Raw genomic sequence first — 57,671 nt, 5'->3', positions numbered from 1 at the left:
GATGATGGAACCCTTTCCAATGAATCTTTGCAAGCACTCACTGTTTATGACCTTGGCGCACAAATCCAAGCGGGACTTGGCATCCATGTTGATGATGTCATGTCTAGCGAAGTTGTACTGGTCACGGTTATGCCTGATGACTCTGGTTCGATCCAGTACTCAGGAAGTGCTCAGGCTGTGCGCGGTGGACATAACTCAGTACTTGATGCGCTCACTTCTTCACAACAACAGGACAATATCCTGATTCACAATCGCTATCTTAATGGAACAGTTCTTTATCCCTACTGCCCGATCGCACAGGCAATAAGGATGGATACAAAAAATTACACTCCCAATCAAGGCACACCACTTTACGATCAAACGGTGGTGCTATTGGGAACCGTATTGGCTAAATCTCAGGAATTCTCTGATAATGGTGTGCCAGTGCGGACGGTGACGCTGATTATTACTGACGGTGATGATTGCCACTCGATGCGTCACGGGGCAAAGGATGTGGCTGCGATCGCAAAGGACATGTTGCGAATGGAAAATCACATTATTGCGGCAATGGGTATTGATGATGGCTCTACGGATTTTCGGAAAGTATTTCAGGATATGGGCATCCGTGATGAATGGATTCTCACACCCGCAAATAGTGATAGCGAAATTCGGAAAGCGTTTCAAGTCTTCTCACAGTCAGCTATGAGGGTGAGTCAAAGTGCTGCTAATTTTAATTCTTTAGGAGGATTTGGCGCATAAAGCCCAAAAACAAAGTGCGAGTTGTCCGCTACGTGGGCGACTCGCACTTTGTTTTTATTTCGTTGCAGTAGCTTTTTTGGTAGTTGTCGTCTTTTTAGTTGTTTTCGCGGCGGTTTTGGTTGTTGCTGCTTTAGTTGCTGTGGATTTTGTGGTGGTCTTTTTTGTGGTGGTCTTCTTGGTTTCGCTAGAAGCAGACTTAGTTCGCTTACTAGTACTTTTGCCAGATTTGCTAGCTAACATTGATAGAGCATCTTCTAGGGTTAGCCCTTCGACAGTCTGCTCCTTAGTTAGCGACACATTCACCTTGCCATGCTTCACATATGCGCCATACTTACCATCGAGAATCTCGATCGCTTCACTATCATCGGGATGTTTGCCGAGGGATTTCAAGACCTTGGCGGCAGCGGCTCCACGTAGAGTCTTAGGCTGGGCGAGCAACTCTAAGCCGCGTTCAAAGGTGATCGTGTAGGGATCATCAGTGGACTTTAGCGATCGATTGTCGTCCTTGTCGCCATTTCCTTTGGTATGACAAACATAGGGCCCAAATCTACCAGTATTCACAAAAACACGATTGCCAGTTTCAGGATGAGCGCCTAAGGTGCGAGGCAAAGCTAGTAACTTGACCGCAATATCGATAGTGACATTTTCGGGCTGCATTCCCTTGGGCAATGAAGCACGTTTAGGTTTAGGCACAGCATCTGTGGCTTGACCAAGCTGCACATAGGGCCCATATTGACCCATCATCATGAAGATTGGCTCATTCAGTTCTGGATGGATACCAACTTGATCAGGTCCTTCGAGCTTCTGTTTGAGCAGTAGTTCAATCTTTTCAGGAACTAGATCGGAGGGAGTTAAGTTTTGAGGAATTGAGGAATTAACGGTGCGATCGCCTTCTCCAACTTGGATATATGCGCCGAACTTACCGATTTTCACCTTGACATCATCATCCAACCCTTCCAGACGAACCGTTCTTGCTGATTCGCCATCGATCAGACTATCGCGAGACTTCACCTGTCCGCTTAAGCCCTGTTCTCCTGAGTAAAATTTCTTGAGGTATGGCAACCATTCCACACTTCCTGTGGAAATGTCATCGAGGGTTTGTTCCATTTTAGAAGTGAAACTAGGATCGACGAGATTGGGGAAATGCTCCTCTAATAAACTGGTGACTGCAAAAGCGGTAAAGCTTGGAATGAGAGCATTATTTACAAGCTGCACATAGCCGCGATCGCAGATCGTGCCGATAATACTGGCGTAGGTACTGGGGCGACCAATGCCTTCACTTTCAAGCATCTTCACAAGAGCCGCTTCGGTAAATCTTGCTGGTGGTTGAGTTTCATGCCCGACCGTATTTAATTCACGGCAAACTGGATGATCCCCAACTTTGAGCGGAGGCAACATGACCTCTTTTTCTTCTAGCGCTGCATCGGGATCATCGGAGCCTTCAACATAGGCGCGGAAAAATCCTGCGAAATCAATACGCTTACCCGATGCGCGGAATAAAGCATCCTCAACGGTCAATTGCACACTAAGCATCGTGAGGCGTGCATCCTCCATCTGTGAGGCAACGGTGCGCTTCCAAATCAGGTCATAGAGGGCTAGCTCACGACCTGACAGTCCTGTCTCTTGCGGAGTGCGGAAAGTTGCGCCTGCGGGACGGATTGCTTCGTGAGCTTCCTGTGCGCCCTTGGATTTGGTCACATATTGGCGTGGCTCTTTGCTCAAGAAGTTATTGCCATACATGCTAGTCACACATTGACGCGCTGCCGTGATTGCCTGCTGCGACAGATGCACCGAGTCAGTACGCATATAGGTAATAAAGCCCTGCTCGTACAAAGCTTGAGCTACACGCATCGAGTCTCTTGCCGACAAGCGCAGTTTGCGGTTAGCTTCTTGTTGCAATGTTGATGTGGTAAATGGTGGCGAAGGCTTGCGGGTGGAGGGACGTTCATCAAGATTGCTTACCGACCAGACTTTGCCATTTAGTTTCTGTTGCAGTGCGATCGCGGCAGTTTCATCCAACAATAAGACCTTGCGTCCTTTGGCAATTTTACCCGTCGCTTCATCGAAATCTTTACCCGTGGCAACATTGACACCGCCAACTGAGACTAGTTGCACAGGAAATTCTTGTTTTGGCGCAAATAGATTTGCTTTCAAGTCCCAATAACTACCTGATTTAAAAGCGCGGCGTTCGCGTTCACGGTTGACGATTACGCGCACAGCTACGGACTGGACTCGTCCAGCTGACAAGCCCCATGCAATTTTTTTCCAGAGCAAAGGTGAAAGGGTATAACCCACAAGGCGATCGAGTATGCGGCGAGTTTCTTGGGCATGGACTAAGCGATCGTCGATCTGGCGACAATCTTTTAGCGCCGCTTTGATTGCCTCAGAGGTAATCTCATGGAAAACCATGCGCTTAATCGGCACTTTCGGCTGCAAGATTTGTAATAAGTGCCAAGAAATACTTTCACCTTCTCGGTCTTCGTCAGTCGCTAGGATTAGCTCTTTGACCCCTTTTAGTGCTGACTTAAGTTCACGGACAATCTTTTTTTTGTCGTCTGGCACGATGTATAGCGGCTCAAAGTCAGCATCAACATTTACGCCGAGCTTTGCCCACTCCGTACCCTTTAGATCGGCAGGAATATCACTAGCTGATTGTGGCAAATCGCGCACATGCCCCATTGATGCCTCTACTCGATATCCAGCAGGCAAAAAATTCCGAATGGTGCGTGCCTTCGTGGGCGATTCGACAATGACAAGAGTAGACATATTAGCCTGCAAGGTTCGCGGTAATCAAAAGAAACTGGAAGATCAATAAGCACAAAATCAAGGGCTTATTAAATACCTTCTTAACCTATATACAATGTTTATGCAGAAAATTACTATTTTTTAGTAGGACGGTAACTACACTAACAAGTTTCCCGAAACTACTAGTTGCAAATTTAGCTATTTAGTGCATTGGACTCAATTAATGCATGTAAAGCCCTATCATGCAACCCCAAAGATTGAAAGGCGGCGCGAAGCGCCGCCTTTCAATCTTTGGGGGCTACAAGTTGCCCCGATATTTTGAGAAGTTAGCAATACTCTCTAAGGATCGATCTCCTGGATAGAGTTTGCCGTTAATCTCCCATGTAGGAAAAGCGCGCACTCTCTTGGCGCGGCAAAGTTGGGTTTGAGGATTGACACCGCGCTGATCGCATTCAATCACTTCTAAGTGTTTTACAGCCTCTTTACCAAAACGTTGTTTTTGGCTATGGCAATGAGGACACCAATAGGCGGTATATAGCTTTGCTCCGATTTTGCGCAAATGCTTGGCTAAGGCGATCTCGTTGGCACTAGATGTTGTTGTCACAGTGGGAGCTGCTTCTTGGGCGATCGCAGTCTCAGTCAATTGCGAAGAAAGTGTAACAGCAGAAAAACCTGTGATACTAGCGATCGCTAGCCCCACGGAGGCTAATATAGAAGTAGTTCGGTGAAACTTCATAAGTCAGGTGAGTTCAACGTTGCTATTTTAACCATAATTATTGACACTAATTAGGGTGGGAAATTCTCACCTTATATAAGAAATTAATTATGTCAAAACTCGAAAATCTCAAGATTGCGATCGTCCATGAATGGTTTGTGACCTATGCAGGATCGGAGCGCGTGGTCGAGCAAATTTTAAATTTATTTCCCCATGCCGATCTGTTTGCGGTCGTGGATTTTTTCAATGATTTTCAACGGGGATTTATTCAAAACAAAAAAGTTACAACTACTTTTATTCAAAAGCTCCCCTTCGCCAAAACAAAGTTTCGCAAATATTTGCCTCTCATGCCCTTAGCGATCGAGCAGCTAGATTTGTCAGCCTATGATCTCATTATTTCTAGTTCCCATGCTGTCGCCAAAGGAGTTCTAACAGCACCGCATCAATTACATATTTCCTATGTGCATTCACCAATTCGCTATGCTTGGGATTTGCAACATCAATATTTAAAAGAGTCAAATTTAGAACGAGGAATTAAAAGCTGGATTGCCAGATGGATTTTGCATCAAATCAGAATTTGGGATACACGCACAGCAAATGGTGTAGATCTGTTTATCGCTAATTCCAAGTTTATCGCTCGTCGGATTCAAAAAGTCTATCGGCGATCGGCAGAAGTAATTTATCCACCTGTAGATCTACAAAATTATACACTTTGCGAACAAAAGCAGGACTTCTATCTTACTGCTTCACGGCTAGTTCCCTATAAACGGATTGATCTAATTGTAGAAGCCTTTTCGCAAATGTGCGATCGCCAATTAATTGTGATTGGTGATGGCGAGCAGATGGCAAGAATTCGCGCCAAATCAAGCAGTAATATCAAGTTTCTTGGGCATTTAGAACCAGATTTATTACGCGGATATATGCAAAATGCTAAAGCCTTTGTATTTGCATCTGAGGAAGATTTTGGGATTACGCCTGTAGAAGCTCAAGCCTGTGGCACGCCAGTAATTGCCTATGGTCGGGGTGGTGTGAGTGAATCAGTGCGTGGCTTAGACTGCGATCGCCCTACGGGTGTATTTTTTGCAGAACAGACGGTGGCGGGTATTCGTGAAGCTGTGCTTGAGTTTGAAGAGAATAGCGATCGCATCTTACCTATGACTTGTCACGAAAATGCGATGCGTTTCTCAACGGAGAGATTTCAGGCAGAGTTTTTGGAGTTTGTAGAAAAAGCTTGGTGTGATCAATCTCGCCACAAATAAGAATACAAAACCCATTGCAGGGCTTAGCTCTGCAATGGGTTTTGTGGCAGGTTTAATCGAACGCTGCTTTAGTAACTTCATAAAGGCATAATATAAAACTATACAAAAATCAAAAAAGATTAACTCATCCATCATGGCTACCGTTAACGACAACTATCTCAAACTTAAGGCTGGCTACCTGTTTCCCGAAATTGCAAGACGGGTAAATGCCTTTATCGAGACAAACCCTGACGCAAAAGTGATCCGTCTTGGGATTGGCGATGTCACTGAACCATTGCCAGAAGCATGTCGCGAGGCAATGATCAAGGCTGTAGAAGATATGGGCGATCGCAGTTCATTTAAGGGTTATGGCCCCGAACAAGGCTACGCATGGTTGCGTGAAAAAATTGCGGCAAATGATTTTCAGGCAAGAGGCTGTGATATTGACGCTTCCGAGATTTTTATCTCCGATGGCTCTAAGTGCGACTGCGGCAACATTCTCGATATTTTTGGCGATGACAACATCATTGCCGTCACCGATCCTGTCTATCCCGTGTATGTGGATACTAACGTCATGGCAGGGCACACAGGCGATATCAACGAGAAAGGCGAATACGAAGGCTTAGTTTATCTGCCAGTAACTGCCGAAAATAATTTCACCGCCGAGATTCCTACTGAAAAAGTCGATCTGATTTATCTCTGCTTCCCTAACAACCCTACAGGTGCAACTGCTACTAAGGAACATTTGCAAGCATGGGTCGATTATGCGCGCGCTAATGGTTCGATCATCTTTTTTGATGCCGCCTATGAAGCATTTATCACCGATCCTAATCTTCCACACTCGATCTACGAAATTGAAGGCGCTAAGGAATGTGCGATCGAGTTCCGTTCTTTCTCGAAGAATGCAGGATTTACAGGTACTCGTTGCGCCTTAACTGTAGTTCCTAAGAACTTGATGGGCAAGGCGAAAGATGGTTCTAACGTAGAACTCTGGAAGCTCTGGAATCGTCGTCAATCCACTAAGTTTAATGGTGTTTCCTACATCGTCCAACGTGGTGCTGAGGCAGTCTATTCTGAAGAAGGAAAATCACAAACTAGAGCTTTGATTGACTTCTACATGGAAAATGCCAAAATTATCCGCGAGAAGTTGACCGAAGCAGGTTTAGCTGTCTATGGTGGCGAGAATGCTCCCTATGTATGGGTGCAGACTCCCGCAGGGCTGACCAGTTGGGACTTCTTTGATAAACTCTTGCAAAGCTGCAATGTAGTAGGAACCCCCGGTTCTGGATTTGGTGCAGCAGGTGAAGGTTACTTCCGTATTTCAGCTTTCAACAGTCGCGATAACGTGAATGAAGCAATGCGCCGTATTCTCGACAAATTCAAATAAACAAAAAAGCGGCACGAAGTGCCGCTTTTTTGTTTGTTGATCGCAAATGTGACAATCAATTGAGCAAGTGAACTATTACTAAAACTAAGCGTTAAAATAGCCTAGAAAAACCTGTGAATTTGAGGGTGATGACTGTGAAAGCGAAGAATAGTTTAAAAGCGATCGCCAATTACTTAAAACTGAAACTCCAGACTAAGCGGTCTTTTCAGATATTCGTAGCTTTCGTGATTACCTTTCTCATTGCGGTTTCACCAGCACTCTTAAATGTCGTTGCACAGGAAAGTCGCTTCTCACTCAGGATTTTGCATACCAACGATCATCACGCGCATTTGGAACCTGTTAAATATGGCGATCGCTTGCTGGGGGGAATAGCCCGTCGTCGTACTCTCATTGACCAAATTCGTACCGAAAGTAAAAACAATCAAGAGCCTTTACTGCTATTAGATGCAGGGGATATTTTTCAAGGCACTCTCTATTTCAATCAATATCTGGGACAGGCGGATCTGGATTTTTATAATGCCCTTGCCTACGATGCTGGAACCATCGGCAATCATGAATTTGATCGCGGACAGCAGGTACTTGCCGACTTCATCTCTAAAGCAAAATTCCCAATTATTTCCGCAAATATCGACATCGCGCCCGAATCGCCTCTCTATGGCAAAGTTAGTCCTTGGCATGTTCTGGATATGCAAGGCGAAAAGATTGGGATGTTTGGTTTGACAACTCCAGACACTGCAATATTAGCCAGTGTTGGCGATGGCGTGAAATTTACTGACCCGATCGCGGCAGCTCGCAAATCAGTGCTTGCACTTAAGCAACAGGGAATTAATAAAATTGTAGCTCTTACCCACATTGGCTTTGACAATGATGTATTACTAGCGCAAAAAGTCTCCGATATCGATATCATTATCGGTGGTCATAGCCATACATCTGTTGGCAATATTCCCAAAGCTAATCATCCATATCCATTGGTTGAGAAGAATGGAACCAAGGAACCTGTGCTAGTTGTAACAGATTGGGAATGGGGTAAATATTTAGGAGATTTATCAGTGAGTTTTGATCGCACAGGTAAGTTGATTGCTTGGGCAGGAAAACCCCATGTCCTTGATGCTAGCATTAAGCCCAATCCAGAATTTGCCGATAAGCTCAAAGCCTACGCCGCACCAATTGAAGCATTGCGTCAAAAGATTATTGGTAAATCTTTGGTAGCGCTAGATGGCGATCGCGTCAAACTGCGAACTAGCGAAACCAGTCTAGGCAATCTAATTGCTGATGCGATGTTGACAAAAACTAAGGGCGATCGCGTGCAAGTGGCTTTGATTAATTCTGGTGGTATTCGTAATGGATTCCCTTTAGGCGATATCATGATGGGAAATGTACTAGAAGCGCTTCCTTTTGGTAATACGATTACAAGGGTGGAGTTGACTGGTAAGCAGTTACTAGCGTCTCTAGAGCATGGTGTAAGTATGGCAGAACAAGGGGAAGGTCGATTTCCACAAGTGGCAGGAATACATTTTGTCTGGGATGCAAAATTGCCAGTAGGGAAGCGCGTTATTAGGGTTGAGATTGTTTCTGACTCTGGCAACTTCCAATTATTGAATCCAGAGGCAGTTTATCGGGTGGCGACAACTAATTTTCTTGCTTCTGGTGGTGATGGTTATCGCAGCTTTGCAGAAGGTAAAAATCTTTTAGAAACTGGTTATTTACTATCAGATACGATCGCAGAATATATCAGTACTAGGTCGCCTTTGCAGGTAAAAACTGAGAATCGCATTGTCCGTCAGTAACTGCAATCCAATGATAGTAAAAGCTACGCGAAGCGTAGCTTTTACTATCATTGGGTTTGGCTTGTTGTTAAATTGCGATCGCTCAATTTAGTTATGAGAACAATACATTCACTAGCTTCTATCGAACTTATGTTAAATTCACTACTGTTTCAGAATGGAAAGCTAGCTAACTTTGAGCATACCAATTTCATGATCACCCATGCTCACGGCAAATCAAACCTACTACACAGTCGAGAATCTAGATGCTGAAGCTGCCCTACGAGAACTTAAAGAAGGCAACGATCGCTATGCGCTAGATCATGTAGAGCATCCCCATGAGGGTTCGCAACGCCGAGTTGATCTGTCAATTGCCCAGCACCCTTTTGCGATCGTCTTAGGTTGTGCCGATTCGCGGGTTGTGCCTGAACTGATTTTCGATCAAGGGGTTGGGGATTTGTTTGTGCTTAGGGTTGCGGGAAATGTGGCTGACGATGCGGTAATTGCTAGTATTGAGTTTGCGGTTGAGCATTTGGGAACGAGGCTGGTTGTCGTCCTTGGACATGAGCGATGCGGTGCAGTGATGGCTGCGATCGGTCATGCATTTTCTGAGGGAAAGCTCAATTCGTTGATTAAGTATATTGAGCCTGCGGTGCAGGCTGGTCAGGAAGCTAATGGTGATTGTGTGGTGAGCGATACGGTGAAGGCACATGTCAATTTGATGGTAAAGGAGATTGAATCTACGGTTCCCATTTTGTCCCATGAAGTAAAGAATGGAAATTTGAAGGTTGTTCCTGCTTATTATCGGTTGGCGACGGGGAAGGTCGAGTTTCTGGAACGATGAGACAAGGAAAAAGGAAAAATTTTGGGGTTGGGACAAGCTCTTTTAGTTGCGATGTTTCTTTTTGTGTTGTCTTTAAACGCTCAGATCCCTGACTTTTTCTACGCAAGAAAGTCGGGGATCTTAAGCTCTTTTATTTGTTCCTTTAAATTATTCGCGTCCCCAATGATTTAGGATCGCAAATTAAATAACATATAGGAGTAGGGGCGTAGCATTTGCGCAACAATTTTTAAACCCATCACAGAAATCTCAATTCGCAAATGCTGCGCCCTCTGTGCTTTTACAGATCGCTTAACCCTGCGGTTTGGGGATTTGGGCGGATGTCAGAGGTTTAGGAGCCGATCATTCCCATATTGAGGGAATTGCAAATTTTATAAATCCCATTGATTTATCGCAACAGATCCGTAGGGGCGTTACATTTGCGCGACAATTTTTAAATCCATCACAGAAATATCGATCAGCAAATGCTTCGCCCTCTGTGCTTTTACCGATAAATTGTCCCTGCGGTTTGGAGATTTGGGGCGGGTGTCAGAGGTTTAGGGCAGAGCATTCCCAAATGGAGGGAATTGCAAATTTTATAAATTTCTGCGGGAATGCTTTGCCCCTACCAAATTTCCCCCTTTTTCCTTACCCCGCTAGTTGTTGGACTTGTTCTAACCAACTCTGAACTGTGGCTGCGTTGGGGGATTTGAGGTGTTGCAGGATGGTAAGGGATTCTTGGAGATAGGAAATCGCCGTTTGAAAATCACCATTGTTTGCTGATAAAACTCCCATATTTGCGAGTGTGGCGGCTTTGCCCTGCACGTCACCGATGCGCTCTTTGATTTCCAAGGACTGCTGATAGAGGGCGATCTCATTTTCTACCTGTCCCTGTTGGACATTGATAATCTCCTATAACCAATAAGGTATAGTTCCCTCTAAGTCTTTGGGCTTAATTCCTTTCAAAGCTAAATAGCCAATTTTGTCACTAAAGTGAATACTGACTGGAGATCTCGTTCCCCTCAGTGAACCATAATGCAAAAGTGTCAGTGATAAAACTGAGTGAACAGCTTGCTCAATTGTAAAAGGTGATTCAGTGCGAATTTGCAAAGGTTGAGGGGTAGAATTTTTGAATGGAGGTAATGATGACACCAAAAAAGCATGAGTGTCACTTAACTTAAAAACATCACCTTTAGCTGGTCGTTCTACTTGTCCATTACTGAAGGAATAAATTCTTGGTACAGCATCTTTAATAACTTCAACCAGATAAAATTCTGCACCAATTTGTTTAGCCCATGATTTTAACACCTGCTTCTCACTCCCACGAAATAATCCATCTCTATGGATAACTACTCGTTTTCCTTGGAATTCACTAATAGGAAACAGACTTTGTAATACATTCTCTGGAATCGTTTCTCCTTCTAGTGGAGCATCGTGAATCCGATACCTTAGTAGATCTCCATTGCTAAAGTAGATACGGGCTATAGCAGTTGCATTAACGCTTCCTGCCAGATTTTTCTTCTTTTGACGAGCAACATCAAGACCAATTACCAAATCAGCATAAGGTAATGGTTCAGCCAAAGAAAAAGGAGTATTGCCCGTTTTCCCTAAGATTCCCAAAGCTATATTACCTAGTGCAAAAGTATTTGTAGTTGTTGATTTTTCAATATACTGACTTGGTATACCTCGACCAATAGTTATAGATTTAAATTTATCGTATGCACTGCCTTCTTCCTCAGAGTTGTCATTAAAAAAAGCCAATATAATATCGGGCTGTTTTTCTTTTTGCATCAAAAGATTAATAGCTTCTTCTATTTTAGCCCTCGAATCTTCCTGTATATTCTTTAATCCTATATATTCAGAATTAAATTTTAATTTCTTTAGTTCCTCTTGCAAAGCAGGATAGAACCTTTCTAAACTTTCCGTGTTAGCGCCTTTAATAATACCAATACGAATTGATTGATTCTCAGAAAACTTGTTTGCTTTCTTATAGACCCCGTATAATTTTAAGCTGCTCAACATCTCTTCGTGTTTACCGATTCGGGAATTACCAAAACAAAGATTGGAGCTAAAATTTAGACTTTGAGCATTTAAAAATAATTCTGGGTTTTTACTAGACGAATATGCACTATCAAGAAAACCATGTTCCTTTGCAATTTTAGAGATCTCGCTTATTATCCCAGAGCGCTGTCTAGGTGGTATCTGTAAGATACTTAGTGCTTTCTGAGCGTCTACACCAAAACGTTGACAATCTGCTAACCTAAGAACAATGTTTAATGCGCTTGCAAGATAGTGGTACTGAGCCTTACCAACAGATACGACCAGTTCGTCATCTGGAGCATTTTCAATTAATGCCTTTGAATCAGTTTTTTTCGTTAAACTTAAAAGCCTTGATCTATGATCGCTGAGTCTCCCTGTTATTTCTAAAATTTCACCTTTTAAAGTAGATGCTTTATCTGCAACCATTAGCCCAACTAACTCTTCAGGGTCTGAAACTTGTGATACATAAGTTTTGAAATCCTGTTTATAGATTAAATCTGATTGAACCGAAATGGATATAGATGGCTTCTCATTGATGACCCATGCTTTTACTCCATACGTTCTCTCTATCTTTACTTTACTAATATGGTGAGCTTTGTCAGCTAGCATCAATTTTATTTCTCTATCAATGTCACGAAATAATCCAGAGGCGACAAAATCTGCTTGAACTTGAGGTGTAATTTCAAAATTTAACTCTTGTTTTATTCCCTGTAAGTTTCTAAAAACATCAGCCTGCTCTTGCCAAAGATTTTCTACAATTTTTGTGATCTTATGGTCAGATATTAATTGATCTCCAACAATCCTTTTTTCACTCCAGATCCAATGCCCACCAAACTCAACTTTCAATCGATACGATAATTTCCCGCCAATAGTAGAAATGTCTTTATTACCTGTTATCAACTTGTAAGTATATAGTGTTGGTAATGCTGAAAGATTAATAGGAAAAACTTCGGTAAATATTGTTGTCATTGAAAAAACAATTGATTGTATTGGATTAAATTCGGCAGAATGATTATTAAGTATAAATTGGATTTGATTTTTCCTCAATAAAAAATGTGGTTCTCGGCTCCACCCCTTTAGGATCGGTCGCCATAAACATCACCCGCAAAGGGCGATCGGCTGGCTCATTTGCCACCACTTCTCCCTTAGTCCAGCGCACGGTTACAACTTTAGGAAAAGTGCGATCAATCAAAAATCCCTCGCGATCGTGCAGCACCTCCCAAGGCAAATGCGGTAACTTGGCAAGATTAGCGATCGCCAATACCAACAACTCCCCCTGACAATCCGCCAAAGCCCGACTCAACCACCGCCCATCCCCATCCAACCAGCCAAATAATTTCTGACCGATCGCCACAGGATCGGGCATAGACACATAAATATCCCTTTCGGCTAAAGCGATCGCATCCTCAATATCACTAATCCGCAAGATCTGCTTTTCATAGCCCTGACCATTCAGCTTTTGATACCGCAACTCAACCTTAGTCTCACTGCTAGGATGCAACTCAATATAAAGAATTTGCACAAATCACTCCCAAGATTTTTGATATTTAGCAGGGAAAACTTTACATGTCTCGATAAACTTCGCGTCGATGTCGCACATAGTGAATCAAGATACTTTTGGCAGACGTATCTACCTCATAAATAATGCGATAGTCTCCCACCCGAACGCGATAGAGTCCTTCTGTACCTTTCAGTTTGATGGCTTGAACTGGCATCGGCTCATTTGCCAATTCTTCAATACGAGCTAAAAGGCGATCGCAATTTTCTGAAGAAAGTTTACGCAGATCCTTATCAACAGATGACTGAAAGTTAATTTGATAGGGTTTCATGAGAATTCAACCTTTTCTTCATCTCAGCCAAACTAATTGATGGTTCAGAGCGGCGCTCAGCCACGATCGCCAAATCATGAATATCTTCTAACATTTGCTCATATAGCTCAATACTTAAAATCACGGCTGTTTTATTACCGTTGACATCAACAATGTATTGCTCTTGAGATAAATCTGGCGCAAGTGTAGTCATAAAGTTAACTCTCCAAAACCTTACGGATTTGTTCGATTGTCGCATTTTCTAGCAAGAGGCGATCGCCATTGCGCCCGACAATCAAAACCTTGGCGATCCTCTTGCCTGACTTACCTTGTTTATATTCCTGATACCACTTACGGATTTGTTCGGCAATAGCCAAAGCTCCTGACGCAATCCCGACAATGGAAGCGATTACCGCCAACACACCTTCGCGCTGAATCTCCTCATCCACTTCATAGGAACCTTCAATTCCTTCCATTGCTAATAATTCTTCCGTCGCTGCGATCGCGCCATCACCTTCGATCGCGAATTTAATTTCTGAAGTAATTTCTGTCATGATCGAGTTAACCAATTGCTAATGTGATTAAAATTTTAGGCTATGTTTGATGCATAAGTGATATTTTACTGGCGGTTACTCTCAAAACTGCTTGGGCTTTCTTTTGTTTTCTGCGGAAAATACAATTTCTCTAATGCGTTTTTGCCTCGTCTCTTCCCTCTTTGCTAAAGTTATCCATTGCAAAAGATTTCGCTTGTCTGTGCGACTTAAATTTAGGAAATACTCTTTTGCAACTGGGCTTGAAGATAATGCTGTCATCAAGTCATCGGGAATAATTAAAGCTTCAACTTCATCAAGAATGTTCCAAGAGCCATTACTTTTAGCGATCGCGATCGCATTAAGTCCAGCTTGTGTCATCAGGTTCTGCTCAATTAGACTAGCGACTTTCTCTTTGTTCACCTTAGACCAAACGCTATTTGGCTTTCTCACGCTAAAAAATTGCATATATTTTTCTGTGTCAATAGACTTTGCCTTACTGTCTATCCAGCCAAAACAGAGCGCTTCGTCTACAGCATCACCGGAAGGTTTGCCACTGTTTTTCTTGTAATAGATTAGCCAAATAGAGCTTTCTATAGAATGATTCCTAGCCAACCATTCTCGCCATTGTTGCCGATTTTCAGGATAAAAAGTATTCATTTTTGTTTAGCGTATTTGTTTAGCAGATTAAAGCTGCGATCGCTATAAGTTTCTGAGTAACAGTCTGGGCTAACCAGATCCTCAACAATTAATACAAATCTACAACGCAATTTGTATTAATCTTAAAAAAATCGCTTATGCATATTAACTCTACGCCCTATCCTTACCCCTACAATGGCGACCTCAGACCAGACAATACTGCCCTGATCATCATCGATATGCAGACAGACTTCTGCGGAGTTGGTGGCTATGTAGACAAAATGGGCTATGACCTCTCACTCACCCGCGCCCCGATTGAGCCAATTAAAAAAGTTTTAACCCTGTTTCGCGAAAAAGGCTTTCTGATTATTCACACCCGTGAAGGACATCGTCCCGACCTATCAGATTTACCCGAAAACAAGCGCTGGCGATCGCAAAGAATTGGTGCAGGCATTGGCGATGAAGGGCCATGTGGCAAAATCTTAGTCCGTGGTGAAAAAGGTTGGGATATCATTCCAGAGCTATACCCGATCGCAGGTGAACCGATTATCGACAAACCAGGGAAAGGTTCATTCTATGCCACCGATCTTGACCTGCTTTTAAAACGTAATGGCATTCAAAATATTATCTTGTCGGGCATTACCACCGATGTCTGCGTCCACACGACCATGCGTGATGCTAACGATCGCGGCTATGAATGTCTTATGTTGTCTGACTGCACAGGTGCAACTGATTATGGCAATCATCTTGCGGCGCTGAAAATGATCGAAATGCAAGGTGGCGTATTTGGTGCAGTCAGTGATTCTGAAACATTGACTACAGCGATCGCGCAAAATTTCTAGTTAAATTATCAAAATGCTTTAAGTAGTACGTTGCTATGGAAAAACCGATGCCTGACGATCTTGAAAGCAATCTTGCTGCTAATCTGGTCGAAGAAGAATCTATGAAAGAGTCGATACCATCCTTGACTATTCCATCTAGTGTTTCCGCTGATACCCTGCGATCGCACTTACCACCTGAATTAGAGCTAGTAAATATCTCTAAGAAGTTTGGCTCGTTCGTAGCTGTTGATAATGTCTCGCTCAAGCTTGCTCCTGGGACTTTTCATGCACTACTTGGTGAAAATGGTGCTGGCAAAAGTACGCTGGTCAAATGCATTATGGGTTTCCATGCTGCGACTCATGGCGATATTCTGATTAACAAGCATTCTCGCGATATCAATAGTCCTCGTGATGCTTATAACTATGGCATTGGCATGGTTTATCAGCATTTCACGGTTGTGCCTGCGATGACGGTCGCCGAGAATCTTTTGTTGGTGCGTCCTGACACCCCGACGGTCATTAATTGGAAGGATGAATTAGAAAAGCTAGAAGCATTCATGGCATCGGCTCCTTTTAAAATTGATCTCAATACCCCAATCTCGCAATTGGCGGCTGGACAAAAGCAAAAGTTAGAAATTCTCAAACAACTTTATCTCAAGAGTCGCATTCTCATTCTTGATGAACCAACGTCCGTTTTGACTCCTCAAGAAGCTGATGAAGTTTTAGGACTTTTGCGCGAGGAAGTTACCGCAGGACGCTTGAGCGTGCTGATGATCAGTCACAAGTTCCGTGAGATTACTGCCTTTGCCGATGATGTCACGGTGCTCCGTAAAGGCAAATTTGCAGGGACAGGTTCTACCAAAGATCTGTCAGTCTCGGATATGGCAGCAATGATGCTCGGTGAAGCCAAAGAAGCCCGTCAAGTCATCAAAACAGAAGTTGCGACAGATAATCTTGTGCTTGAAGTGCGAAATATTCATGCCGATCGCGACAATGGTTTAGAAGCAGTTGCTGGTGTTGATTTAAAAATCAAAAGCGGAGAAATTGTCGGTATCGCTGGTGTGTCAGGCAATGGACAAAAAGAACTAGTGGAAGTTCTCTCTGGTCAGCGTATCCCCACTGCGGGTGAAGTATTCGTCAATGGCGATCGCTACTATTCAACCCGCAAAGAAATGTATAGCCATCAAGTATTCTCACTGCCCGAAGAACCTCTGCGAAATGCTTGCGTACCCTATATGAGCGTCGCTGAGAATTTGGCTTTAAGAACCTTTGATCGAGCTCCACAAGCTAAAGGTGGAATTTTACTGCTATTTAAAGTAATTCGCGAAACTGCTAAGAACTTGATTAAGGTTTTCTCGATCAAAACACCATCGCCTGAAACCCCTGTTGGTAATCTTTCAGGTGGTAATGTGCAGCGTACTGTTCTTGCGAGAGAGCTTTCCGCTGAGAAAATCAAATTATTGATTGTAGCAAATCCTGTCTTTGGGTTAGACTTCGCGGCGGTTGAGTATATTCATAATCAAATTGTGGAAGCTCGCAATCGCGGTGTTGCTGTACTCTTGGTCAGTGAAGATCTTGATGAGATTTTGACTCTAAGCGATCGCATTCTGGTGATTAGCGATGGTAAATTCGTCTACGAAAGCAACAGTGCTGAAGCAAATCTCGCTGAGATTGGACAGAAAATGGCAGGACATTAAATAGGATTTTGAGGTTTTGAATTTGCCATAGGCAAATTCAAAACCTTTATATTAAAAAAACATGATTATCAATCAACAGGTTCGGGTATTTCCTGAATTGCTCATTCGTTCCAGCTATGACGATCTACCTTGGGAGCCATTTCGCCAAGGAGTCGAAATCTATCCTTTATACAAGAATGATATGGGAGCAAGTGCCGCATTGCTACGCTATGAAGCAGGTGCGAAGATTCCCCATCATTCCCATTCAGGGTACGAACATATATTTGTCTTGTCGGGTTCACAAGCCGATGCTCATGGCAAATATACCAAAGGCTCTGTAGTCATCAACTCTCCTGATACTAGCCACCAAGTCTCTAGCGAAGAAGGATGTGTAGTTCTCATTGTCTGGGAAAAGCCTGTAATTATTAATGAGTAAGTGGATTTCATTGTGCTGTAGGCACAATGAAATCTCAAAAAACTATAATCAAATTATTGAGGAGAACCTTATGCCTGCGATCGCGGCTCAGCCTTACGAGTATGAATTACCAACTGAGAGCAAAATAGCTCTAGTCATTATCGATATGCAACGTGACTTCTTAGAACATGGTGGTTTTGGTGAAGCATTAGGTAATGATGTCACACAGCTACAGAGCATCGTACCCACAGTTAAGAGTCTCTTAGAAACTTTCCGATCGCTAAACCTTCCTGTAATTCATACCATCGAAGCGCATTCTCCTGACCTATCAGACTGTCCTCCCTCGAAACTCAATCGCGGTCAAGGCAACCCTAAAATTGGTGACCAAGGAACAATGGGACGCATCCTAATCGTTGGTGAAGATGGTAATAATATTATTCCTGAGCTTACGCCTCTAGACAATGAAATTGTGATTGTCAAACCAGGGAAAGGCGCATTTTGCCGAACAAACTTAGAGGAGATATTGCAAAAAGAAGAGATTACCCATCTTCTTTTTACAGGCGTTACTACGGAAGTATGCGTCCAAACAACAATGCGTGAAGCTAACGATCGCGGTTATGAATGCTTACTAATCGAAGATGGAACTGCGAGCTATTTCCCAGAATTTAAATCTTCAACGATTGAGATGCTTCGTGCTCAAGGCGGGATCATCGGCTGGACTGCTAACGCTGATGCGGTGATTTCAGCATTAGTACCTCAAGCAATGGCGATCGCATAGATCTTTTACAGTGCTTTGCGCTTAAACCCAAATCAAAAAAAGCTTTAAAAGCATTGCAAAGCAATGCTTTTAAAGCTTTTTTTATAGCTTATCCGAACAAAAATTACTGTATTTCTTCACTAAAGTAGCGATCACCATATTATAGTAAAATATTTATGCGCAGGATAAGTTCCTAAATATAGATTCTAAAGTGCTATGGAACCAATTGAAAATAGCCCAGTTGGAAGTGCCCGTGGTTGGCTAATCGGTGAACTCAGTCATTTAGTCGAAATTCCTGTTCAAACTATTCGCTATTACGAACGTCTGGAGTTATTGCTCAAACCACATCGAACTCAGCAAGGCTATCGAATTTACTCTACAGATGCGTTGGAACGTCTTTTATTTATCCAAGGAGTCAAAGCTTTTGGACTTTCTCTTGATGAGATAAAACAACTACTAGATTTACAAGTTGCCCATACCATCCCCTATGCAACCTTCAAACTGATGGTAAAGCAGAAACTTGATAAACTTGATTTACAAATTCAGGAGTTAATAACTCAACGACAGGATATTTCTCAACGCCTCGATCTAATTGCCGAAGCTTTACCTGATAGTGACATTACCAATGTCGATCTTATCCAAAACCCTCTACTCAATTTGATCAGTACATCTTCTAATTCAATAGATTTAGATGGGAATCAGTATGATCGCAGCAGACTATTTCCCGATCTCAGTCAGGAAGTTTTGTATATGTATTCAGTTGGAAGACGGAACTTTAGACTTATAAATTTAATTAGTGCAAAACTCAATGGGGCAAATTTAAGTGGTGCAGATTTTACTAATGCCAAATTAATGCTGTCTGACTTATGTGAGGTCTCAATGATCGCAACAAAATTTGTCGGTGCGAATCTTGCTGGTGCAATGATGAGTGAAGCTTGTTTACAAAAGGCTGACTTTACTGATGCATTATTAGTCGGAGCTGATCTTAGTGGTGCAGATCTAGAAGAGGCAAATTTTACAGCCGCAAATTTAGGAGGGGTGAACTTTACAGGTGCAAATTTGCGAGGGGTGAATTTTAGTGAGGCGATTTTGACAGGAGCAGATTTTACTAAGACCGATATTTTACTGGGAAACAATTAATTGCAACCCCATAAGGTTGCGACCCTTAGGGTCGCAACCTTATGGGGTTGCATAATTATTCTGCATAGGTACTTACAACACAAGACAACTTTTTTATCTCAGCACCTGATTATTCCAATAGTTCTACAGCAAAGCAAGTTTTGATTAGGACATAAAACCAGAAGATGAGTGGCGACGCTTTGCGCCGCCACTCATCTTCTGGGGGGGCGTTTGTATTAGCTAACTCTTTTTTTCTATATACAAAAAGCATTGATTAGACTCTATCAAAATGATTGATAAGTTTTTATAATAGCAACTTTTTTTTGTCCCCCTTGACACTGTAGCTAGCTATAGCCACTAGAGTAAGTGAAGCAGGAAAAAACTACTAACTAGTCTTATCAAGCAGGGGATAGAGTCTAACTCTATATAGGGGATATGAGCACTGTATATCAACATTTCCGACGAATATTTTCTGGTGGGAATAGAGTACGTGTGACATCACTAAAGTAGTAATCTTGATACTTTCAAGATGAAGGTATGCACTACACATCAATGTAAATATTTAGGTTTTACTATGTCCAATACTTCACAAATGCGTAACGAACTTGGTGATTTCAGTAGTATAGTTTGCTTCAAAGCAGTAGTTGTCGGTACTGAAGAAGCTCTAGGGGAAAAAGCTGCTGCGATCGCTCTAATTTCTGCTGGTCGTAACCGTGGTAAGCAAGTAGCTGAACAGCTTGGTCTTGAGGGGAAAGGTCTGGCTAACGCGGAAATTATTCCAATGCTTCAGGCTGCATTGGGGAAAGATGGAACAAAGCTTTGTATTATCGACAAAATTGTCGAATCGGGAGAAACGATTTTAGCTTATTGTCGCGAAACAATTTGCTCTGCTGGCGAGCCTCAAGGATCTCCTCGCAAACTAACATTCACGTTGGGAGCAGTACAAGGGGTACTAGAAAAAGTCACTGGCAAACGTCTTCGTGGCAAGCAAACAGAATCAGTTCTGCGTGGCGGTTCTCATGATGTTATTGAGTTTGAAGTCCTCGCCTAAGACTTTATCGATTTAATTGTTTTGTGTATCATTTGTACTTAATTAGGAGAATTTCATAGTGGCAATTAACACAGAAAAACTTAGTCTCGTTCTACAAAATTTTGTATCCGCAACTAGCGATGTTCAGGGTGCAGCTCTCGTCACACCAGATGGTTTACCCTTGGCTTCGACCTTGCCAGGTGCAATGGATGAAGAACGAGTATCGGCCATGTCTGCTGCCATGCTGTCTTTGGGGGAAAGAATCGGACAAGAACTTGCCAGAGGTGGTATTGAGCGCATATTTGTTGAAGGCGACAAGGGCTATGGTATTCTGACCAGCTGTGGTGATGATGCCGTACTTCTAGTATTGGCTGATCAAAAGGCAAAGCAGGGGATTTTGATGTTGGAAATTAAGCGGATTGTTTCAGAAATCAAGCAGATTCTGAAATAAACGTTGAATCAATTATCAGGCTCAGCGGCAAGCTCAAAATCAGAAATTATTAAGAACTCCCTTCGCATCAAAGAAATAGACACCAAAAACCAAGGATTAGCGTTGTGGCGCGAAGCGCCGCAACGCTAATCCTTCACTGGGAAGGGAGTATCTATAGGAATTGGTAAAAGCTTAACAAAATGATTGATAAGTTTTTATAATAGCAACTTTTTTTTGTCCCCCTTGACACTGTAGCTAGCTATAGCCACTAGAGTAAGTGAAGCAGGAAAAAACTACTAATTAGTCTTATCAGGGGGATAGAGTCTAACTCTATATAGGGGATATAAGCACTGTATATCAACATTTCCGACGAATATTTTCTGGTGGGAATAGAGTACATGTGACTTCACTAAAGTAGTAATTTTGATGCTTTCAAGATGAAGGTATGCACTACACATCAATGTAAATATTTAGGTTTTACTATGTCCAATACTTCACAAATGCGTAACGAACTTGGTGATTTCAGTAGTATAGTTTGCTTCAAAGCAGTAGTTGTCGGTACTGAAGAAGCTCTAGGGGAAAAAGCCGCCGCGATCGCTCTAATTTCTGCTGGTCGTAACCGTGGTAAGCAAGTAGCTGAACAGCTTGGTCTTACAGGCAAAGGTATTGCTAACGCCGAAATCGTTCCTAAGCTGCAAGCTGCCTTGGGGAAAGATGGCACAAGGCTTTGCATTATCGACAAAATTGTCGAATCGGGAGAAACGATTTTAGCTTATTGTCGCGAAACAATTTGCTCTGCTGGCGAGCCTCAAGGATCTCCTCGCAAACTAACATTCACGTTGGGAGCAGTACAAGGGGTACTAGAAAAAGTCACTGGCAAACGTCTTCGTGGCAAGCAAACAGAATCAGTTCTGCGTGGCGGTTCTCATGATGTTATTGAGTTTGAAGTCCTCGCCTAAGACTTCATCGAATTAATTGTTTTGTGTATCATTTGTACTTAATTAGGAGAATTTCATAGTGGCAATTAACACAGAAAAACTTAGTCTCGTTCTACAAAATTTTGTATCCGCAACTAGCGATGTTCAGGGTGCGGCTCTCGTTACTCCAGATGGTTTACCCTTGGCTTCGACCTTGCCAGGTGCAATGGATGAAGAACGAGTATCGGCCATGTCTGCTGCCATGCTGTCTCTCGGTGAAAGAATCGGACAAGAACTTGCCAGAGGTGGTATTGAGCGCATATTTGTTGAAGGCGACAAAGGTTACGGTATTCTGACAAGCTGTGGTGATGATGCTGTACTTCTAGTATTGGCTGATCAAAAGGCAAAGCAGGGGATTTTGATGTTGGAAATTAAGCGGATTGTTTCAGAAATCAAGCAGATTTTAAAATAATCGCTTAGTCGATGCTGAGCAATTGATGATATTAATGCAGATATAAATAGAGCATCATACCTTTTAGTTTATCTGCATTACACTAGACTTAATCGGAAATAAGTGAAAGCCTTACTACATAAGGTTTTCAGAAACACCCAAGAAATCGATAAAATGCTTACTGCATAAGAGTTTGATGGCATTTTGGCTGTTTTATTTCCGATTAAGTCTACTTTGCAGTCATTCACTTGAACATTATGGAAATTATGCGTTTGGTTGTGACTGGGCCAGTCGGGGCTGGGAAGTCCACTTTTATCAGATCTGTCAGTGAAATTGAAGTTGTTGACACTGACCGTCAAGCGACTGACGAAACCGCAGAATTGAAGCCCAGAACTACTGTTGCCTTTGATTTCGGTCGCTTGCAGTTTGGACCAGAAATGGCTCTGCATCTGTATGGGACTCCTGGACAATCCCGATTTGACTTTATGTGGGATATCTTGATTAAGCAAGCTCATGCCTATGTCTTGCTTGTTGCAGCGCATCGTCCAGCCGAGTTTCGCTATGCCCGTCGAATTGCTAGCTTTATGAATCAACGACAAAAGCTGCCAATGGTTGTTGGGCTGACTCATACGGACTGTCCCGATGCTTGGCATTCAGAAAATATTGCGATCGCACTAGGGTATATCGATCCTAAAACCCGACCTCCGTTCATAACAGTTAATGCTAATGAACAGTCATCAGTGGCTCAAGCCATTGTTACCCTGATTCAGCATTCCATGCAAGTTTGTTTGGTCTAAGCATTCCTAGTTCTTTCAATCTATTTTATTCTGTTTCTTTTATTCTGATTTTTTGCATAATCAAAGGAGTTAAGTCATGGCTATTTCAGGGTATCTATCCGAATTCTCCCTTCCAGAGATTTTTCGACTGCTTGAACAGGGAAATAAGACAGGGCGTTTAAGTATTCAAGAACGCTCTCAAAATCCATTGTATCCAGGCAAGATATTTCGCATTTGGTTTAAACAAGGAAATATTATTGCAGCGGGAGATAGGATTGATGGAAATGGGTTGTTGTCGATGATTCAAAAACGGGGATGGGTGAGTACAGGAGTTGCATCTCGCATTACAGAAGTATGTCCTATCGATCAACCCGCTGGGCTATGTCTGAAAGAACAGGGTTTACTAGAAGCGGAACAACTGAAAATGTTGTTTAGTCAGCAGGTATTACAACAGGTTTGCAAACTATTCGAGTTGCAAGATGGACAGTTTCAGTTTGAGGCTAATGTAGTAGCGCCTAATTCGGAATTGACAGGGTTAAAGGCTCCACCTAGTGAAGTGACCTTAGCTGGTCTACGAGCTTTAAAAGATTGGACTATGCTTTTAGATAAGCTTCCAGAAGCGTCTTCAGGTATTGTCAGTGCAATCACTGGTAAGCCCCAATTACGCTTGAACCAACTAGAATCACAGGTGTGGGAGTTTACTAAAGGAGATGTCTCACTTCAGAATATTGCTAAGCACTTGAAATTGCCGCTTGACAAGATCCAACAAGTTGCATTTCGACTAATGACTATGGGACTAGTAGAAGAAGTTCCCTTCATCGCTGTTGAGATGCCATCACAGAAACAAGATCTTGAAATGCAAATGACAGTCCCATCAGGAAGCTCCAATTCATTCCCGAGCCATGCATTCTTACAAAACCTCTTAGGTCATCTTAAGATTAAAGCTAATGCTTAACTAAGCTTGCCTTACAGAGTTAGTTTCTAATTCCCGAAAACGTAAGTAGCTCAGCGGAATTAAAAACCCAAAAATATATCGGCGGGCGTAGCCCGCCGATATATTTTTGGGATCGATATATTGCGTAAGTCCCTAATTAGCAAGGCACAATTAATCTCTCAGCCTGATATATTAAGACAAAAAACAATCTCCACTTTTGGCAAGGATTCAATACTTATGCGATCGCTATTTGCACTTTTTCTTGCCTTATGTTTACTTTTGAATCCTGCACCAGTGCAAGCTCAACTCAACATTACCGAAGCCGAATCAACTCAACTCGATGCCTTGGTCAAAAAAGCCTTTACCGCCACAGATGCTGGTGAATTTTCAGCCGCAGAGAGCTATTGGACAGATTTAATCAAGCTCTATCCTGACAATGCCGCAGGTTGGAGCAATCGCGGCAACTCAAAAATGAGCCAAAACCGTCCTCAAGAAGCGCTTGCAGACTATAACAAATCTGTAGAACTTGCGCCTAATTTCCCCGATCCTTATCTTAATCGTGGTGCGGCTTTGGAAAGCTTGGGCAAATGGGAAGAGGCGATCGCGGATTATGATCGCGTGTTAGCAATTGATCCTAAGGATGCAGCAGCTTATAACAATCGTGGTAATGCCAAAGCTGGCTTAGGCAAATGGGAAGAGGCGATCGCAGATTATCAAATTGCGATGAATGTTAATTCGCGCTTTAGTACGGCTTTTGGTAATAATGCGATCGCTCTGTACGAGATCGGTAAAAGCGATGAAGCAATTAAGGCGATGAAAAATATATTACGCAAATATCCGAATTTTACGGATGTGCGGGCTGCTCTGACAGCGGCGCTTTGGGCAAATCAAAAACAAGGTGAAGCTGAGAGCAATTGGGTCTCTGTGGATAATCTTGATCCACGCTATCGAGATATCAATTGGGTAAAAAATATTCGTCGTTGGCCCCCCTCATTGGTCACGGCTCTCGAAAAGTTTTTGACGTTGAAATAAAAAATAGCTAGCACTTAGTGCTAGCTATTTTTTATTTCAACTATGAGTTGAGAATTAAACCCAATTAATAATCCAAAAAATAATGGCATAGCCATTATTTTTTGGATTATTAATTAGCTGGAGTATTTGCTGCGGGAATCGAAATCTTCACGTCTTTACGTTGTTGAGATCTAAAATTGGTCACAGCCTCATCAAAGGATTCAGCTTGACTAGCGCGAAACTGCTCTGGAGACTTGCCACCAGCGAGGTTGATATTATTAATTAGTTGCAATAAGTTGAGGTTACTGCCACCGACACTAAGCGAGCTTCTTTCTTGTTGTTGAGCTTCACGTAAGGTTTGCTCCGATAGGGTTGGCGCGGGTGTAATTTGGGCGATCGCACCAGCTGCTGCGAATATACTGGCTGAGACAAGACTAGTCGCGACTAGCGAAATAGTTTTAAAAATCATAGTTTTTGCTCCTTTATAACATCTAGTCACTAGTCTATACCAAATTTTTTGTGACTGGTAGCGATCGCTCGTAAAATTACAACGCTTTGAACTCAAATCCGAACCAATAAATTTTTGAAAGTATTGCGAAGCAATACTTTCAAAAATTTATTATGGTTCGTTTGGTCGGAAATCGCTATAAGCTATAGCACACCGTGTTCTATCTCATGTAGGTAGATAAAGTTTGGTGCTTTTACGCCAGCTTTCTTTCTGATTTCTACTAATTCGTTGGACTCGAAGAAGCGTCGTGCTTGATCAAGAGAAGCCCACTCTGAGAAATGGACGATGTTATTTGCATCATTGTCGTAACGCAGTAACTGATAGCTGATTTCTCCAGCATTTTTTCTGATATCTGCGGCTTGGTCAAAAATGGCTTTCCAAGCTGGATAAGCTTCAACTTCATGAATGATTAAAACGTATTGCATAAGTAACTCGGCATAATTAAAAAAACAGAACCTAAATCTGTACCGCCCGCTTAGCGGGCGGTACAGATTTAGGGATTTTATATATTATTGGCTATTGCGATGAATGATTAGATTGGTTGTAGTCTTTGCTCAGATAGAGAACTAATTCGTTGACGGCGGCGACGCTCCCAGATTTTGGGAATTACCTTTATATGCCGTTTAAAATTACTCCACTCTTCTAAACTTAGCTCAATCTGCTGCCAAGCGGGACGCAATAATAATCGTTCTGACCAAACTTGCAATTTTGGATAATCGGTTAAAGGAATTCCCAGAGAAGGCATTCTATAAACAAATGTTCCAGCCACAATTTCTGCCATTGTGAGTTGTTCGCCAGCAAAGTAGAGGGAATCACCCAATAAGTTCTCTAAAAAGACTAAGGTATTGATTGCGCGTAGCCGAGCTAACTCCCAGTCTGTGGATCTTTCGGTTTGGTTATCTTCATTAATGATTAGCCTAATGAACGCAGGTAGTAACTCATTGAGCGCAACCAGTTGCGCCATCCGCGTCTTTGCCAGAGCGATCGCATCAGTGGGAAGTAGTGATGGAGTGGGATACTTGGCTTCCAGATAATCCAAAATCGCTAAGGATTCAATCACCCGAAAATCACCATCAACCAAAACTGGGACATGGCTAAAAGGATTTAGAGCGAGGAATTCAGGCTCGAATTGTTTGCCACTTAAATCCACTGGAATTAACTCAAAGGTCAGTTGCTTTTCTAGTAGGGCTAGCCATACAGGGCGAGCATAAGCTGAAGGACGAGCATAGTAAAGTTGCAGCATGGATGTTGTCTATTAAATGAGTTTGAGCAAAAAAGACCGATCGGTCTTTTTTGCTCAAAAAACTATAGCATTGTTTTGATAGCAATCTTACTAGCGATCGCATATTTGAACTATGGATTGAGTTGTTCTCAAATGTCATTGAAATGATAAAATTTCGCAATGATTGATAACATCTGTAAGTTTTTGGCAGAAAGCTTTTCCGCAGACTTCGCCAGTTGGCTACTTGGCGAAGCCATTACTCTAACCAAACTCGAACCATCGGAACTCTCAGTCGAGCCAATTCGCGCTGACTCAGTAGTATTTCTTGAATCAATCCAAATTATCCTTCACATTAGACTTAATCGGAAATAAAACAGCCAAAATGCCATCAAACTCTTATGCAGTAAGCATTTTATCGATTTCTTGGGTGTTTCTGAAAACCTTATGTAGTAAGGCTTTCACTTGTTTCCGATTAAGTCTATTGAATTTCAGACGGAGCCAAATAAAAACATCCCATTCCGTATGGCAGATTATCAACTCAGGCTATATCGTAAATTTCCTGAAAAGCAAATCCATCAATTCGTTATCTACCTTAGTCCCAGCCAATCACGCTTAGTTTATGAGAACACATTTAATATTGGCAGACTCAACCATGAATTTAACATCATTAGACTATGGGAACAGCCTACAGAAATATTTCAGCGATATCAAGGACTCTTACCCTTTGCCGTGCTCACTAACAACCAAGACCCTGAAGAAACCTTAAGACAAGTTGCTAGACAAATCGAAAATATTGAAGATAAACAAGTACAAAGCAACGTAGCCGCATCGACCGCTATAATATCAGGAATAGCCCTGAATAAAGAAATCATCCAAAGATTACTAAGGAGCGAAATCATGAAAGAATCGGTAATTTATCAAGAAATATTGCTGGAAGGCGAGGCTAAAGGTTTAGCTAAAGGCGAGGCTAAAGGTTTAGCTAAAGCATCTAATCAAATTGCCCTAAATATGCTGCGTTCCAACATTGCCATAGACTTAGTAGCCAAATTTACAGGACTAACCCTCAAACAAGTCCAAAAGCTGCAAAAAATTTCTGTAAAACAGTCTCAAACGCGAAAAGACTCAAAGTCAAAGTGATTGAATGTAAAGTTTGAGATGTTTTAATCCGCGTTCCATATGGGAAACATCGCCGTATAGTTTACTGAGCATAACTGACCCTTCAATTGTGGCAATCAAAATTGTGGCAACAGTATCGGCATCAACCTTTGAGTGAAATTCACCTCGCTTTATACCTTTATCAACAATCCGTCTAATCAAATCACGCCATGCATCCATTGCTAGTTGCGATCGCGCCCGTAAAGCTGGATGAAAATCATCACTCTCTACGGCTGTATTCAGAATTGGACAACCTCCTTCTATTGGCGGATTATCGAGGATGTTTTCGTAAACGCTAAGGATGGCAAGCAGTCGATCGCCTGCTTGACGTTTTCCTCTCAAAGCGCCCATGAATTTCTGTTGCACACAATTCACGGCAAAGTCAAATGCTTCTAATGCTAATTCATCTTTGCTAACGAAGTGGTTGTAAATGCCTCCTTTCTGTAATCCTGTGGCCCGCATCAAATCTGAAACGGAAGTTCCTGCATATCCTTGCTGATTAAACAGAGTCGCCGCTTGCTCGATAATACGTGTTTTAGTTTCTTGGGCTTTGGACATTTACATTAAAGACCGATCAGTCTTTCTAAGACTAACAAGAAGAATAGCAAAAAGCAAGTTTTTGCTATAGTCGATTAGGATGTGTTCTTGAAATGAAATACACCAAATAAATCTATTTGGTGGCTAATCCCATTATTCCAGAGATCTCCATAGTTCAAATATGTGATCGCTTCTCTTGAACTAGCGATCGCACTTTTGAACTATGAATTGAGTCTTACTCAAATGCCCTTGAGATGATAAAACTTCGCTGCGGTCGCTTACATCAGTAAAGAAAATAATAGAGCAAGTAGTACGCTAAAAGGCACAATCCCACTTCTTAACCGCATTCAAATAAAGCTCCATACGATGGTCTGATAAGGCATCTAAACGCCCAAGTTGAGCGAAGGATTCAAAACTACCTTCTACTGAATCGATAAAACGAAACCAAAATCCAGGATCGTTATATATTGTTTCTTCTTCTGAAATATATAAATATGTGCCTACATGGCTGTAGCTCATAATTCGAGCTGGCATTCGGGTAACAATATCATTGTTGTTTTGGAAACGAAAGCATCGATTCATCGCTGATTGATTGAAGATGCGAGATGTTTCAAGAGTCATAGCGCGGGGCTGTCCAAACGTATATGTCGAGACGAAAGGTGAATCCATCTGAATAAACCTTGCAGCAGCAACAGTTGCCATAGCCCCCCCAAGGCTGTGACCCGTCAAAAAGATGGGTCGCCTTTTTTCTTTTCTTAGAGAAATATATCTGTCATATAGAGGCTCCCACACATCACCGACCGAATTCCAGAAACCTCGATGAAACTCTCCAAACAATGCTCTTTCAGGAAACATATTCAGATTGTCTAACCAATCAGTCTTCTCATCTGTGCCACGAAAAGCCAAACAAAAATAATCTTCGTGTTCAATTAGTACGGCTTGTGCGCTGTTTTCCGATACTCCAAGCACAGAAAGAAATTTCGGATCTTCATCCTTCAAATCCTTAAGAATTGCAGCTTCGTTTGGTGCATAATCTTTGTCTCCCATTTTAATATATGCAGCGCCTGCAATCCTTGCCATCCAGTAAGCATTAGCTCTACTTAGAGTCGTTTTGTATGGTTCTACATTATTCATATGTTCTAGCTAAGGAGAAAAGGTTAAATAGAATACTTTCAACATCTTTCGGAAAATTAACTGAGATAAAATATAACTTTTTTAGAATAAGATCCGCAATACTCGCCCTAATAAATGCAATAAATCATTACATTGGTTTCAGGTATTACTAGTCTATTATGCATACTGTATTTTCTGAAGTTCTATTGGAAGTAGAAGTTCCATCTCAAAATGCTTAAGCTATTATTCCGACATGATCGATAACATCTGTAAATTCCTCGCAGAAAGCTTTTCCGCAGACTTCGCCAGTTGGCTACTTGGCGAAGCTATTACTCTAACCAAAATTGAACCCTCTGAACTCTCAGTCGAGCCAATTCGCGCCGACTCCGTGATATTTCTCGAATCAACCGAAATCATCCTACATATTGAATTCCAGACCGAACCAAATAAAAATATCCCATTCCGCATGGCAGATTATCGACTGCGGCTATATCGTAAATTCCCCGATAAACATATCCATCAAGTTGTCATCTATCTCACCCCCAGCCAATCATCCTTAGTCTATGAAACCAAATTTAGTATTGGCGCACTCAACCATGCATTCAACGTCATCAGACTATGGGAGCAGCCTACAGGAATATTTGAGCAATATCAAGGGCTATTACCTTTTGCAGCGCTATCTCAAACCAGAAATCCCGAAAATACCTTAAGACAAGTTGCAAAGCAAATTGAAAATATCGCAGATAAACAAGTCCAAAGTAACGTAGCTGCATCGACCGCTATAATATCAGGTATAGCCCTGAATAAAGAAATCATTCAAAGATTACTAAGGAGCGAAATCATGAAAGAATCAGTAATTTATCAAGAAATACTATTAGAAGGCAAGGCTGAAGGCAAGGCTGAAGGCAAGGCTGAAGGCAAGGCTGAAGGGATAGCTGAAGGCGAGGCTAAAGGCAAAACTCAAGAAAGAAACCAGATTGCTCTAAACATGTTGCGCTCTAATATTGCCCTAGATTTAGTCGCCCAACTTACAGGACTAACGCTAAAACAAGTCCAAAAGCTCCAAAAAATTTCCTTAAAACAGTCTCAACCTCCCAAGGTATCAAAGCCAAAGAGATCGCCAAAATCTTAATCTAGCAAGTAAAAGCTAAGGAAAGTCGATCGCATTTTATTCTAGATAGCTAGATCTCATAGTTAAGCGGAAATGACTTGGCATCCTTGGGTTCGATATGGACATATTGTTGTGGTTGTAACTTCAACTCATCAAAACGCTCACGAGTGAGATGAGCAGTCAAAACCTGCCCATCACCTAGCATCAACTCAGCTTGAACTTCCCAACCGAGATGAATTAGCCTTGTGATGCGTGCTGATACCGATGTGCTAGTTGCCTCTGTCTCAATCCAAATATCGCGAGGACGAATATACACATCTTCACTAGCACTATGGATTTTAGAGAATTCACTAATGCGATCGCGATTGGCGGGAAGTACATTCACAGGCCCAATAAAACTCATCACAAACGGAGTCGCAGGATTGTCATAAACTTCGGCAGGTGTGCCAATTTGCTCGATCTTCCCTTTATTCATCACCACGATCACATCAGATACTTCCATCGCTTCTTCTTGGTCGTGGGTGACAAATACACTGGTGACATGCACTTCATCATGGAGGCGGCGTAACCAAGCTCGGAGTTCCTTGCGGACTTTTGCATCTAGCGCACCAAAGGGTTCGTCAAGAAGCAATACACTCGGCTGGACAGCGAGGGCGCGGGCGAGGGCAACTCGTTGGCGTTGTCCACCAGATAGTTGGGATGGGTAGCGATTGCCTAAGCCTTTGAGCTGGATTAGCTCTAGCAATTCTTCGACGCGCTCGGCAATTTTTGCTTTCGGTTCTTTGCGGATTTCTAGACCAAACGCAATATTTTTGCGGATGTTCATGTGTTTGAAGAGGGCGTAGTGCTGAAATACAAAGCCAATATTGCGATCGCGTACATCTTGATCGGTGGCATCCTTGCCCGTCAAAAAGATTTTGCCGCGATCGGGAGTTTCTAAGCCTGCGATCAATCTTAATAGGGTAGACTTACCAGAACCTGATGGACCTAGTAACGCTACCAATGAGCCAGTTTTGACCTCAAGATTGATATTGTCTAGGGCTAAAAAATCACCAAATTGCTTAACTACATTTTCTACAACAATACCCACGTTGCACTTACCTCAAATTGTCTTGATATGCTTGATATGACCGATGCGATTAAAAGTTTTTCAAATCCACAGTTAATCTATGTGTTTACCGTTGATTGAATATGATCATATATTACAGTACTTTGCTCTGCTAGAAAAACTAGAAAATTTATAAAAGTACACTCAAATAAACTGTGCTGTGGGCTGCATAGTTTGTTTGGGTTAATTACGTCGAGGTACTTATAGCTTGTGTCGCAAGTTCTTTATAAAACTTTCTGAACATGAGATTACGGTTTATCGCTAAAGTGGATATACAAAACACCGCCAAACTACTAAGAAATTGTAGGGAATTATGGCTTGTCGTCGAGAATTCCTAGGATTTCCTGTAATTTATTTTTATGATATCAACTCCACTTCTTCCGATCGCCGTATTTATACTCACCCTCGCTTTGCTGGGTTGGGGATATTTTCGTTCCCGCAAGTTTGGCAAGCTTGGGTTATTGTCTTGGCTGCAATTTGTGGCGCTTATGTCACCTTGGCTTGTTTACTTTGGCTTGTTTGTGTCGGGTGTTTTTATAAATTTCACAACGCTATTATTCCTATTGTTAGGTTCGACGATCGCTTATGTTGCAACCAGTAATCAATTACGCAAAACTGTATCGGAGGAAAGAGCGGCGATCGAGCAAAAGCTAAAACAAGATCTGGATACAGCTAGCGATCGCCCTAATTCTCCCGATAACTCAACCAATAAGCCACCTGTTAATAGTCCGATCGCTGTGGCGATGTCACAGGGCAAGACGCAGCTAAAGCTGTTTAAGGCTCTGCCTGCGGAAGATATGAAGCTGATACAGGGAATCTTTGGGATTGAGACCTATTACGTCACTGAAACGATTCCTTATCAAGAAGGAGCGATTTTTAAAGGTAATTTGCGTGGTGAGCCTGATGTCGTCCATGAACGCCTGACTAAATCTCTCAGCGATCGCCTTAGCGATAAATACAATCTATTTTTGGTGGAAGGTCAAGATCGTAAACCAGTGGTGATTGTGCTGCCTAGCCGAGTTAGTAATGTTGATAACAATACAATTCCTCAAAGAGTATTAATTGGGGTATTGGTTGTCGCGAATGGTTACACAGCCTTGAATTTGGGTGCGTTAGTTGCGGGTATTCCTGTAGTCCAAGAACCTCAACAATATTTAGCAGGACTGCCCTTTGCTATTGGGCTTGGGATAATTTTAGGGGTGCGTGAGTTGGCTATGCGTTTGATGGCAAAGAAATACAAAGTAAATATGAGTTTACCGTTTCTATTGCCGTCATCACAGTTAGGTTCTTTTGGTGCATTTAGTCGGATTTCTTCGCCATTACCCCATCGGCTGTCTCTGTTTGATATTGCGATCGCCCCAGCTTTAGCAAGTGGAGTACTATCTTTGCTCATGCTGCTAGTTGGTTTGCGTCTATCTGCGATCGGTATGGGAAGTATTGATATTCCTAGTCAAATTTTCCAAGCGTCAGTACTTGCAGGAACCTTGGCGAAACTATTCCTTGGAGACGATTTACATACGAGTTTTATTTCGATTCATCCGTTAGTAGTTCTAGGCTGGCTCGGCTCGGCTATAACCGCTTTGAACTTGATGCCCGCAGGTCAGCTAGATGGTGGTCGGATCGTGCAATCAATTTATGGAAGACGCACGGCAAGCTGGACGACGGTATTGACGTTGATTTTCTTGGTAATTGCTACAGTGATCAATCCCCTTGCGCTCTATTGGGGTGGCATTATCTTGATTCTATTGCGAGATCTGGAGCGTCCAATGCTAAATGAACTTTCAGAACTCGATGGCGATCGCGAAGCCTTGGGTGTGGTGGCGCTCTTTTGGATGTTGATTACTTTGCTTCCACTCACCTCTGGCGTTGCCGAACGTCTGGGTATTGGTAGTGGTGGTGGACTACTTCCATGAGTTGAATAGAATAAGCGATCGCTTATTCTATTCAACGGTACAGCGATCGCTACTCTGTATTTAACGAAACAGCGATCTCGTTGAGCAGCGCATTGCGCCGCTTTTTTTAATGAACCTCGCCACGTTTAGCTTCAGCATCAATGGGCTTAGCTAAATACACCAGCAGCAACTGCCAGAAAATCGCCATGAATAAAGGCAACTTCTGCAAGGTCTTCACAAACTGAGGGTGATCGCTATCATTAATCGCCATCAGCTTGAAATTGTAATCAACGCATTTCTCCAATCTGGGGAAAAAGTCGGGATGACTAGTATCAAGCACCGCAGGGAATGCACTAATGGCGGTGTGATTAGTATTGATCACCACTTGCTTGTTATATTCACGAGCATCTAAACCAATGGATTTATAGAAATCAGCCCGTTCAAATACAGTAATCGTGTGCGTAGCAAATACCGTCAACAGGAAGAACCGCGCCCATAATTTAGCTTTCCATGTACCCCATAGAGCTGGCTGCGATCGCAATAACACTTTAAAGAAATCGCCGTGACGATTCTCATCTTGACACCAACTTTCAAAATATTTGAAGAGAGGATAAAACTGGTTTTCTGGATGCTCTTTTAAATGGTAATGGACAAGAATATAGCGCCAGTAGCCAATTTTCTCTGACAGATAAACAGAATAAATCACCCATTCTGGCTTGAAGAAGGTATAGCTGCGTTTTTTAGTCACATTGACTAAATCCAACGACAGATTAAAATCCTTCATCGCTTTATTCAAAAATCCTGCGTGACGTGCTTCATCCCTTGCCATAAGGTTGAAGGCTTCAGCGAGGAGTGGACTGCGATCGCCTAGTTGACGAGACAGTTCTTTAAATAGCAGAAATCCAGAAAATTCTGAAGTACAGGAACGCTCTAGAAAATCAATAAAAGCGGCGCGAGTTTCGCCATCAATATGATCCCAAGACTGCTTAAAATCATCATTACGTTTGTAGTGATAGCGGTTGTAATCGGTACGAAGTTCTTCAACTACGGCTTCCAGTTCCGCCTGTTGTGATGAGACATCCATCTTGGCAACCGCGTCATAGTCGGTGGTGTAGAACCTTGGAGTTAATAGAGTTTCTTTAACAGGAACTTTAATACCTTCACGGAGGAGTTCGGGTTCGGGTCTAGATTGAATTGAAACCATAGTAGTAATTTAGTTATAGAGATTTTTATAAAGTTTGAGGGGAGCTATTGATTTTGAAAAAACTGAACCATCTTTTTGTCTTCACCCTTGATATGGTGCGCCAACCATTCAGTGAGAAATTGCGTGATTTCTGTTGTTACTACTGCCGTATTGCGATCGCGAAATTTCATCAGCAAATTATCCACTTTGGACAAGAGACCATCGTGAGTTTGCTTGTGGCGATCGTAATCAGGATAGTCTACCCTCATCATCAAAGCCTCTTCTGTTTGAAAATGCTCAATAGTGTGATTAGCTAGGCATTCTAGAAGCACTTGCATTGTATAAGTATCTTTTCTGGTGACAACGGCATCATGGAGGGCATTAACAATCTCAAATAGCTGTTGATGTTGTCCATCGACCTGTGAGTTGCCAGTGGAATATTCCTGTTGCCAAAAGGCGATCGGTTTAGTGAAAGTAGAAAGCATAGATTTATAGAAAGAATTTATGTGTTATGGATATCGACATCCATTTGTCCTCGAAATCCAGTAAAAACGTAAGTGCCGTCCTTGAGAATATGAATTTCTGTTTGATCGCTTGCCCAATCAATTTTGTCTGCAAAAGCAGGATTAAAAATATGCAAACGCTGATTGCGAGATGAAACAGGAGAATCGGGTTTATGAATGGCAAGAGCAGAAACATAGGGCCCATCGATCAAAATATCAAGTTGGTTGAGGAGATCCACGGCTCCCTCAGGAGCTTTAGGCGATCGCAGTTCCGATAATGTATATCCTGTAAACGACATCACATTCAGTCCTGCTGTCTTGATCTGCTTTGCTAGGGCGGCTAGTGCAGTAGCCTGTAAAAATGGCTCACCTCCAGAAAAGGTGACTCCTTGATTGGCAGGTTCGCTGAGAATTCGTTCTGCGAGTTCCTCCACTGACACGAGTTGATTAACCGCTAAAGACCAAGAGGCTGGATTAAAACAGTCTGGACATTCGCGCCAGCAACCCTGTACCCAAACGACAGCACGACAACCAGGTCCATTTACCTCAGAACGATTAAGATAGCCCATGATATTGAGTTGTGGTGTCATGATTAACCTCTAATGGTGCTTCGATCTCAATCCTAACTAGACTGCTTTTGAGAATTTCTCAATATTTTGCTTTTTAAGGTATGTATCAAACACTGAGGCAATATTGCGAATTAACAAGCGTCCTACAGGAGTGACCTCAATGCGATCGTGGTCTATGTTGAGCAATCCATCTGCTTGTAACTGACGCAATTTCATACGTTCTGAATCAAAGTATTTGCCAAAGTTGCGATCGCAGGTCAAATGATATTTAGATTCAATCTCATCCTGTGAGAGTTCAAATTGACACATCAGTTCCATAATTATGGAACGACGCAAAATATCATCGGCATTGAGGGTGACACCACGTTCGATTGGCAATTCGCACGCATCAATCGCTTTGTAAAAGTCCTGTAAACCCTTATAGTTTTGGGTATAGACATTTTGTAACATGCTGATGGAAGTCATGCCAAAGCCCAAGAGATCAGATTCAGGCTTAGTGGTATACCCCTGAAAGTTACGGTGCAAATTGCCTTCGCGTTGCGCGATCGCTAGTTCGTCATTAGGCTTAGCAAAGTGATCCATACCGATAAACACATAACCATGAGTGGTTAAAGTTTCAATCGTCATTTGCATAATTTGCAACTTCTCTTCAGGAGATGGCAAAGTTTCGGGATCAATTTTCTTCTTTTGTAATGGCTTCAGCCAAGGCACATAGGCGAAGTTAAATACCGCAATGCGATCGGGATTAAGGGCGATAGTTTTGTCAAGAGTTTCGCGAAATGTCTCTAGGGTTTGATATGGTAATCCATAGATTAAATCCACATTCACCCCTTCAAACCCCACTTCGCGCATCCAACGCATTCCATCAAAGAGCATCTCTTCTGGCTGAATCCGATTGACAGCTTCTTGCACTTTGAGATTAAAATCCTGAATACCAAAGCTAATGCGATTAAATCCAAGATTTTTTAAACCTTGCAAATATTCCTTAGTTAGCGATCGCGGATTGACTTCGATGGAGATTTCTGCATCGGCTGCAAAGGTAAAACGCTCTTGCAGACAATGCCACAGACGTTCCACTTGATCGAAAGAGAAATAATTGGGAGTACCTCCTCCCCAATGCATTTGTTGTACTAAGCGATCTCGATCTACCGTTGCCGCAACCTGCTCAATATGTCGCATCAAGTAGCCTAGATATGGTTCGGCAATTTCTTTGCGAGTACTAATTACAGTGTTGCAGCCACAAAAATAACAGGGTGCATCACAAAAGGGAATATGAGCATAGAGAGATAAAGGGGTCTTCTGTAAATTGCCTGATGCGATCGCTCCTCGAAAATCCATCTCATCAAAATTTTCGCTTAACTCTGTTGCAGGTGGGTAACTGGTATAGCGTGGAACTGGCTGATTATACTTATGTAATAAATTAATATCAAATTTGACCGCTTGTGACGTACTCATCCACTCAATCCTTGTATTTTTATATATTGATTTTGAATTTGACTAAAACAAATTCAAAACCGTAAAGTCTTATTTTTAAGCGAAATGTTTTATCTAAGCCGCATGACTGTGACGCTCAGTACTACCAGCCCGATCCTGTTTAGTGAGCAATTCAAAGATATGGGGATCGAGTACGGCTCTGACATCAGCTTCTAGCTCATCTACTACATTCCGATTCAGTGTAAAAGCATAGTTCGCCTCTTCCACAATTCTTAAAATTGTAGATTCATCAATAACCAAAGAATCTAATGCTTGACGATACTTCTCTTTAAACTCCTTTTTTGCCTCAATGGTAGGCAACTGCTCAAATTCATAGAAAGTCGTACCGCGATCGCTTGGCAGATCTAGAGCCGACCGAATAATATGCTTCAAAGCTTGTCCGCCCGACAAATCACCCATATAGCGTGTATAGGAATGGGCAATCAAAAGGGTCGGATCAGTATTAGAAATTTCCTTGAGGCGATCAACATAAACTTGTCCGGCCTTAAGTGGGACGATGTGCGATCGCCAATTATCCAATCGCCAATCGTCACCATAATAAAAAGCTAAATCTTTCTCTAAGCTTGACTGGCGATCGAGTTCTGGGAAATAGATCTTGCCAACGATTGGATGTTCAGAATGACGCTTTAATTCGGCTTCGAGCGTACTGTAAACAAGATAGAGATTAGCCAATAATTTTCTAAATGGGACAATTTCCACAATACCTTTGAGAAAGCACTTCATAAATGCAGTGTTCTCAGTGACAGTATGGGACTTTTGTGTGCCTTCGCGCAGACGGGTAGCTAAGTGACTAGTCATTGGTATACTCACGAAACTTAATCACTGCATCCTAGACCTTATACATATATATAATGTCAAGCAAAGTTTTGTAACCAAAAAGAGAGAGGCTGCTCAGCAGCCTCTCTCTTTTTAGACAACTATTAGACAACTAGTTGATATTTGACCTGAGCTAATCGATAAAGAGGTCGCCATACCAAGCGATTGGTCGTCACAACTAACAACGACATCACAATTGTCGAAGCTAATAAAAGAGGGAAATCTCCCACGTCTGAGGCTTGTGTAATCGTCGAGCCTAGACCTGTTGCTGTAAGGACTCTTCCTTGAAATTTGACATATTCACCAGCAATACTCGCATTCCACGCCCCTCCCACAGCCGTAATAATTCCCGTCACTAAATAAGGGAAAATCCCCGGCAAAATCAGAGTTTTCCAACGTTGCAAGGGCGAAAGTTTATACACTCGTGCAGCTTCAAAAAGTTCTGAGGGAATGGCTTGCGCTCCAGCAATTACATTGAATAGAATGTACCACATACTTCCTAAAGTCATCAGGATGACTGCACCAATCTCCAAACCACCAGCCATATTTCCTAAATACAGTAATAGAACTGGAAATAGAGCCGTCGCAGGAACTGAAGCCGCAATTTGAACAATTGGCTGCAAAAATTGGGCTAGTTTAGGATTTCGACCAATTGATACACCGATGGGAACTGTGATTATTAAAGAAATAATGAGGACGATAAATACTCGAATAGCAGTAAACAGAGCCCCGATCGCAACTTGTTTCCATGAACTCAATGGCATATGACTTAGTAGCGCGATCGCACTTAATGTACCACTCAAAACAATAAAACCTGTTAGCCCAACTAATAGCCAGTTAAACCAATTAATCCATTTCGATGTTTTATGCTGGCTGATCAGAGAGCTTGGAGCTTTACGTCTAAAGCTATGATTGACAGCTTCAGAGATTGGCATAAGCAGGCGATCGCTAATAATTCGCATCGTAGGCGATCGCCTTAAAAAATCTAAGACTCGCGATTCTGGTACTTGAGCGGCTTCAACTGTCTCATTCTTAAACTTCTCAGCCCAAGCAATTAGAGGTCGCCACACAAAATAATCAATGATCGTAATTATGCCAATTAAAACCGCTAGCCCACTAAAAATTGCCCGATTATCTCCTGCATCCGCCGCCGCCTTCAGAAAAGAACCTAGTCCTGGAAGCGTAAAGTCTCGATTGGAGAGCGTGAATGATTCTGTTTGCATCAAAAAGAACCAACCGCCAGCCACAGACATCACACTATTCCAGACTAGCCCCACAACTCCCGAAGGTAGTTCTAGCGTCCAGAAACGCTGCCACGCACCAAGCCTATAAACTTGACTTGCCTCGATCAATTCTTTTGGAATACTGGATAGCGATTGATAAAAACTAAAGGTCATATTCCAAGTCATGCCCGTAAAAATCAGTAAAATCGAAGCAATCTCAATTCCCAATCTTTGCCCAGGAAACAAACCGACTAAAGCAAGTACAACCGCAGGCAAAAACGACAGTACTGGAATCGACTGGAGAACATCTAATAGAGGAATGAGAACCTTTGACCACAAAGCCGAACGATAGGCGACATAGGCATACAAGAGGCTAAACACCAATGAAATCAAGTATGCGGCTAACATTCTCACTAGTGTTTGCAATGCGTAACTAGGTAAAAAACTCAGGGATAGATTAACTACATAGCCACTTTCGTATGTACCTGTAAAGTTCCTAGCAGTCTTCACAATGATGAATATAAAAGCAATGATCGCCAAAGGTAGTAAAACATCACCAAGGCTCCAGCGTGAGCTAAATTTTGATTTGGGATCGATAGTGGGCTGATACATAAGCAATCCAGACTAAACATGAATTAGGCGATTTACGATTTACATTTACAGCAATTGAAGTAGCTAAGCAAAATTAAAAACCTAGGGTCAGAATTTGTACCGCCCGCTTAGCGGGCGGTACAAATTCTGGGGTTTTATATTTAGTTTTGCTTAGTTACTTACGATCAAACGAACCACAATAAATTCATGAAAAGAGTTGCAAAGCAACACTTTTCATGAATTTATTGGTTTGGGCTTGAGCGCAAAGCGCTGTAAGATAGGCGGCGATTTCCGCTGCCTACCTTAATTTATTCAGACTCTTCAGTTTCTGTAGTACTCTCTTCAATAAAGATCTCACCTGAAGGTTCGTCATAGCTGAATAATTCAGCATAGCGTCCCCAGTCCATTGCTGTCCTGAGTTGGCGCTGAGCTTCTTTACTAGTGAAATGATTCTCTAAAAGATCGAGAACTAATTCCTCCGAAATGCGATGATTACGCTTGGCCTGCAAAAGCTGGCAAATTTGTTGGACTAAGCGAATATTCTTTTGCAAGAGATCGCGAATGATTGCTTTGCGCTCATCAATATTACTATTAATAAAACTCTCACCGATCGCAGATAATTGAATATCACCCTCCGTGACTGCAGCTAGTTCCATTAGTTTGCTAGCATCCACAATTGGCAATATATCATCAACTTCCAATAAAAGCTCTTGAGCAATTCGATATAGGTCTTTATCTTGACGACCTTCTAGAAGCTCCAATAAACCAGCTACTGAGCCAATGCGGACATGGGGAAGAGATTGATATTTTACTTGAGCTTTAGGCTCAGAGGTGGAAGTCGTGGTGGTGGCAGTCTGAGTTGATAAATCTGGCAGATCAGGATTTGTCAAGATCTTGTAAACTTGGTCAACTAAGGCTTGGAACTCAGGGCTTTTGCGATCGCGATAATGGGGGAGTGTAATTGGCAAATCAGCACGAATTCGCCCAGGATTACGCCCCAAAACAATTACGCGATCGGCTAATGTCACGGCCTCTTCGATCCCATGCGTCACAATCAAAATTGACTTAGTGGGAATGCGTTTTTCTAGCCAAAGGTCAAGTAATTCAAAACGTAGGTTCTCGGCAGTTAGTACATCCAATGCCGAAAATGGCTCATCCATACACAACAATTCTGGCTCCACCGCCAAAGCTCTGGCAAAACCAACACGCTGACGCATACCCCCCGATAGCTCTTTAGGATATGCATTCTCAAATCCATCTAAACCAATCACATCGATCATCCGAAGGGCTTTTTGCTCTCTTGTATCCTTTGCTTCTCCCTTTGCTTTGAGACCAAGTTCCACATTCTCTAAGACGGTTAACCAAGGATAAAGTGCAAAGTTTTGAAAAACGATTGCTACCCCTGGATTTAATCCTACTAATGGACGATTGTAATAAAGTACTTTCCCAGTAGAAGGTGGAATTAAACCTGCAATCATTCGCATTAATGTTGACTTGCCTGAGCCTGATGGCCCTAGCAAAGCGATAATTTGACCCACTTGCAACTGGCAATTAATATTTTCAATAATCGAAATAGTTTGCCCATTTGGCTGTAAGTAAGACTTACCAATACCCTCTAAGGCAACAAAGCTGTTTTTTGCGGTGTTTTGAACCATAATGTTATCTGTGCAGGTGTTTTGGGCTACATAGACGGGGAAGTTTTTCGCTACCCAACCCAATACATTATCAACTAAGAACGCTCAGAAATTACACTACATATGTTTTCCATGAATTTAGGATCGCTTAATCCATATTTTCATAAAAGCTATGCTTCGCATGGCTTTTATGAAAATATAGTGGCTCGCTTATTCACAATTTGTTGTAAGTTAGTCTAAAGTCCATTGTAGATATAGCAAATATAGGACTTACGCAAAAATGCCCTAAAATCCTCATTTTATCGTAAGGGCAATTCATGAATTGCCCCTACATCTCGTTCTTTTGCGTAAGTCCTAAAATAATCACCCATTCCTTAGATTGGATCGCCATAAAATTCTTTTTAATTGTTAGATAATGTCCTACTCTCTCATCTCTGTTCCTCTGGGCACATTTCAAGTTAATGAACTTCTCTTCTCTGAAAGTGTAGATGAGTCAAATTTTGATCAAGTTTCTCAGTCGCAGGAGAAACTAGTTAAATTTTCGCTAATTATACCTACTTACAATGAAAGTAAGAACTTAGTGAAGTTAGTGGAAATTCTGACGCAGTTATTGGATAATTATTTTAATCATAACTATGAGTTAATTATTGTTGATGATGATAGTCCAGATTTGACTTGGCAAGTTGGACTAGATCTATTGCCAAACTATCCTCAATTGCGAGTAATGCGTCGTCAAGGGGAGAAAGGGCTTTCGACAGCGGTGATTCGGGGTTGGCAATCTTCGCAAGGAGAAATTTTGGGGGTGATTGATGGAGATTTGCAGCATCCACCAGAAACGCTGATTAAGATGCTTGATGAGATGGCGAAGGGAGCAGATTTAGCGGTGGCTAGTCGCCATGTCGAGGGTGGCGGTGTGAGTGACTGGGGATTTATGCGGCGATTTCTATCAAGGGGTGCACAGATGCTAGGTCTGCTCATTTTACCTAATGTAATCGGTCGAATTTCTGATCCGATGAGTGGTTATTTTATGGTCAGACGTAGCGCGATCGCTAACTGTCCGATGAATCCCTTAGGTTATAAAATTTTGATTGAAGTACTTGGACGCGGCAATATTGGCTCTGTTGCTGAGGTTGGCTATGTATTTCAAGAACGTCAAGAGGGCGAGAGTAAGGTGACTTGGCGGCAATATGTGGATTATATTTTGCATCTATTGCGTTTGCGATCGCGTGGTCGAGTTACCAAACTACGTGAAAAATTGCGAGTTCCTGTCAAACGTTTTTTTAAGTTTGGACTCGTTGGCTTTAGTGGCGTATTTGTAGATATGGCAATCTTCTATTTACTTAGTGATGCCTCTACTCTGGGATGGGGTCTAACTCGTAGTAAGATGATTGCGGCTGAAGTGGCTGTTCTCAATAATTTTCTCTGGAACGATCTCTGGACATTTCGAGATCTTGCTCAGCAACAATCTGGATGGAGAAAATTAATTAAGCGATTTGTGAAGTTCAATCTAATTTGTTTGCTTGGGATTGGATTGAACCTGATAATTCTCAATCTCCTTTACAATTATTTTGGTGTTAATAAGTATATTGCTAACCTGATGGCGATCGCGATTGTCACAATTTGGAACTTCTGGTTTAATCTCAAACTTAGCTGGCGAGTGACCCAAACCAAATAATATAAAAAGTGGTGCTTTGCACCACTTTTTATATTATTTGGTTATTTATGATTACATTACCAACTTGGGTAACTCTATCGCGACTGATTGCTGTTCCCATTATTTTTGGACTATTTCTTTGGCAAGATAGCGAACTTACTCGCCTAATTGCGCTAAGCGTGTTTATCATTGCGGCAATTACTGATTGGCTAGATGGATATTTAGCAAGAAAACTTAATCAAATAACAGAACTGGGTAAATTCCTTGATCCCCTTGTCGATAAAGTCCTGACGATCGCCTTATTTTTATTGTTCATTGAACTTGGTCAGGTTCCAGCTTGGGCAGTCTTTTTAATTATTACGCGAGAACTATTGATCACCGCTTGGCGTGGTGCGCCCAGTGCATCATCTAGTCAGGAGGCTTCTGGAGAAACCAGCAAACCACAAATTATCGGCGCAAATTTTTGGGGGAAAGCCAAAACAGTGATGCAAATCGTGGCGATCGCTGCTTTATTGGTCAAAATCCCCTATGCGATCGCCTTTTTCTGGATCGCAGTCGCACTCACGTTGATTTCTGGCATTCTCTATGTTGTGCCAACATCAAAAAACTAATTATAATCCAATACGCTGTGTTGCCAATGGCAACACAGCGTATTGGATTATAATTAAACAAGTTGTGCGGTTGGAGTAAGGTTCTCATGGCGACATCACAAACGATTGGTAAAGCGTTTGGAAATCTCTTAGGCGGACGCTTTCGAGTTGTACAAACTATCGCTGATGACTCCTATGGGCAGACCTACTTAGTTGAAGATACCGTCGCTGCGGAAATGCCGCGTTGGATTGCAAAGAGTTTTTGTCTGATCAATAAAACTAACTTGCAACTTGACTGGGCGCGATCGCTATTTCGTAATCAAGTTCCTAAATTGCAACAACTTAGCGATCGCAGTACTGACTTCCCAAAGATTACAACCTATTTTGAGCAAGAGGAGGAATTTTATATCGTAGAAGAAGCGATCGATGGAACTCGTCTTAGTGATGAAACTGCGGCAGGAAGACTCTATAGCGAGTCAGAATTAATTCAATTTCTGCGGCAATTGCTGACTAGCCTACATATTGCCCATAGCTCAAATATGGTGCATGGAGATATTTGTCCTAGGAATCTAATTCGTCGTAAACAGAATCACAGCGATAATCAGGGTGGTAATAGAAGCGAACAGCATTTTGTACTCACTAATTTTGCAGTTCTCAAAGGGATCTATGCAACGGCAGCTCAAAATGGAGTCGTCCTCGGTACACCTAGCTACATGCCTTTTGATCAAGCCCTTGGGAATTTTACTCCTAGTTGCGATATCTACGCCCTTGGCTTAACTGCAATCCAATTGCTAACTGGGTTACATCCTAGTCAGCTAGTGCGCCGTGAAGATCTGAATTTGCTTGATTGGCAGATGGGTTCAACGATTCATCCTAAATTAGTTCTCATTCTCAACCGCATGGTCAAGCATCATCCCGAAGCTCGCTATCAAACTGCTCAAGAAGTTCTCTATGATCTCGATAACTTGACCATGCAAGATGCTGAAAGTTTTCAAATGCCCACATTTACTTTTAGTCAAAATACTAATCGTTGGGCGATCGCACTAGTCTGCATTGCAGGAATTAGTTTGGGGGTGATCAATTTTTCTCAATATTTCCCCAAATTAGCCGTTACTCCTACCCCGACTCCTACAGTTACTGAGCCTGCACCTGTAACTTCTACTTATATATTACGGCAGACTCTTAAAGGGCATACAGGTTGGGTGAGAGCCGTAGCTTTTTTCCCTAATGGATTTAGTCTTGCTAGTGGTAGTTATGATCGCACTTTAAAGTTATGGAATACCCGTGATAATCAGTCTTTTGGAACTTTGTCAAATCACCTTGGCTCGATTTCGGGAATTAATGCGATCGCGGTACATCCCAATGGAAGTACTTTTGCTATTGCCTGTATAGATAAATCAGTAAAATTATGGAACTTCCGTAGCGGTAAGCCAGTACGCAATATTGAAGCGCATAGTGGACAGGTCTTCAGTGTTGCCTATAGCCCTGATGGGAATACTTTAGTTAGCGCCAGTGCTGATAAAACTATCAAGCTTTGGAATTGGCGTAAAAGTGAACTATTACAAACTTTTGAAGGTCATCAGGATAAGGTGGTTTCTGTCGCTTTTTACCCAGATGGCAAAAGAATCGCCAGTGCCAGTTTTGACAAAACCATTAGATTCTGGGACGTAAAAACAGGAAAGCAAACTCTCAGCATGACTGGACATACTGCACCTGTAAATGCGATCGCCTTTAGCCCCGATGGTAAATTACTAGTCAGTGGTAGCCAAGATCAAACTGTAAAAATCTGGGATGTGAGTACTGGTAAAGTCATTCGTACTCTCTCTGGGCATGTAGGTGGAGTGTTAGCGGTTGACTTTAATCGCGATGGCAGCGTGATCGCTTCTGGTGGAATTGATAAAACAATTCAAATTTGGGACGTAAAAACAGGTAAATCGATGCAAATCCTCAATCAGCATGAGGCTCCAGTTCTGTCACTCAGTTTTAATCCTAAGGATGAAACCCTAGTCAGTGGTAGTGCCGATCGCACAGTCAAAGTCTGGCAATTACAACCTAAATAAAAAATAAAAGCGGCTCTATGCGCCGCTTTTATTTTTTATACTATTGACTATATTTATCAATAGTATTAGAGTGTTGATTATGTTCTGATGCGGCTTGACTCAGCACGCTTCATTACACATAGTTCAAATGCGTTGGCAGGAGTGAGTGGCAAAATGCTTTTTTACAGGGATTGCTGACATGGATTTTAGTAAAAGTGCCCATTTGTCATTCACTCCTTTCTTTCTTCTTGATAGAAAAATAAACAATATTTAAAAGTTTAATAATAATCAATAGCAATAAAAATTAATCCAGATATGACCTTTAAACAGTCCACGTCATCTCAAGTTGTTGGTATTTGCACCAGTCAATCCTTACGCCGTTTTGATTTACAACTATTGCGATCTCTATCGCGACAATATGAGATCGCCCAGTGGGAATATTGCCAAAACCCTGACGAAGCAATCGATCTAAATATAGCGATCGCCTCATTGCACGAATACTTACAAACTTGTAATGGCTCCGTGCATTTAGTTGGTCATGGTATTGCAGGCTTGGTCGGATGGCTCTATGCCAAACAATATCCCGAACAGGTGCGATCGCTAACTTTGTTATCAGTGGGAGTTAACTTAGCAACTAGTTGGCATAGTCACTATTACGAGCAGCGTCAGTTAATAGGTTGTAGTCGTGAAACAATGCTGATGCGGACAGCCTTTTATCTATTTGGCTATCGAGATCGAGAGATGTTGTCTTGGCTAGCCAATTTACTTAAACAAGATCTTGATAATTCTCTGGTTCCCCATTCGCTCTATGCACCTACATATATCGCACCGACTCCGATTGCTGTCCCAATGTTAGTTTGTGGTGCACTAGATGACTATGTTATTGGTGGCGAAAATGCCTACCAAAAATGGAGATTGTATCTTAAAGATAGCGATCGACTTTGGTTGAGTGATCAGGGAAAGCATTTCTTTCATTATTCACAGTGGCAAACAGTCAGTAATCAAATTCGTTCCTTTTGGAATTCTTTAGCCCTTAATCAGGCAGTTTCCGTTAAACAGCAAATTGAACTTAGGTAATTTCCCTAAAATAAAATCTCTATAGGGGCAGGTTTAGTTACAAGACAATGGCTTACCTATAGATTTATTCCAAAACCTGCCACTACGCATGGGTATATTTTCTCTTGGAAATCTCCTAAGGAATGAAAATTAATTAACTTGTGCAATTAAAACCAAAATTTGTTGGGGGTGGGCGAAGCCCGCCTCCAACAAATTTTGGTTTTAATTAATTTTCATTCCTCAGGAGAAATTCATAATGAACCGAACTTTGGGACTTGCCTCGCCTTCGTCGAGGCAAGTCCCAAAGTTCGGTTTGATAATCCTATGGGTGAGTTTGAGATAGATTATTTTGGGTACGATATTATCTATGAAGTGTATAGCCTAGAAGTAGGTGACTTACACGCATAATTTTGGAGTTTCTCATGAAATTAGCTGAATTTCTGATCCAAGGACAGCACCTGCGGCAGCGGGATCGCACCTTAGCGATCGCCTATTTTGAGCAATGTCTTCAAAACACAACCCCAGGCGAAAACGTGGAAGAAGATCCCAGCACGACCATACGGGTTTTACTTGACCTTGCTGTGGAGCTAATTGCCACAAAACAATCTGAATCATTACAAAGAGCACAAGTTCTTATACATCAAGCGGGGGAAGCTTTAAATCAAAATCCAGATCATGATCATGAACAAAAGGCTTATTTGCTCTATGTGCGTGCAATTCTGGCGCTTGAATTAGGGGAATTGGGCGATGTTTTACATATTTTGGAGACGGCTTATGAAACCTATGGCAATAGTCGGGAGGGACAAGCTCTCGTCGATGATGCCATCGGTCAATATTATTTACAAGTAAATGATATTCAATCGGCACTGATGAGTTTTGAGAGATCGCTGTCAGCGCGTCTCGAAATAGAAGACGAATGTACGATCGCCAAAAGCTACATCCACTTAGGGCAATTGTATTTGGCTTCTGGTGATATTAATCAAGCAGCTAGCCTTTTTCAAAGTACTCTCGATATTGCTTTAGCCAATTCCGATAATTTCTTGCGGTTGCAAGCGCTTAAAGGGATGGTGAAAGTGGCGATCGCTGAGTCTCAATGGCAATTAGCTATTGAATTAAGTAAAGATGCGATCTCTCTACTTAAAGAGCCTGTTGATGCCATCGAAATTGGCTATTTATATTGTGATATGGCTGAAGCTCTGCTAGGCAATCGCCAAGTTGAAGATAGCCTGATCTGTATCAGAGTGAATGTTCTGCCTCGTTTCCGCGATTACCAATATCTGCGGGGGATTGCGATCGCCAAACATATCCGAGGACGCATCTATGTATATCGATTGCTCGATGGCTTAGATAGTCTTGATGAAGATGCGATCGAAACTGCTGAAGATTCATTACTGGATGCTTCGCTCTCTTTCGAGCAATTTGGGATGATGTATGAATATGCCAAATCTCTTTACGATTTAGCCTGTCTATATCAACTATGTGGTAGTTCGCAGTTTCAATATCAGTATCAAGGCAAGTCGTTGCGATCGCTAGAATTATCGCTTAGCGTCTTAGATCAACTGGGCATGAGTAATACTCAAATTGCCTCACAGGTTGAGACAATGCTAAATAAAGTCATGCGCGGTAGCTTCTAGCTAAAAATTGAGTGGGCGCAAAGCGCTCTCTCTATTTTTTAGCTGTAAATGGGGTGAGTATCGCCCTCATTTACTTTTTAGTTTTGGCGACCAGTAATTCTCATTATAAAAATCGGTTATTTGAAAGCCCGCCGTAGGCGGGCTTTCAAATAACCGAGTTAGGTGTTTCCAGAGCCGAAGGCTCTGGAAACACCTAACTCGGTTTCATAATGAGAATTGCTGTTTGGCAACAGCTATAGGCGCAAAAATCTGATACATTTGGCTTAATCTGAAAACTAATTTTTAGGATTAGCATCCGAGGTTGATGCCATGACACAAAATCCACTAGTTGAACAAGCCAAACAGGGCAACGTCAATGCGATCGCCTCACTCATGAATCGATTGCTCAAATCTCAGGCAATGCTAGCAAACGTCGAGGGTGATGGCGATCGCTTAGAAATTTTAATTGAGTCAGATCTGCGATCGCTAGACGATGAGGTACGAATTCCTAATCGGCTGGCACTAGTGGGAATGCTCAAAAAATGGTTTATTACCCTTGAGGTTAAGAATATTTCGGTGATCTCAGTGTCTTGGCAGCAAACAGGATTTGAGGAACCTGCATGGACTGAGGAAATTTACTTAGTTGAGCAAGAAGAACGCAATATTAGTGAAAATGGCGGAATCACTGCGGCTAGTCAACGTCCTAGAATACCTCCTTTACCAGTATTGCCACTAAAATCTATGCTAGAGCGAAATGATCGCAGCGATCGCGCCAATAGCGAAAACAATCCTCCAGCATCTAGTCCTGATCTAGATGAAATGTTTGGAGACACAAGTTTTCCCGAACCTTTGCCAAATATTCAAGCAACTAATTATCTAGATTCTGATTTAGAAAATACACACTCATCGCAAGATAGTGATTTCCCATTGGAAACAATATCTTCCGCCAATAGCATCTCTTGGCAAGCATTACTGAAAACGCCAATTTTTGTAATTCAGCTTGCTCAGTATGTTGTTGTTTGTGTGATTATTATTGCCGCCTTAAGAGGAATTCATGCTGTCTTTGGTAGTAGCAAAGCACCTAAAGCTGCTTCCATTTCAACACAATTGGTTATATCCACATAAAGGCGGTGCGAAGCACCGCCTTTATGTGGATATAATGCACCAATCATAGCTTGCTTAATAAGGATTATTGTGTCAACTCAATTCCACGTTTGTATTACTTTAGGAACACGTCCAGAGGCAATTAAACTTGCCCCGATCATTCATCTATTTAGAAATAATCCGAAGTTCCAAACCTCGGTAATTTTAACTGGGCAACATCGAGAAATGGTGGAGCAGGTGATGCATTTGTTTGAACTTAAAGCAGATTATGACTTAGACATTATGCAGCCTAAGCAAACGCTCACTCAAATTACATGTAACAGTTTGCAAGGTTTAGAGAAGCTATACAAGGAGATTCAGCCCAATATTGTGCTAGTCCAAGGTGATACAACCACAGCATTTGCAGCAGCTCTGGCTGCCTTTTATCAGCAAATTCCTGTCGGTCATGTGGAGGCAGGACTGCGTACAGACAACCTATTTAATCCATTTCCTGAAGAAGCAAATCGTCGTTTAGTCTCTCAAATTGCCCAACTTCATTTTGCGCCTACCCATGCCTCAGTTACAAACCTCCAAGTTTCTGGTGTGAAAACGGGTATCCACAATACAGGTAATACTGTAATTGATGCGTTGTTGTATGTTTCAGGGCGATCGCCTAAATGTGAGATTAAAGGCTTAGACTGGGAAGCTCATCGGGTGATCTTAGCTACCGTCCATCGTCGTGAGAACTGGGGAGAGCCACTAGCGCAAATCATCCAAGCATGGTTGCAGATTTTGGCAGATTTTCCTGATGTGGCTCTGGTACTCCCACTGCATCTTAATCCTGTAGTAAGAGAGCCTTTAATAGAGAAACTAGGCAATCATCCACGTATTTTCTTGGTAGAGCCTTTGGATTATGAACAATTGGTTGGGGCGATGCAGCGCTGCTACCTAATCATGAGTGACTCAGGTGGCTTGCAAGAAGAAGCTCCGAGCCTCGGTAAACCAGTATTAGTATTGCGTTCTACTACTGAGCGTCCAGAAGCGGTTGATGCAGGGACTAGTAAACTGGTCGGTACAGAAACTAGTGATATTGTGGCAGCGGCTTCTAAACTACTTGGCGATCGCAAAGCCTATGACCAAATGGCGAATATTGCTAATCCCTTTGGCGATGGCAAATCTAGCCAGCGTATCCTAGATATAGTTTATTCATTTTTAAGCGCTTCGCGCTGAACTAAAAAACAAAGAATTTGATAAAAGTGTTGCAAAGCAACACTTTTATCAAATTCTTTGGAATTGTTGTAAAAAATGTTATGCAACTTTCTAGACGTAAGCTCTTAACGACCATTGGCGTAGCCGCAAGTACAGTATTGCTGAGTAATTGTACGCCTAAAACCTCAGTAAATCAGTTACTGCCGATTACTCCTGAAGTGAAGGTGTCTGACATCCCAGAAGTACAATCAGTTCGGCTTGGTATAATTCCATCGCTCGAAATTGCGCCAATTTTAGTTGCCCAAAATAAAAAACTATTTGCCAAATATGGCATGACTGAGGTGGAGCTGGTTCCATTTAAATCTTGGCAAGATATTTGCGATCGCACGGCAATTGGAACCGAATTGGGCACAAGTGATGATGGTATTGATGGCGGACATTTCTATAGCCCTTTACCTGAATTGATGAATGAGGGCTTAGTCAACCGACCGCACAAAACCGCCATGTATGTACTGATGCGACTCCATACTCATGGCGGATATATTGTTGTTTCTAGACGGCTTAAGCCATTTGGCATTCAGCTTAAACGTGCTACTTTCTCGCCTTGGCAAGATGTCGCCAAGTTCTTTGGTCAGGCAATGCATGGCGCGATCGCAGAATTAGGTAGTAATTACGATTTATGGCTAAGATATTGGTTGGCTTCGATGGATATAATTCCTAAACAGAATATCGATATCTTAGAAATTCCAATAGATGAGATCATTCCGCAAGTTAAACAGAATAAAGCTGATTTACTCTGTCTAGATAGCTGGCGAACGCTCAAATTAATTGAATCACGTTTGGCTGATCCTGCGATCGCGATCGGCGAAATCTGGCGCAATTACCCAGGGGAAATTCTTGCCATGCGGGCTGATTGGGTAGATAAATTTCCAATCGCTACTCAAGCAATACTTCAAGCAATTATGGAAGCTCAGATCTGGTGTGATGATCCAGCCAATGCTAAGGAATTAGATACACTTTTAGCACTAAGTTTTACAAACCGTAATCTTATATCGGAGCCGATCAAAATCTTCTCTCAGCTTTTTCAAAACAGTCCCAAACAAAGCATGAAAAGGCTGAAAATAGATAGCCTTGCTTCCATTAATTCTATTAAGTATTGGTCAAATGATGGCATTTCAGTTTCTTATCCATACAAAAGCCACGATCTTTGGTTCCTGAGAGAATATCATCGATGGAATCCTTTACCTGCTGGGTTTGAGACAAAAGAAACTATTGATGCCGTAAACCGTGAAGATCTTTGGAAAAATGCAGCTAAAGCGATCGGGGTTCCCGATACAAATATCCCCATTTCAACTTCACGAGGAGTAGAAACTTTTTTTGATGGTTCAACATACGATCCCAAATAACTGACATTGCGTGGAACGAATTCCTGTGACGGCATTGGTTCAGATCTGGCAGTAAGAGATTCATCATCTACGTTCCACGTAACACAAATAAAAAACGAAAAGCCTATATCGCCCGCGTAGCAGGCAGTATACGCTTTAGCGAATTTTACTGTATGTTCGATTTAGGCGATAGCCCATACTATGAACTGTCTCGATCAAATCTTCGTTAGCTCCTGCGGCTTTCATCTTTTGGCGCAAACCTCGAATATGCACCTTCACAGTATGTTCCTCTGGAGGTGACTCCAAAGACCAAACATGTTCGATCATGACGCTACGACTCAAGACCCGTCTTCCATTCCGAAGTAGTAATTCTAAAAGAGCATATTCCTTGGGCGTTAAATGGATAGGATTTTCACCATAGCCAACTTCACAAGTACTTGGATTTAGATATAAGTCACCCCACTCCAAAACTGGCGATGCGATTTGACTACCACGACGTAATAGGGCGCGAATCCTTGCAAAGAGTTTTTGTAAATCAACGGGTTTGACAATATAATCATCGGCTCCTACATCTAAACCGTTAATTTCATGATCGATAGTATCGCAAGCTGTGAGCATCAAGATTGGTAAGCTGTAACCATGCGATCGCAACCGATGACAGAGACTAATACCATCTAGTTCTGGCAGCATTAAATCCAAAAGCATCAGATCGTAATCTAGGGACTGAGCTTGATGCCAACCTGTTTCACCGTCAGTGGCAATATCCACAACATAACGCTCATCGGTTAGCGCTTCTGCCAAGGTTTCGGCAAGGCGGATATCATCTTCAACTAGAAGAATCCTCATAGGATGAATTTTTTTTGGAGATGCGATCAAACTTCTCTAATTCTACAAAAATTTGTTACCAAAATTCCGATTCCAAAACCCAAGAAATAATAGCGACGCAAAGCACCGCAATTATTTCTTGGGTTTTGGATAATAGCGACAGCCACTTATCACAGATTGAGGCTTATGCACCCAAATAAATGTAACAGAACATCAAGATTTATTGCCTAAGATCAATCTTTCCGTTTTCTTTACAATTCTCTAACCAGTTTCCTTACTTTTGGTATGGGATTATCTAGATTCATCGTGAGAAAGGCTTGATTGTCATCATCACTTCGATTTAAATAAACCATTTTCGATCTGTGAAGTTAGGATATGCAGCACAAAGTGCTGTGCATTCTAATGAATTTATAAACAACTTAAATTTGGAGAATTTCAATGGGTAGTATCGTCATCAATGCTAGTGCGGTAGAGCTATGGCAAACGAGTTCCGCCGATGATGTTCAGACTGTGATTCGGGCAGTTTATAAGCAGGTATTAGGCAATCCCCATGTGATGGAAAGCGAGCGCTTTGTCAAAGCTGAGTCGCAGTTAGGCGATCGCAGTCTATCAGTACGCGAATTTGTGCGGGCGATCGCTAAGTCTGAGTTTTATCGCGATCGCTACTTCACCTCATGCGCTCCTTACCGCTTTGTGGAGTTGAACTTCATGCATTTCCTCGGTCGTCCTCCCCAGTCTCAAGCGGAGATTTCCGAGCATATTGTGCGTTGCGTGACCGAAGGCTACGATGCTGAGATCGATTCCTACATTGATAGTGACGAATACCAAACTGCTTTTGGTGAAAATGTGGTTCCTTTTAGTCGCAGCAATACCCAAGCAGGACAAAGCCAAGTGACATTTAACCGCATGTATGCGCTTAATCGCGGTGATTCGCAAATTAGCAGTGCGGTCAAGTCTTCACAGTTGGTTTTTGAAGTTGCCACCAACAGCAGCAGCAAAATTTCTGCTGCAAGTGTCGATCTAGGTGGTTCGGGTGAAGCCAACAAGAAGAAATTCAAAATTGTGGTTCAGGGGTCTAAGTTCGACACCCGCCGTCGTGTCAGCACCAGCACCTATTTGGTTGCGGGTGACAATATGACTTCCCAGATCCAACGGATTAATCGTACTTCTGGCAAAATCGTCAGCATCACTGAGGTCGTTTAACGCCGCATATTTTCTCCAATCCTCCTGTCTTATCTACAACCCATGATTTGTGATTATAAAGTATTGCGAAGCAATACTTTATAATCACAAATCAGTTATTTGATGCAGATTGAATCACAGTAGCTAAGACAGGTTCTTCATCTATTTAGAATCAAATTTAAAATGTTACAAATCCTGAACAATCATGAGTCTTGCGATCGCACCGCTCTCTGTTGGAATGCTCCCACCCATTGCTGAAAAGAAAGTGCAGTCTTGGATTAGGAGTCGCCATGTAATTTGTTCGGGAAACTTTTTTGTTTTTGAAACAGTTGATTACGCGGCTCTTGAAAGATTCAATGAATCGATCAGATCTTTAGGTGGATCTGTTATTTCTATAGATGCGATCGGTAAGGTTTGGATTGGCGATCATCGGCAAGTAGTTTTATATCGTGCTAAAGCAAGTTTGCATACTCCACACCATGATTTAAAGCGATATTGGATTAAATACGGCAGTTTTAAAACAAGATTTGACGAGCAAGCTTAATTTCATTTAATTTCATTTAATTTCATTTAATTTCATTCATTTATTTCAACCCTCAAAATAAACGCAAGTTAATTTAGTACAGAGATATTTATTATGGTCAGTACTTTTATAAATCCGCTGGTTAACCCAGAGGCAAACCTTGGGGTTAGCCGATTCGATGAAACAGCTCCGATTCAACTTTGGCAAAATCACTCTGAATCTGATGTCGATCTAGTCATTCGTGCCGCATACCGCCAAGTGCTCGGCAATGCCCATGTCATGGAAAGTGAACGGTTGACTGTCGCCGAATCTCAGCTTAAGCAGCGCGATATATCTGTGCGCGAATTTGTGCGTCAAATTGCCCTATCGGAACAATATCGCGCTAGATTTTTTGAGCCTTGTCCACGAATGCGCTCGATTGAGCTCAACTTCAAGCATTTGCTTGGTCGCGCTCCTGAAAGTGCAGAAGAGATGGCTGATCATGCACAGTTACTCGATCGCGGCGGGTTCGAGATGGAGATCAATGATTACATCGATAGCGATGAATATCATGATGCTTTTGGCGAAGATACTGTCCCTTACTATCGTGGGCATAAAACCCAGACAGGTAAGAAAATGGTCGGTTTTACACATATGTTTCAGCTTTTGCGCGGATCGGCTAGCAGCGATAAAGATCCGAAACATCAAAACCGCTCTCGTCTGAATAGTTATATTTTGCGGAATCGTCCCAGCGCGATCGCACCACTTAAAGGCGCACCTTCACAATGGCAACGTCCTACGGCAGCCACTGATGTCAATCAACTCTTATCCAAGGTTTTTGGATTAAGAAGCGGATCGCCCGATCTATCTTTCAAGCCAGTTGCGCCTAAGTCGGCCAACGAACCCGAACGTCAGCAGCAATTTTATGAAGCTTACCAACCTTTCAAAGAGACTGCACCTGTAGAATTCTGTGTTGGTTCCTCGGATGCGGATCTTGAAGTTATGATTCGAGCCGTTTATCGTCAGGTATTTGGCAATGCTCATGTGATGGAGAGCGAGCGCCTAACGATTGCTGAATCTCAGTTTAAGCGCGGTGAACTGAGTGTGCGCGAATTTGTGCGTCAATTGGCAAAATCGGACTTGTATCGCTCTCGCTTCTTTGATAGCTGCTATCGTTATCGGGCGATCGAGTTGAACTTTAAGCATCTGCTTGGACGTGCGCCAGACAATTTCGATGAAATGCGCTATCACAGCAGTGTTCTGGACAATTCTGGGTTTGAAACAGACATTGATACATATATTGATAGCGATGAGTATCAAACTGCTTTTGGTGAAGCGATCGTTCCCTATTACCGAGGGCTCAGCACTCAGAATGGACAATCAATGTTGGAATTTACCAATATGTTCCAATTATTGCGAAGTGCATCCAGCAGCGATAAAAATCTCGCCACCAATAACAAACCCCAACTGACCAGAGCGATCGTTCAGAATTCGCCCTACGGTAAGCTCAAAGTCAGTGATACTGCTGCCATCCTTGCTGAGGTCTTTAAGCCAAAAACATCAGGTATCGGGCAAATTCAACCTTGGGCGACATCAGCAAACTTTGCCGCCGAGCAGGCATTGCGACAAACTCTGCTCGATCAAGATCTAATCATCGAAAGTTTACAAAAACAACTAGCCGATCTTCGTCCATCGGCATCTATTGGTGCATCTTATCTTAAAAATTCTTGGCAACCCTCGGTTGTCTCGGTTCAAGGAGATGCTTCTGACTCTTTATTACAACAGTCAGACAATCAGATTGAACAGATTGCGAACCTGCAAGCTCAAATTGCCGATGCGCGGAGATATGCCGCGATCGGTGATGCCCGATTGAACAAATGGCGCAGCCGCGTTTTCAATAGTTAACGCAAAAAGTAGAACTTGGCGCAAAGCGTCAAGTTCTACAAAATTAATTAAACTTTTTTAGGAGAATATTTATGTCACTTCCATTATTAGAATACAAGCCTGCATCTCAAAATCAGCGCGTGGCTGGTTTTGAAGTCGCTGGTGATGAGCAACCTCGGATTTATAGTACTGACAATTTACTATCTGGCTCTGAGCTAGATCTATTGATCAAAGCTGCCTATCGTCAAATCTGTAACGAACAACAGATGCTAGAAAGCCATCGCCAAGTAAATCTAGAGTCTCAGTTGCGAGCAGGACAAATTACGGTTAGAGGATTTATTCGTGGCTTAGTCCTCTCTGATTCCTTCAGAAGACTGACCTTTGATAGTAATAACAACTATCGCTTTGCCGAGATTTGTATCCAGCGAATTCTTGGTCGTAATGTCTATAGCGATCGCGAAAAGATTGCATGGTCAATTGTAATTGCGACGAAAGGTATTCAAGCTTTTGTGGATGAGTTGCTCAATAGCGAAGAATATCTCGATAACTTTGGCGATAGTATTGTTCCCTATCAACGTCGCCGTATCTTGGCTCAGCGGACCAAGGGCGAAGTCACCTTTGCTCACATGGCTCGTTATGGGGCTGACTATCGCGATCGCTTGCCGAAACAAGTCTTTACAGGTAATAAAGGTGCTGCAAAACTCGATTATCTACGTTGGGAATGGCAGAAAAACCCACCCGCAATTATCGGCAAAATTGGTGCAGGGATTACCTATGCTGGAGTTGGTATTGTTGGCTTCTTGATATTAGGAGTTTTCCTTGGGCTGTAAACCTTATAATTTATAAACAATCTTAAAAAAGCCTTGCAAAGCAAGGCTTTTTTAAGATTGTTTGGTTAGAGCGTTTGGCACTACGTTCTTTTCAGGATGGTTGGGAGTATGATCAGTTTTTATGCAATCGGGGTTTTCTTTAGCATTTTAATTCTGTTACTAGGCTTTTTCTTTTTTACAAGAGAAGGAAATCGTCGTCGTCGTTCAGAAAAGCTATTGCGCCAACAGAGCGATCGCGAAAGACTGGTTACCCAAATTGCTCACCAAATTCGCCAATCCCTCAATCTTGATGAAGTTCTTGCCACCACAGTTAGAGAAGTCCAACTTTTTTTGCAAGCTGATCGAGTCCTAATTTATCGACTATGGGATGATGGTACTGGTAGCGCCATTCATGAAACAG

The 57,671-nt window shown here is 42.2% G+C and carries 57 protein-coding genes and 1 pseudogene (2 of these 58 running past the window's edge); 35 read left to right on the top strand and 23 right to left on the bottom strand.

Annotated elements, in window-relative coordinates; genetic code table 11:
* A protein-coding gene (locus PseudUWO311_RS05695; RefSeq protein ID WP_142654233.1) for a hypothetical protein crosses the window boundary here: on the top strand, positions 1–738 show its 3' portion. 36 nt of this gene lie to the left of the window's left edge; 738 of the gene's 774 nt are visible here — the last part of the coding sequence; its start codon lies beyond the left edge, outside the window; its stop codon occupies positions 736–738.
* Between the two features lie 54 nt (positions 739–792).
* Here PseudUWO311_RS05695 and topA read toward each other — a convergent pair whose 3' ends face one another.
* Positions 793–3,504 carry a type I DNA topoisomerase gene (gene topA, locus PseudUWO311_RS05690; protein WP_142654232.1) on the bottom strand — a complete coding sequence of 904 codons (2,712 nt, stop codon included), beginning with the start codon at positions 3,502–3,504 and terminating at the stop codon, positions 793–795.
* A 277-nt stretch (positions 3,505–3,781) separates the two neighbouring features.
* Positions 3,782–4,219, bottom strand: coding sequence for a hypothetical protein (locus PseudUWO311_RS05685; RefSeq protein WP_142654231.1), 438 nt, complete (start codon positions 4,217–4,219; stop codon positions 3,782–3,784).
* An 89-nt stretch (positions 4,220–4,308) separates the two neighbouring features.
* Between PseudUWO311_RS05685 and PseudUWO311_RS05680 the strand changes: the two genes are divergently transcribed.
* From PseudUWO311_RS05680 to PseudUWO311_RS05665, 4 genes are all read left to right on the top strand, one after another.
* On the top strand, positions 4,309–5,457 hold the full coding sequence (locus tag PseudUWO311_RS05680; protein ID WP_142654230.1) for a glycosyltransferase family 4 protein: 1,149 nt from the start codon (positions 4,309–4,311) through the stop codon (positions 5,455–5,457).
* A 133-nt stretch (positions 5,458–5,590) separates the two neighbouring features.
* The gene (locus PseudUWO311_RS05675; protein WP_142654229.1) at positions 5,591–6,823 is read left to right on the top strand and encodes an LL-diaminopimelate aminotransferase; all 1,233 of its coding nucleotides are present in this window, start codon (positions 5,591–5,593) and stop codon (positions 6,821–6,823) included.
* 134 nt (positions 6,824–6,957) lie between these two features.
* Positions 6,958–8,610, top strand: coding sequence for a bifunctional metallophosphatase/5'-nucleotidase (locus PseudUWO311_RS05670; RefSeq protein WP_223807453.1), 1,653 nt, complete (start codon positions 6,958–6,960; stop codon positions 8,608–8,610).
* Positions 8,611–8,809: 199 nt separating this feature from the next.
* Positions 8,810–9,430 (top strand): carbonic anhydrase, encoded by a 621-nt coding sequence (locus tag PseudUWO311_RS05665; RefSeq protein ID WP_142654227.1) that lies wholly within the window; start codon positions 8,810–8,812, stop codon positions 9,428–9,430.
* A gap of 624 nt (positions 9,431–10,054) precedes the next feature.
* Here PseudUWO311_RS05665 and PseudUWO311_RS05660 read toward each other — a convergent pair.
* From PseudUWO311_RS05660 to PseudUWO311_RS05630, 7 genes are all read right to left on the bottom strand, one after another.
* Positions 10,055–10,258, bottom strand: a complete 204-nt coding sequence (locus PseudUWO311_RS05660) for a hypothetical protein (RefSeq protein ID WP_411729457.1) — start codon at positions 10,256–10,258, stop codon at positions 10,055–10,057.
* Positions 10,259–10,318: 60 nt separating this feature from the next.
* On the bottom strand, positions 10,319–12,493 hold the full coding sequence (locus PseudUWO311_RS05655) for a Piwi domain-containing protein (protein ID WP_142654225.1): 2,175 nt from the start codon (positions 12,491–12,493) through the stop codon (positions 10,319–10,321).
* Positions 12,462–12,968 carry a hypothetical protein gene (locus PseudUWO311_RS05650; protein WP_142654224.1) on the bottom strand — a complete coding sequence of 169 codons (507 nt, stop codon included), beginning with the start codon at positions 12,966–12,968 and terminating at the stop codon, positions 12,462–12,464. Before PseudUWO311_RS05650 ends, PseudUWO311_RS05655 begins: the two co-directional genes overlap by 32 nt.
* A gap of 40 nt (positions 12,969–13,008) precedes the next feature.
* Complete coding sequence (locus PseudUWO311_RS05645; protein ID WP_142654223.1) at positions 13,009–13,275, bottom strand: type II toxin-antitoxin system RelE family toxin; 267 nt, start codon at positions 13,273–13,275, stop codon at positions 13,009–13,011.
* Positions 13,256–13,468, bottom strand: coding sequence for a type II toxin-antitoxin system Phd/YefM family antitoxin (locus tag PseudUWO311_RS05640; protein WP_142654222.1), 213 nt, complete (start codon positions 13,466–13,468; stop codon positions 13,256–13,258). The genes PseudUWO311_RS05645 and PseudUWO311_RS05640 overlap by 20 nt, the downstream gene beginning before the upstream one ends.
* A 4-nt stretch (positions 13,469–13,472) precedes the next feature.
* Positions 13,473–13,808: a hypothetical protein gene (locus PseudUWO311_RS05635; protein ID WP_190303403.1), complete on the bottom strand. Its 336-nt coding sequence runs from the start codon at positions 13,806–13,808 to the stop codon at positions 13,473–13,475.
* Between the two features lie 81 nt (positions 13,809–13,889).
* Positions 13,890–14,444 (bottom strand): YdeI/OmpD-associated family protein, encoded by a 555-nt coding sequence (locus tag PseudUWO311_RS05630; protein ID WP_142654221.1) that lies wholly within the window; start codon positions 14,442–14,444, stop codon positions 13,890–13,892.
* A 137-nt stretch (positions 14,445–14,581) separates the two neighbouring features.
* Between PseudUWO311_RS05630 and PseudUWO311_RS05625 the strand changes: the two genes are divergently transcribed.
* From PseudUWO311_RS05625 to PseudUWO311_RS05570, 12 genes are all read left to right on the top strand, one after another.
* The gene (locus PseudUWO311_RS05625; RefSeq protein ID WP_103669693.1) at positions 14,582–15,265 is read left to right on the top strand and encodes a cysteine hydrolase family protein; all 684 of its coding nucleotides are present in this window, start codon (positions 14,582–14,584) and stop codon (positions 15,263–15,265) included.
* Positions 15,266–15,366: 101 nt separating this feature from the next.
* Positions 15,367–16,941 (top strand): ABC transporter ATP-binding protein, encoded by a 1,575-nt coding sequence (locus PseudUWO311_RS05620; RefSeq protein ID WP_411729472.1) that lies wholly within the window; start codon positions 15,367–15,369, stop codon positions 16,939–16,941.
* 61 nt (positions 16,942–17,002) lie between these two features.
* Positions 17,003–17,356: a cupin domain-containing protein gene (locus tag PseudUWO311_RS05615; RefSeq protein WP_142654220.1), complete on the top strand. Its 354-nt coding sequence runs from the start codon at positions 17,003–17,005 to the stop codon at positions 17,354–17,356.
* A gap of 70 nt (positions 17,357–17,426) precedes the next feature.
* Entirely contained in the window at positions 17,427–18,113 is a 687-nt protein-coding gene (locus tag PseudUWO311_RS05610) for a cysteine hydrolase family protein (RefSeq protein WP_142654219.1), read from the top strand.
* Between the two features lie 195 nt (positions 18,114–18,308).
* Positions 18,309–19,232: a pentapeptide repeat-containing protein gene (locus PseudUWO311_RS05605; protein ID WP_142654218.1), complete on the top strand. Its 924-nt coding sequence runs from the start codon at positions 18,309–18,311 to the stop codon at positions 19,230–19,232.
* A gap of 553 nt (positions 19,233–19,785) precedes the next feature.
* Positions 19,786–20,262: a hypothetical protein gene (locus tag PseudUWO311_RS05600; protein WP_223807451.1), complete on the top strand. Its 477-nt coding sequence runs from the start codon at positions 19,786–19,788 to the stop codon at positions 20,260–20,262.
* A gap of 58 nt (positions 20,263–20,320) precedes the next feature.
* Complete coding sequence (locus PseudUWO311_RS05595; RefSeq protein WP_103669689.1) at positions 20,321–20,692, top strand: roadblock/LC7 domain-containing protein; 372 nt, start codon at positions 20,321–20,323, stop codon at positions 20,690–20,692.
* A 461-nt stretch (positions 20,693–21,153) separates the two neighbouring features.
* Positions 21,154–21,630, top strand: coding sequence for a hypothetical protein (locus PseudUWO311_RS05590; protein ID WP_223807450.1), 477 nt, complete (start codon positions 21,154–21,156; stop codon positions 21,628–21,630).
* Between the two features lie 58 nt (positions 21,631–21,688).
* Complete coding sequence (locus PseudUWO311_RS05585) at positions 21,689–22,060, top strand: roadblock/LC7 domain-containing protein (protein ID WP_103669689.1); 372 nt, start codon at positions 21,689–21,691, stop codon at positions 22,058–22,060.
* Positions 22,061–22,296: 236 nt separating this feature from the next.
* Complete coding sequence (locus PseudUWO311_RS05580) at positions 22,297–22,836, top strand: GTP-binding protein (RefSeq protein WP_142654217.1); 540 nt, start codon at positions 22,297–22,299, stop codon at positions 22,834–22,836.
* Positions 22,837–22,912: 76 nt separating this feature from the next.
* Positions 22,913–23,770: a DUF4388 domain-containing protein gene (locus PseudUWO311_RS05575; RefSeq protein WP_142654216.1), complete on the top strand. Its 858-nt coding sequence runs from the start codon at positions 22,913–22,915 to the stop codon at positions 23,768–23,770.
* Between the two features lie 216 nt (positions 23,771–23,986).
* Complete coding sequence (locus PseudUWO311_RS05570; RefSeq protein WP_142654275.1) at positions 23,987–24,781, top strand: tetratricopeptide repeat protein; 795 nt, start codon at positions 23,987–23,989, stop codon at positions 24,779–24,781.
* Between the two features lie 109 nt (positions 24,782–24,890).
* Here the strand turns inward: PseudUWO311_RS05570 and PseudUWO311_RS05565 are convergent, their stop codons facing one another.
* The 3 genes from PseudUWO311_RS05565 to PseudUWO311_RS05555 form a co-directional block, all read right to left on the bottom strand.
* Positions 24,891–25,229, bottom strand: a complete 339-nt coding sequence (locus PseudUWO311_RS05565) for a hypothetical protein (protein WP_142654215.1) — start codon at positions 25,227–25,229, stop codon at positions 24,891–24,893.
* Positions 25,230–25,411: 182 nt separating this feature from the next.
* Complete coding sequence (locus PseudUWO311_RS05560; protein ID WP_142654214.1) at positions 25,412–25,693, bottom strand: antibiotic biosynthesis monooxygenase; 282 nt, start codon at positions 25,691–25,693, stop codon at positions 25,412–25,414.
* Between the two features lie 107 nt (positions 25,694–25,800).
* Positions 25,801–26,511, bottom strand: coding sequence for a glutathione S-transferase family protein (locus PseudUWO311_RS05555; protein WP_142654213.1), 711 nt, complete (start codon positions 26,509–26,511; stop codon positions 25,801–25,803).
* Positions 26,512–26,670: 159 nt separating this feature from the next.
* On the opposite strand from PseudUWO311_RS05555, the pseudogene PseudUWO311_RS05550 reads away from it, so the two are divergent.
* Together PseudUWO311_RS05550 and PseudUWO311_RS05545 are read left to right on the top strand one after the other, a co-directional pair.
* Positions 26,671–26,841: pseudogene (locus PseudUWO311_RS05550) on the top strand (flagellar assembly protein H); the annotation flags it as partial.
* Positions 26,842–26,952: 111 nt separating this feature from the next.
* Positions 26,953–27,627 (top strand): Rpn family recombination-promoting nuclease/putative transposase, encoded by a 675-nt coding sequence (locus tag PseudUWO311_RS05545; RefSeq protein ID WP_142654212.1) that lies wholly within the window; start codon positions 26,953–26,955, stop codon positions 27,625–27,627.
* On the opposite strand, the gene PseudUWO311_RS05540 is transcribed toward PseudUWO311_RS05545, so the two are convergent.
* Positions 27,619–28,203 (bottom strand): TetR/AcrR family transcriptional regulator, encoded by a 585-nt coding sequence (locus PseudUWO311_RS05540; protein ID WP_142654211.1) that lies wholly within the window; start codon positions 28,201–28,203, stop codon positions 27,619–27,621. The two genes, PseudUWO311_RS05545 and PseudUWO311_RS05540, sit on opposite strands and share 9 nt — an antisense overlap.
* Positions 28,204–28,497: 294 nt before the next feature.
* Positions 28,498–29,316 (bottom strand): lipase family protein, encoded by an 819-nt coding sequence (locus PseudUWO311_RS05535; RefSeq protein WP_142654210.1) that lies wholly within the window; start codon positions 29,314–29,316, stop codon positions 28,498–28,500.
* Between the two features lie 232 nt (positions 29,317–29,548).
* Between PseudUWO311_RS05535 and PseudUWO311_RS05530 the strand changes: the two genes are divergently transcribed.
* The gene (locus PseudUWO311_RS05530; protein WP_142654209.1) at positions 29,549–30,427 is read left to right on the top strand and encodes an Rpn family recombination-promoting nuclease/putative transposase; all 879 of its coding nucleotides are present in this window, start codon (positions 29,549–29,551) and stop codon (positions 30,425–30,427) included.
* A 49-nt stretch (positions 30,428–30,476) separates the two neighbouring features.
* Here PseudUWO311_RS05530 and PseudUWO311_RS05525 read toward each other — a convergent pair whose 3' ends face one another.
* Positions 30,477–31,496: a sulfate/molybdate ABC transporter ATP-binding protein gene (locus tag PseudUWO311_RS05525; RefSeq protein ID WP_142654208.1), complete on the bottom strand. Its 1,020-nt coding sequence runs from the start codon at positions 31,494–31,496 to the stop codon at positions 30,477–30,479.
* Positions 31,497–31,873: 377 nt separating this feature from the next.
* Between PseudUWO311_RS05525 and PseudUWO311_RS05520 the strand changes: the two genes are divergently transcribed.
* Entirely contained in the window at positions 31,874–33,427 is a 1,554-nt protein-coding gene (locus PseudUWO311_RS05520; protein WP_142654207.1) for a site-2 protease family protein, read from the top strand.
* A gap of 106 nt (positions 33,428–33,533) precedes the next feature.
* On the opposite strand, the gene acsF is transcribed toward PseudUWO311_RS05520, so the two are convergent.
* From acsF to PseudUWO311_RS05485, 7 genes are all read right to left on the bottom strand, one after another.
* Positions 33,534–34,610, bottom strand: a complete 1,077-nt coding sequence (acsF, locus tag PseudUWO311_RS05515) for a magnesium-protoporphyrin IX monomethyl ester (oxidative) cyclase (protein WP_142654206.1) — start codon at positions 34,608–34,610, stop codon at positions 33,534–33,536.
* Between the two features lie 44 nt (positions 34,611–34,654).
* The gene (locus tag PseudUWO311_RS05510; RefSeq protein ID WP_142654205.1) at positions 34,655–35,074 is read right to left on the bottom strand and encodes a bacteriohemerythrin; all 420 of its coding nucleotides are present in this window, start codon (positions 35,072–35,074) and stop codon (positions 34,655–34,657) included.
* A gap of 17 nt (positions 35,075–35,091) precedes the next feature.
* Positions 35,092–35,682 (bottom strand): 4Fe-4S single cluster domain-containing protein, encoded by a 591-nt coding sequence (locus tag PseudUWO311_RS05505; RefSeq protein ID WP_142654204.1) that lies wholly within the window; start codon positions 35,680–35,682, stop codon positions 35,092–35,094.
* Positions 35,683–35,718: 36 nt separating this feature from the next.
* On the bottom strand, positions 35,719–37,116 hold the full coding sequence (gene hemN / locus PseudUWO311_RS05500; protein ID WP_142654203.1) for an oxygen-independent coproporphyrinogen III oxidase: 1,398 nt from the start codon (positions 37,114–37,116) through the stop codon (positions 35,719–35,721).
* Positions 37,117–37,209: 93 nt separating this feature from the next.
* A complete protein-coding gene (locus PseudUWO311_RS05495; protein ID WP_142654202.1) occupies positions 37,210–37,953 on the bottom strand; it encodes a heme oxygenase (biliverdin-producing) in 744 nt (247 codons plus the stop codon).
* 122 nt (positions 37,954–38,075) lie between these two features.
* Positions 38,076–39,806, bottom strand: a complete 1,731-nt coding sequence (locus tag PseudUWO311_RS05490; protein WP_142654201.1) for an ABC transporter permease — start codon at positions 39,804–39,806, stop codon at positions 38,076–38,078.
* 287 nt (positions 39,807–40,093) lie between these two features.
* A complete protein-coding gene (locus tag PseudUWO311_RS05485) occupies positions 40,094–41,440 on the bottom strand; it encodes a nitrate/sulfonate/bicarbonate ABC transporter ATP-binding protein (protein ID WP_142654200.1) in 1,347 nt (448 codons plus the stop codon).
* 394 nt (positions 41,441–41,834) lie between these two features.
* On the opposite strand from PseudUWO311_RS05485, the gene PseudUWO311_RS05480 reads away from it, so the two are divergent.
* The 9 genes from PseudUWO311_RS05480 to PseudUWO311_RS05440 all read left to right on the top strand — a co-directional run bounded on the left by PseudUWO311_RS05480 (position 41,835) and on the right by PseudUWO311_RS05440 (position 52,069).
* On the top strand, positions 41,835–43,094 hold the full coding sequence (locus PseudUWO311_RS05480; RefSeq protein WP_142654199.1) for a glycosyltransferase: 1,260 nt from the start codon (positions 41,835–41,837) through the stop codon (positions 43,092–43,094).
* A gap of 47 nt (positions 43,095–43,141) precedes the next feature.
* The gene (gene pgsA / locus PseudUWO311_RS05475; RefSeq protein WP_142654198.1) at positions 43,142–43,684 is read left to right on the top strand and encodes a CDP-diacylglycerol--glycerol-3-phosphate 3-phosphatidyltransferase; all 543 of its coding nucleotides are present in this window, start codon (positions 43,142–43,144) and stop codon (positions 43,682–43,684) included.
* A gap of 86 nt (positions 43,685–43,770) precedes the next feature.
* Positions 43,771–45,723, top strand: coding sequence for a WD40 repeat domain-containing serine/threonine-protein kinase (locus tag PseudUWO311_RS05470; RefSeq protein WP_142654197.1), 1,953 nt, complete (start codon positions 43,771–43,773; stop codon positions 45,721–45,723).
* Positions 45,724–46,017: 294 nt separating this feature from the next.
* Positions 46,018–46,779 carry an alpha/beta fold hydrolase gene (locus PseudUWO311_RS05465; protein WP_142654196.1) on the top strand — a complete coding sequence of 254 codons (762 nt, stop codon included), beginning with the start codon at positions 46,018–46,020 and terminating at the stop codon, positions 46,777–46,779.
* Positions 46,780–46,947: 168 nt separating this feature from the next.
* Positions 46,948–47,166 (top strand): hypothetical protein, encoded by a 219-nt coding sequence (locus PseudUWO311_RS05460; protein WP_190303402.1) that lies wholly within the window; start codon positions 46,948–46,950, stop codon positions 47,164–47,166.
* 14 nt (positions 47,167–47,180) lie between these two features.
* Complete coding sequence (locus PseudUWO311_RS05455) at positions 47,181–48,392, top strand: tetratricopeptide repeat protein (RefSeq protein WP_142654194.1); 1,212 nt, start codon at positions 47,181–47,183, stop codon at positions 48,390–48,392.
* A 309-nt stretch (positions 48,393–48,701) separates the two neighbouring features.
* On the top strand, positions 48,702–49,496 hold the full coding sequence (locus PseudUWO311_RS05450) for a hypothetical protein (RefSeq protein WP_142654193.1): 795 nt from the start codon (positions 48,702–48,704) through the stop codon (positions 49,494–49,496).
* A 66-nt stretch (positions 49,497–49,562) separates the two neighbouring features.
* Entirely contained in the window at positions 49,563–50,684 is a 1,122-nt protein-coding gene (gene wecB / locus PseudUWO311_RS05445; RefSeq protein WP_190303407.1) for a non-hydrolyzing UDP-N-acetylglucosamine 2-epimerase, read from the top strand.
* A gap of 80 nt (positions 50,685–50,764) precedes the next feature.
* Entirely contained in the window at positions 50,765–52,069 is a 1,305-nt protein-coding gene (locus tag PseudUWO311_RS05440; protein ID WP_142654191.1) for a CmpA/NrtA family ABC transporter substrate-binding protein, read from the top strand.
* 135 nt (positions 52,070–52,204) lie between these two features.
* On the opposite strand, the gene PseudUWO311_RS05435 is transcribed toward PseudUWO311_RS05440, so the two are convergent.
* Entirely contained in the window at positions 52,205–52,894 is a 690-nt protein-coding gene (locus PseudUWO311_RS05435) for a response regulator transcription factor (RefSeq protein ID WP_142654190.1), read from the bottom strand.
* 417 nt (positions 52,895–53,311) lie between these two features.
* On the opposite strand from PseudUWO311_RS05435, the gene PseudUWO311_RS05430 reads away from it, so the two are divergent.
* From PseudUWO311_RS05430 to PseudUWO311_RS05410, 5 genes are all read left to right on the top strand, one after another.
* Positions 53,312–54,076: a phycobilisome rod-core linker polypeptide gene (locus tag PseudUWO311_RS05430; protein WP_142654189.1), complete on the top strand. Its 765-nt coding sequence runs from the start codon at positions 53,312–53,314 to the stop codon at positions 54,074–54,076.
* Positions 54,077–54,260: 184 nt separating this feature from the next.
* A complete protein-coding gene (locus PseudUWO311_RS05425) occupies positions 54,261–54,599 on the top strand; it encodes a CpeR family transcriptional regulator (protein WP_142654188.1) in 339 nt (112 codons plus the stop codon).
* Between the two features lie 93 nt (positions 54,600–54,692).
* On the top strand, positions 54,693–56,462 hold the full coding sequence (locus PseudUWO311_RS05420) for a phycobilisome rod-core linker polypeptide (protein ID WP_142654187.1): 1,770 nt from the start codon (positions 54,693–54,695) through the stop codon (positions 56,460–56,462).
* A gap of 71 nt (positions 56,463–56,533) precedes the next feature.
* Positions 56,534–57,271 (top strand): phycobilisome rod-core linker polypeptide, encoded by a 738-nt coding sequence (locus PseudUWO311_RS05415; protein WP_142654186.1) that lies wholly within the window; start codon positions 56,534–56,536, stop codon positions 57,269–57,271.
* Positions 57,272–57,379: 108 nt separating this feature from the next.
* Positions 57,380–57,671 carry the beginning of a PAS domain S-box protein gene (locus tag PseudUWO311_RS05410; protein WP_142654185.1) on the top strand. Its footprint extends 2,381 nt past the window's final position, so 292 of the gene's 2,673 nt are visible here — the first part of the coding sequence; it begins with the start codon at positions 57,380–57,382; the stop codon falls past the right edge of the window.

The sequence above is a fragment of the Pseudanabaena sp. UWO311 genome (assembly GCF_006937785.1).
Taxonomy (GTDB): Bacteria; Cyanobacteriota; Cyanobacteriia; order Pseudanabaenales; family Pseudanabaenaceae; genus Pseudanabaena.
This window is presented reverse-complemented; position numbering and strand designations above follow the sequence as displayed.

What these genes read in the sequence shown, in the direction of transcription:
- topA (WP_142654232.1), bottom strand. Translation starts at nt 3,504, where the DNA reads ATGTCTACTCTTGTCATTGTCGAATCGCCCACGAAGGCACGCACCATT.
- PseudUWO311_RS05685 (WP_142654231.1), bottom strand. Translation starts at nt 4,219, where the DNA reads ATGAAGTTTCACCGAACTACTTCTATATTAGCCTCCGTGGGGCTAGCG.
- PseudUWO311_RS05680 (WP_142654230.1), top strand. Translation starts at nt 4,309, where the DNA reads ATGTCAAAACTCGAAAATCTCAAGATTGCGATCGTCCATGAATGGTTT.
- PseudUWO311_RS05675 (WP_142654229.1), top strand. Translation starts at nt 5,591, where the DNA reads ATGGCTACCGTTAACGACAACTATCTCAAACTTAAGGCTGGCTACCTG.
- PseudUWO311_RS05665 (WP_142654227.1), top strand. Translation starts at nt 8,810, where the DNA reads ATGCTCACGGCAAATCAAACCTACTACACAGTCGAGAATCTAGATGCT.
- PseudUWO311_RS05645 (WP_142654223.1), bottom strand. Translation starts at nt 13,275, where the DNA reads ATGAAACCCTATCAAATTAACTTTCAGTCATCTGTTGATAAGGATCTG.
- PseudUWO311_RS05640 (WP_142654222.1), bottom strand. Translation starts at nt 13,468, where the DNA reads ATGACTACACTTGCGCCAGATTTATCTCAAGAGCAATACATTGTTGAT.
- PseudUWO311_RS05635 (WP_190303403.1), bottom strand. Translation starts at nt 13,808, where the DNA reads ATGACAGAAATTACTTCAGAAATTAAATTCGCGATCGAAGGTGATGGC.
- PseudUWO311_RS05630 (WP_142654221.1), bottom strand. Translation starts at nt 14,444, where the DNA reads ATGAATACTTTTTATCCTGAAAATCGGCAACAATGGCGAGAATGGTTG.
- PseudUWO311_RS05625 (WP_103669693.1), top strand. Translation starts at nt 14,582, where the DNA reads ATGCATATTAACTCTACGCCCTATCCTTACCCCTACAATGGCGACCTC.
- PseudUWO311_RS05620 (WP_411729472.1), top strand. Translation starts at nt 15,367, where the DNA reads ATGAAAGAGTCGATACCATCCTTGACTATTCCATCTAGTGTTTCCGCT.
- PseudUWO311_RS05615 (WP_142654220.1), top strand. Translation starts at nt 17,003, where the DNA reads ATGATTATCAATCAACAGGTTCGGGTATTTCCTGAATTGCTCATTCGT.
- PseudUWO311_RS05610 (WP_142654219.1), top strand. Translation starts at nt 17,427, where the DNA reads ATGCCTGCGATCGCGGCTCAGCCTTACGAGTATGAATTACCAACTGAG.
- PseudUWO311_RS05605 (WP_142654218.1), top strand. Translation starts at nt 18,309, where the DNA reads ATGGAACCAATTGAAAATAGCCCAGTTGGAAGTGCCCGTGGTTGGCTA.
- PseudUWO311_RS05600 (WP_223807451.1), top strand. Translation starts at nt 19,786, where the DNA reads ATGTCCAATACTTCACAAATGCGTAACGAACTTGGTGATTTCAGTAGT.
- PseudUWO311_RS05590 (WP_223807450.1), top strand. Translation starts at nt 21,154, where the DNA reads ATGTCCAATACTTCACAAATGCGTAACGAACTTGGTGATTTCAGTAGT.
- PseudUWO311_RS05580 (WP_142654217.1), top strand. Translation starts at nt 22,297, where the DNA reads ATGGAAATTATGCGTTTGGTTGTGACTGGGCCAGTCGGGGCTGGGAAG.
- PseudUWO311_RS05575 (WP_142654216.1), top strand. Translation starts at nt 22,913, where the DNA reads ATGGCTATTTCAGGGTATCTATCCGAATTCTCCCTTCCAGAGATTTTT.
- PseudUWO311_RS05570 (WP_142654275.1), top strand. Translation starts at nt 23,987, where the DNA reads ATGCGATCGCTATTTGCACTTTTTCTTGCCTTATGTTTACTTTTGAAT.
- PseudUWO311_RS05565 (WP_142654215.1), bottom strand. Translation starts at nt 25,229, where the DNA reads ATGATTTTTAAAACTATTTCGCTAGTCGCGACTAGTCTTGTCTCAGCC.
- PseudUWO311_RS05560 (WP_142654214.1), bottom strand. Translation starts at nt 25,693, where the DNA reads ATGCAATACGTTTTAATCATTCATGAAGTTGAAGCTTATCCAGCTTGG.
- PseudUWO311_RS05555 (WP_142654213.1), bottom strand. Translation starts at nt 26,511, where the DNA reads ATGCTGCAACTTTACTATGCTCGTCCTTCAGCTTATGCTCGCCCTGTA.
- PseudUWO311_RS05540 (WP_142654211.1), bottom strand. Translation starts at nt 28,203, where the DNA reads ATGTCCAAAGCCCAAGAAACTAAAACACGTATTATCGAGCAAGCGGCG.
- PseudUWO311_RS05535 (WP_142654210.1), bottom strand. Translation starts at nt 29,316, where the DNA reads ATGAATAATGTAGAACCATACAAAACGACTCTAAGTAGAGCTAATGCT.
- PseudUWO311_RS05530 (WP_142654209.1), top strand. Translation starts at nt 29,549, where the DNA reads ATGATCGATAACATCTGTAAATTCCTCGCAGAAAGCTTTTCCGCAGAC.
- PseudUWO311_RS05520 (WP_142654207.1), top strand. Translation starts at nt 31,874, where the DNA reads ATGATATCAACTCCACTTCTTCCGATCGCCGTATTTATACTCACCCTC.
- acsF (WP_142654206.1), bottom strand. Translation starts at nt 34,610, where the DNA reads ATGGTTTCAATTCAATCTAGACCCGAACCCGAACTCCTCCGTGAAGGT.
- PseudUWO311_RS05510 (WP_142654205.1), bottom strand. Translation starts at nt 35,074, where the DNA reads ATGCTTTCTACTTTCACTAAACCGATCGCCTTTTGGCAACAGGAATAT.
- PseudUWO311_RS05505 (WP_142654204.1), bottom strand. Translation starts at nt 35,682, where the DNA reads ATGACACCACAACTCAATATCATGGGCTATCTTAATCGTTCTGAGGTA.
- hemN (WP_142654203.1), bottom strand. Translation starts at nt 37,116, where the DNA reads ATGAGTACGTCACAAGCGGTCAAATTTGATATTAATTTATTACATAAG.
- PseudUWO311_RS05495 (WP_142654202.1), bottom strand. Translation starts at nt 37,953, where the DNA reads ATGACTAGTCACTTAGCTACCCGTCTGCGCGAAGGCACACAAAAGTCC.
- PseudUWO311_RS05490 (WP_142654201.1), bottom strand. Translation starts at nt 39,806, where the DNA reads ATGTATCAGCCCACTATCGATCCCAAATCAAAATTTAGCTCACGCTGG.
- PseudUWO311_RS05485 (WP_142654200.1), bottom strand. Translation starts at nt 41,440, where the DNA reads ATGGTTCAAAACACCGCAAAAAACAGCTTTGTTGCCTTAGAGGGTATT.
- PseudUWO311_RS05480 (WP_142654199.1), top strand. Translation starts at nt 41,835, where the DNA reads ATGTCCTACTCTCTCATCTCTGTTCCTCTGGGCACATTTCAAGTTAAT.
- pgsA (WP_142654198.1), top strand. Translation starts at nt 43,142, where the DNA reads ATGATTACATTACCAACTTGGGTAACTCTATCGCGACTGATTGCTGTT.
- PseudUWO311_RS05470 (WP_142654197.1), top strand. Translation starts at nt 43,771, where the DNA reads ATGGCGACATCACAAACGATTGGTAAAGCGTTTGGAAATCTCTTAGGC.
- PseudUWO311_RS05465 (WP_142654196.1), top strand. Translation starts at nt 46,018, where the DNA reads ATGACCTTTAAACAGTCCACGTCATCTCAAGTTGTTGGTATTTGCACC.
- PseudUWO311_RS05455 (WP_142654194.1), top strand. Translation starts at nt 47,181, where the DNA reads ATGAAATTAGCTGAATTTCTGATCCAAGGACAGCACCTGCGGCAGCGG.
- PseudUWO311_RS05450 (WP_142654193.1), top strand. Translation starts at nt 48,702, where the DNA reads ATGACACAAAATCCACTAGTTGAACAAGCCAAACAGGGCAACGTCAAT.
- PseudUWO311_RS05440 (WP_142654191.1), top strand. Translation starts at nt 50,765, where the DNA reads ATGCAACTTTCTAGACGTAAGCTCTTAACGACCATTGGCGTAGCCGCA.
- PseudUWO311_RS05435 (WP_142654190.1), bottom strand. Translation starts at nt 52,894, where the DNA reads ATGAGGATTCTTCTAGTTGAAGATGATATCCGCCTTGCCGAAACCTTG.
- PseudUWO311_RS05430 (WP_142654189.1), top strand. Translation starts at nt 53,312, where the DNA reads ATGGGTAGTATCGTCATCAATGCTAGTGCGGTAGAGCTATGGCAAACG.
- PseudUWO311_RS05425 (WP_142654188.1), top strand. Translation starts at nt 54,261, where the DNA reads ATGAGTCTTGCGATCGCACCGCTCTCTGTTGGAATGCTCCCACCCATT.
- PseudUWO311_RS05420 (WP_142654187.1), top strand. Translation starts at nt 54,693, where the DNA reads ATGGTCAGTACTTTTATAAATCCGCTGGTTAACCCAGAGGCAAACCTT.
- PseudUWO311_RS05415 (WP_142654186.1), top strand. Translation starts at nt 56,534, where the DNA reads ATGTCACTTCCATTATTAGAATACAAGCCTGCATCTCAAAATCAGCGC.